The organism is Bacillus sp. Marseille-Q1617 (genome assembly GCF_903645295.1).
Classification (GTDB): domain Bacteria; phylum Bacillota; class Bacilli; order Bacillales; family Bacillaceae_B; genus Rossellomorea.
Window position 1 is genome coordinate 632,327 of record NZ_CAHJXM010000001.1, and the last position, 57,671, is coordinate 689,997.

Consider the following 57,671-nt stretch of genomic DNA (forward strand, 5'->3'; position numbering starts at 1 on the left):
TTTATGTAATCATCGTAAATATCTTCCCATACACAAAAGGCAAACATGAAGAAACAATCAGTCCGATCATGACAGAAACAGCGGTATAAGTGAGGAACTTTCTGTGTGTCAGTTCGTTTCGTTTATAAGCGATCATGAGTACTTTTATCATGGAGAAGGCTGTGATGGCGATGATGAGTGCTGAAAATGAGCTGGCCAGGATGACTGCCATGGGACCATCCCTTTCTAATGATTGATTGTCTAAATTTTACCATATGAGCAGAAAAGTTTCTCTGATAAAAGAAAAGGTTTGTGTTTAATTTGCAGAATATTCTAATAGTGTGTATGTTAAACGTAAACCAACTTACAACACGAAGCACTGGCAGGTATAGATCGTTCAAACTTATCCCAGGGAGGAATGTAAATGAGTACGACGATTGGCAGGATTTTTGACCTGACTGTAATGAAGTCCCCGAACAAGGAAGCCCTTTATGATGTGCGGAAAGATCTCCGATTTACATACAAGGAATGGAGTGATGAGGTCAACCGGCTGGCGAATGCGCTGATGGCGGAGGGTGTGAAGAAGGGGGACAGGGTGTCGACGTTCATGTTCAATACCGAGGAGCTCGGGACCGCATTCTTCGCATGCGCAAAAATCGGTGCGGTGTTCAATCCGATCAATTTCCGGCTGCAGGCAGAAGAGGTGGCGTTCATCCTGACCGATGCCGCCCCGAAGGTCGTCCTGTTTGAGAAGGCGGTCGAGCCTGTCATTGCTTCGATTGAAAACCGGTTCCCGCATACGGCGTTCTGGTTCATTGACGCGGAAGCGCCTGGATATGCCGCAAGCTATCATGAAAAAGTGAAGGCTGCGGAACCGAAAGCAGTGGATGCGAAAGTTGATGAGAATGACCTGTACGCGATCATGTATACAAGTGGGACGACCGGCCGTCCGAAGGGTGTCATGCATAAACACCGGAGCATGGTGGAGCAGAGCCTCACCGTCATCGGTGCGACGAAATTGGGAGCGGTTGATGTCGGGCTCGTGACAGCGCCGATGTTCCATTGTGCAGAATTGCACTGCGCCTTCCTTCCGAGGATCCATGCCGGCGGGAGCAATATCATCCTTCATCAGTTCCATCCGAAGAAGGTACTTGAGTTGATTGATTCCGAGAAAATCACCAAGTTCTTCGCAGCTCCGACCATGTGGAATATGATCCTGCAGGAAAATCTATCAGACTATAATATTGAAAGTCTGAAGCTCGGACTCTACGGGGCAGCCCCGATGGCGCCGTCGCTAGTCCATGCGTGCCATGACCGGCTTGGAATAAAGCTTGTACAGGCATACGGCATGACGGAGATGGGGCCGGCGATCACATTTTTACCAGAGGATGACCAGCTTCGGAAGGCGGGGGCAGCCGGTCAGGCGTGCCTGAACCATGAAATCAGGGTCGTGAAACCGAACGAAGACGGACCGAGTGATCCAGACGCGATCATGGCGCAGGGTGAAAGCGGGGAAATCATCGTGCAGGGGCCGTGCATGATGACCGGTTACTTCAACCGAGAGGAATCATCGGAAAAAGCGATGCATAAAGGCTGGTACCATTCAGGGGATATCGGTTACCTTGATGAAGACGGCTACCTTTGGGTCAAGGACAGGGTTGACGACATGATCATTTCAGGAGGGGAAAACATCTATCCTCGTGAGGTGGAGGATGTGCTGCATGCTCATGAGGGTGTGCTCGATGTCGCGATTGTCGGGATGCCGGATGACCGCTGGGGAGAGAGTGTGACTGCTTTTGTGGTGAAGAAGGATCAGGGTGTCACGGAAGAGGAGCTTGATGAGTGGTGTAAAGAGAGTGAAAGTCTTGCCAACTATAAACGGCCGAGAAGGTATGAATTTGTGGAGGAGCTGCCGCGGAATGCGAGCGGGAAGATCCAGAAGTTTGTGCTGCGGAAGCGGATGGAGGAGTTGTTGATGGAGGGGAGGACTTAGTAAGGTAGTGAATAAATATATTTTCCAAAATTATCAAGTTTGTAAAAGGAGTGCTTGTTGTGAATAGAACTTCGTGATTTACAAGGGCAGACGAGGGGCTTCCAGCACATGAACATTACAAAATCATTTGTTAAATTGGTAGGAGAGCCGAAAATCATTTGATTGGGCTCTCTTTTTTATGCAGAAAAAGCCCCAAGCTTATTGAGTGTCTTTAATCAATAGTCATAAGAGGGGAAGTTGTTATCATGATGAAATTAAGTACGATGAAATAAGTGATGAAGAGTGATTTACAGTGGACAGGGAGATTATTTTCCGCTATTCATAACATTAATAAACGTAAATTGATGTAAGATTGTCCAGATGTATAAATTTTCCTTTACTAAAGTAATCTGCCCTTTGAATATGGTAAAATAAATTGTTGTAGAAATATAATAAATTTTTGTTTCTGATTAGAAAATATTTAATTACATCATCATTTAGGAGAAAAGGTAAAGAAAAAGTTTATTGCAAAATATAATATAATAAATAGGAGATAGGTTTATGAGAAAAAAGTTACCAAAACTGAATAGAGCAAGGACTATAGGAGTTACTTCAGAAGAATTACTAATGAGTGTCTTGGGTAAATATTCCAACGTAATACCTATACCTACTGATAAAGACTTAGGTATTGATATGCGATGTGAAGTATTAAACCATTATCAACCTACAGGGATTCATTATAACATTCAATGTAAAGGTACTGAAGATACTCATAGTAAAAAGGAATATTTCTCAATACCCATAGAAATTACCACAATAAATTATTGGTTGCAGCAAAGAGAACCAACATTTTTAGTGGTGGTAGATCGAATAAACCAGTACTTTTACTGGGCATACCCTTTATATCAAATAAAGGAGAGAATTAATGCGTTGCAATCTCAACAAACAGTAAATATACGAGTGCCAAAGGCAAATATATTTACCGATGAGATCACAATGCTTCCAGTAAATATGTATAATATTATGTATGAATATCACTATAATATCTTGGAAAAAATCGTAGAATCATTGAAATTAAAGTTAATGGACGTGGGAGAGAGGGAAAACAAAGGGACACTCCAACAATATATATCAGTTTCATCTTCAATAGAAGATTTATTAAAAAATATCAATTTAATTGAAGATTTGAATAAAAACCTATTAAATAAAATCACTCAAATCATTGATGAAGAATTAGGGAGTTATAAAGAGTCAGTTGTTGCTCTTGATCATATACCAGAAATTAGAAGGTATATTAAAGCTGATTTTGTTATGGATGATTATGGATTTATTAAAGATAAAACCCCGAATATGGTCCTAACAGAAGTCGAAGTTGCTTGGAAGAGATTTTTAGATAATAACTATAGAAACGTAGATTTGGTGTCACTTAATAAATCTGCAGAGGTACTTTACGAACTAAATAGAAATTTGGCTTTCTTTCTAAGAGAAATGCTTTATGAAATTAACCCAGACGAAGATCATGAATATATTATAGAAAAATACAGTGAATAAATTCTAAAAAAAATACACCAAATAGAATATTGGATACCCTATTAAAGAGTATCTGTCCCAAGTGCAGGGGGTAGTTACTCTTATTCTTTTATATTCACTGCTGATTAGTGCCAATTCATTGTAAACTTTAGTGAATTGGATTAATTTGTAATAATTGATATAATTTAACTAAATGTATATTGGGGGGGATTTAAATGAAAATAACAACCACTTCAACTTCTTTGGATACTGCACAAGGGCAAGATATTATATTGCGTGAAACAACCACTACTAGATTATTATTTAGGCCAATGATATCAAATAATGCGCACAATAGTGATGCCTCTGTAAAAGGTTGGTTTGTATATCAAAGGAAAAGGTTAAACGGTAATTGGGAAGATTATAAAGAACTTGATAACAATCAACTGAGGGCAGATGAATGGATTAAACTAGAGATTAAATCCGAAGAAATGCTCAAGTTAATGACTGAGTTAGACGTTTACTATAAGATTCATAGAGAGTATGGAATACAACTCGGAGTGAGAACTTACTCAAAAACTGAGTTGCAACTTGAAAAAATTACTGAGATGTTTAGAGAAGATAGCTCTTTATTTGATTCATTACTTGAATTTGATGGAAATAAAAGTGAAATATTACATAAAACTATAAAGTGGATGGGAGATACGGAAAACTCTGAAGAAATTGTATCAAGATTGCTTGAGATACAGGAAGACGAACTCGACCATTTAAATAATGTTGTTGGGATAGCAAATCTTAAAAAGTTATTAGCTATTTGGGAGGGAAATTCAGATAATGATAATGAGGAATTTTGGCAACGAACTTTTAATGAGAACGCATGGGTATTAAGTCAAATATTTGCTAGTCCTTTTTTAGACTTTCAGCAAAAGGCATATGTTGGGGGGAAGACAGTAGAAAATAGGGAAGGTAAAATTGTAGATTATATTTATCAAAATGATTTATCTAAAGAGGTTGCTTTAATTGAAATTAAGACTCCTAATACCAGACTCTTATCTAGTGAGTATAGAACTGGAATATTTTCTGTGCATAGTGATTTAACAGGATCAGTAGTTCAGGTGTTAGGGTATAAGGAACAAATTACGAGAGATTATGCTCAATTACGATATGATTACGATAGAGACTTTAAGGTTTTTAACCCTCAGTGTGTAGTGATAGCAGGGAAGTTAGGTGATTTAAGTAAGAATCAATTACAGTCCTTCGAATTGTATAGGAAAGAAATGAAGAATGTCTTGGTTGTTACCTTTGATGAATTATTTAAAAAAGTACAATTATTATTAGACCTGTTAGCTGAATAAAAAAATATACCCAATATTTAAATAGTGCTCTGAACCTATACAAGTTAATGTTTAATCGTATAGGTTTCAGGGCCCATAGTCTCTTTGCTTCTAATAAATTTCTCAATATTACATATTACCCCCGCATCACATGCAAACAAAACTCCAAATCCGCCTGGATATGCTCCTTCATCAACCTCTCAGCTTCATCTCCATTATGAGCAACAATTGCATCATAAATCTCCTGATGTTCATCAATCAGGAATGGCCGGTTATGATAAACGACCGTTTTCCTGAATAAGTAGATGATCGACTGCATGCGTTCGATGGTGTCCACCATGACGGGATTGTTGGTGGCGTTGACGATGATGTCGTGAAATTGTTTGTTGGCTTCCATGATTTCTTCGTTTGTGCCGTTCCGGCCGATGTCGATGCATTCTTTCAGCAGGTTAAGGTCTGTTTCGTTCATATAGGTAGCGGCCGACCGGGCTGCGAATCCTTCGAGGAGGATACGGACCTGGAAGTAGTGGCGGAGGTCCATGTCGGTCGGATTGACGACGCGCTTTTGTTTCACGAGCCCTTCCTGTTCAAGTTTCCGGATGGATTCTCGGATTGGTGTCCGGCTCACTCCGAGCTGTTCCGCAAGTTTTTCCTCAATCAGTTTTGTGCCCCGTTCGAGTTCTCCGTTCAAGATTTGGTCACGTATATATTCATAGGATTGCAGATAAGCGTGCTGCTGTGTTTTCTTCTTCAACTAAATCGACTCCAATGAAAGACTTTCTGTTTGTCTTTTTTACGTATTCGGCTGTTAGAAATAATGCCCTTCCTAAAAGTATAGAACGAGTTGGAACGATTTGAAAGTTCTAACGGAAAATAATTTTGTATACATTTTTAATAATTTTGTATACAAAATATAAATTATTGTGTACAATTGGTGACAACAAATGAAAACGCTTTATTTCATCAGGAGGGAATAAATATGAGACTTGGATTTATTGGTCTTGGCATCATGGGAAAACCGATGTCACTGAATCTGGTTAAGAGTGGCTACGATGTGACCGTGTTTGATATTAATGAGTCAGCAGTGGAAGAGTTAGTGGGCTCAGGAGCACGGGGAGCCGGTTCTGCAAAAGAAGTAGGGGAGATGAGTGACATCATTTTCACGATGCTTCCTAAGGGTGAGCATGTGGAAAGTGTTGCCCTCGGTGAAAGCGGTGTCATATACGGTGCGAATGATGGAGCGATCGTCGTGGATATGAGCTCGATCTCTCCCGTACAATCGAAGGGAATTGCCGAAGCACTTGCAGCGAGGGGAATGGAAATGCTCGATGCCCCGGTGAGCGGCGGTGAGCCTAAGGCGATCGACGGAACGCTTGCCATCATGGTGGGAGGAAAAGAAGAAGTCTATGAAAAGGTGAAACCTTACTTCGATGTGATGGGTCAGGACATCACGCTCGTTGGGGACATTGGGTGTGGTACGACGGCGAAGCTTGCCAATCAGATCCTGGTGAATGTCCACATCGCCGCGATGTCAGAAGCACTGACGCTGGCGGCAAAAGCAGGAATCGATATCAAGAAGATGTACGAAGCAATCCGTGGAGGTTTGGCCGGAAGTGCGGTGCTTGATGCGAAGGTTCCGTTGATCTTAGAGCGGAACTTCGTCGCCGGCGGACGCATCGACATCAACGCGAAGGATTTGACCAATGTTATGGATACAGCCCACTCAATCGGAGTGCCGCTTCCGCTTTCCAGCCAGGTGCTCGAGATGTATCACTCTTTGATGGCTGACGGAAAAGCAGCCGATGATCACGGCGGACTCATCCAACACTACGAGAAGCTTGCAAATTTCGAAGTAAAGGGTGTCAGCCAGTGATGAAAACAAGGAATGTCGATGAAATCCTATCATCCTATCAGTCTATCGATGAAGGAAAAGTAAATGAGCTTTGGGAAAAAGTCAGACCTGGATTCAAGCATAAAATCATCGTCCTTGATGACGATCCTACTGGTGTCCAGACTGTCCACGACGTTTCGGTATACACCGATTGGGAGGAAGACACCATTGAACTTGGCTTCCTGGAAGAGGGGCAGATGTTCTTCATACTGACAAATTCGAGAGCCTTCACGGCAAAAAAAACCGAGCAGGTTCACCGGGATATTGCGGAAAGAACCGAGCTTATATCAAAAAAATTGGGTATTCCTTATCTAATTATCAGCCGCGGCGACTCGACGCTGAGAGGGCATTATCCGCTGGAGACGGATGTTTTAAGACGTACGATGGAAGCTGAAAGCGGCGGGCGAGTAGACGGAGAGGTCATCCTTCCGTTTTTCAAAGAAGGCGGCCGCCTGACGGTCGAGAACACTCACTTCGTTCAACAGGAAACCGAACTTGTACCTGCCGGGGAAACCGAATTCGCGAAGGACCGGACATTCGGCTACAAGTCGAGTCACTTAGGTGAATGGGTCGAAGAAAAGACAAAAGGCGTTTTTCCAAAAGAAGGCGTCACGTACATTAAACTCGAATCCATCCGAAGCCTGGATATTGACGGGATCACTGCACAGCTGCTTCAGGTGAAGGACTTCGGCAAGGTCGTCGTCAATGCGGTTGAAGAATCGGATGTCAGAGTATTTGCGACGGCACTGATCCTCGCCATCGGGGAAGGGAAACGATTCATCTTCCGGACGGCTGCTGCTTTTACCAAGGTAATCGGGGATATTTCTTCACGGCCAATGTTAACGAGGGAAGAGCTGATCAGTGAGGAAAGGGAGAACGGCGGCCTGGTCATTGTCGGCTCTCATGTTAAAAAGACGACCGATCAATTGAACGCGTTGAAGGAATTGTCCTCTCTGCATTTCATTGAGTTCGACGCCCACCTGGTCCTGGATAAAGAAGTGTTCGGGAAGGAAATCGAGCGGGTGCGGAATGAAGCGGAAACGAAGGTGGCCGGCGGGATCAGTACGGTCATTTATACGAAGAGAAAGCGCCTTGATCTCGGCGACGGGATGGAAGAGCAGGAGCTACAGCTGTCCGTCGAGATTTCAAATGCTGTGACGAGCATCGTCCGTGACTTCTCCGTAAGGCCGAACTACCTGATCGCTAAAGGAGGAATCACCTCTAGCGATGTCGGTACTAAAGGGTTATGTGTGAAACGGGCGACCGTCGCGGGTCAAATCGCGCCGGGGATCCCGGTCTGGCAGACAGGCGAAGAAAGCACGTTCCCATTCCTCCCGTACGTCATTTTTCCGGGAAATGTCGGAGCTGTCACAACGTTAAGAGATGTCGTCTCGACACTCGAAAGCAAGTAACTGCTTTTAGGGTTCGATGCAGGGCCGTCTTTTTCTGAGGGGAATCCAGACGGCCCGGGCTTATCATAAATGGAGCTTCATAAAAACAAAGGGGGTAATCAGATATGGTTACAGGAAATATGTTGATTGTGATTTTCTTACTGTCGTTAGCTGCACTTTTTTTCTTGATATTAAAATTGAAGGTTGAACCATTTTTATCACTGATCGGTGTTGCTTTTGCTACGGCCGTTGTGATCGGCATGCCGCTGAATGAAGTGGCAGCCACTGTGACCCAGGGGTTCGGGAACACATTGACAGGCGTCGGGATCCTGATCGGACTCGGTGTTATCTTTGGACAGTTCCTCGGCGCATCCGGTGCGATTGAAAAAATCGCTGCCGCTGTTTTAAAAGCATTTGGTGTAAAGAAATCACCGGCCGGTCTTGCCTTGACGGGTACGGCTGTTTCAATACCGGTATTCTTCGATGCCGCATTCGTCATCTTAAGCGGATTGATCAAAAGTTTATCAAAGAAAACAGGAATCTCAGTGATCTCTTTTGTAACGGCACTGGGTGTAGGATTGATCGTCTCCCACAACATGATCGCGCCGACTCCAGGACCGCTTGTCGTTGCGGAAAACACGGGATCGGATCTTGGGTTATTCATCCTTTACGGAATTCTTGTAGCCATTCCGGCAACACTTGCCGGCGGATATTTCTATGGATTATTCATCGGGAAGCGTATGAACCATTCGGGGGCCGTTGAGGAAGTTGCTGTGAGTCTTGAAGATGCACCGAAAAAAGAAATCAGCACTGGCCTGAGTTTCTTCATGCTGGCACTGCCAATTGCACTCATCCTGCTCAACACGATTTCGCAGCTGTTATTCCCGGAAACAGGACTTTCAAGTGTATTAGGTTTCATCGGTGATAAGAACATTGCCCTGTTCATAAGTGTCATCGTCGCGATCATCATGCTCAGACCATATATCTCTGTTCCGAACAGCAGATTGTATTCTGAAGCGATCAACTCAGCGGGGATCATCATCCTCGTGACTGGTGCCGGCGGAGCATTCGGGGCAGTCATAAATAAGAGCGGAATCGGTGATCACCTCATCGCGACGATGCAAAGCTGGAGCATCCCGGTTCTATTGCTTGCTTTCATTTTCTCGCAAATCCTGCGTGCGTCTCTCGGTTCGGCAACCGTTGCCCTTGTGACGACATCCAGCATCATGGGGCCGTTGGCAGTGGATCTTGGTGTCTCACCAATCTTACTCGGGCTTGCCATCTGTGCCGGCGGAATCGGTCTTTCCCTTCCGAATGACTCAGGCTTCTGGGTAGTGAACAGGTTCGGTAAATTGACTGTTCCACAGACGCTTAAAGCGTGGACACTTGGCGGATTTATAGCTGGGTTGACAGCGATTACGACGGTTTTGATTTTGAGTTTGTTCTCGGGGATTCTTCCTGGGTTGTAGGGTTTTGATGAAGATCCTTTCCTCAGTTAACTGCTGGGGGAGGGATTTTTTTGTGGGAATTTTCTTGATTATACTAACTTATATTGAAATAATTGGCAGTAAGTTAACATACTGAATGCTGGTATATAATCCTAGTAAATATACGCGGAGGGGAAAATGAATAATCACAAATTTGATGAATTTATTAACATTGCAAAGAGACTGAATGAAATTGACATTATCCCATTGTTGATGGGGTCGGTGGGCTTGGAAGTTTTGACAGGAAAGAGCTGGGATGCTCAAGATTTAGATATTCATGTACCGGGTGATAAACGCGGGTGGGAGGTGCCGCCGGAATTGTCTCTACATCATTGGGCAGATATCATGGAGCTCATGAATTCAATGGGGTACAGCCTGATTGATTTGCATGAACATGAATTTTCTAAAGAGGGGTTATCAGTGGAGTTTGGCATTATCGATACATTGCCAGATTTCGCAGGTGTACAATTAGAAGATTTGGAGATACACCAAAAGGGGGATGTGAAGTATTACTTACTGCATCCCGGGCAGTATTTATCTGTTTATGAGGCTTCATCTAAGGATAGCTACCGGGCAGATCAAAATAATCATAAAGATTTGGGAAAAATAGATTTTTTAAAAAGAATGATAGAAAACGACTGATGGGGTGGACCAAGATAAGATGAGGATGATTCCATATGTTGCGGAGTATGCTGAACAAACGGTCAAGATGTGGCGGGACAGCAAGTACGAGGCTATTGGTCAAGAAGAGATTCATAGCTTTGAAAGTCATGTATACTTTTTGAATCATATTTTACCTGCTGAATTTCAAATTGAGATAGTACTTGTGGATGAAAAAGTGGTTGGGTTGGTTGCATATAATGAATCAGAAGTGAGCCAGCTGTATATCCATAAGGATTATCAAGGCATGGGTATAGGAAAAAGGCTGCTTGAAAAAGCGAAAGTACAATCATCCGGACGGTTAACACTATACACATTTGAGGTCAATATAAAAGCCCAACGGTTTTATGAAAAGAATGGATTTACCATCATTGGCAGAGGGCATGAAAATGAAGAAAACTTGCCAGATATTCTTTATGAGTGGAAAGCTGAAAAAAAGTAAACACGAGTGAATTTCTTGTTTATTGAACCTTCGTTCCCCCAACTAAAAAAGGGTTTCCATCCATTGTTATAGAATGATTATAGTAAACCATTTTTTAAAAGGGGGATAACAAATGGCTGCAACTACGGGAATTCTAGAATGGACGCTGATATCGGAATGTCCGATACCAGACGATGTGACGGCTCTCCTAGTCACTGGGGAAGAAGCAGTGGCTGCGTATAAGACGTTTCGGGACAGCGCCATTTTTACAAATAAGAGATTGATTGTAAGAGATTCGCAGGGTCTGACGGGTAAGAAGGTGGAGATGTATTCCCTTCCGTATTCTTCTATTACTATGTGGTCGACGGAGAATGCCGGGAGCTTCCTTGATGTGAATGCAGAGGTTGAATTATGGACCAAATCCGGACATATCAAGGTGAAGCTTAAGAAGGGAATCGATGTCCGGAAGTTTGATAAGTTGATTGCGGAGGCACTCTTGTAGGGGGCATCTTTCTAGTTGAAAAAGAAAAGATGTCAGGAGTGTTAGCGTGTTAAAAAGATTTTTTATTAGTTTAAAAATAATACTGATTGCAGTAGGTTTTTTTCTGGCCGCAAACGATCAACATGAAGAGACCTGGTTGCTGATCGGCTGTTTTTGGCTGGTCGCCGGTATAGAGTCTGCCATACGTTCCTATCGTGAAGAAGGGAAGGTTCCACTCGGCTTCAGCGTCGTATTTGTAGCGGGAGCCGCTGTGCTGGTGACTTTAGGGATCATCAGCTTTCGATCCTGATTCAGAAAAAACTTGAAAGGCCCGTCCCTCGTTACGGTAACACTTTACCGTGGTGAGGGACGGGCCTTTGTGTGGTGTGGATGAATTTTTCTCTTCAGTATTATTGGACGATTTCCATTTGTAACTCGAAGTCTTTTATTTTTGCTTGGGGTAAAAGAATTTTTTCAAAGTCAAAGGCGTTCAGTTCCATCCCTTTTTCCACCTTATTAGGCAGGTCTGGGTTGGCTAAGGCACTTGTCCCCAGGGATACTAAATCTGCATGATCAGCTTTCAATAATGTTTCTGCCTTATCAGGGTCGCCTAACTGGCCATTGGCGATGACAGGAAGATTTCCAAAATCTTTTGCAGCCTGAGCCAACGTTCGTGTATTCTCTCCGAAAGCAGGGCTCGCGGCATCTCCATCAGTAACATGAATATAGTCTAAAGAAGTCTGGCCAAGTTGGGAGAAGATATACTCTGCCTCTTTTTCCCCTTCAGCCCATTTGTGATTTGGATCGGCAACTTTAATTTGTGAGATGCGAATCCCGACAATGTAATCTGAACCTACGGCTTCACGGATATTTTGAATGATTTCAAGGTAAATCCGCAATCTGTTTTCTTTGGAGCCCCCGTATTGGTCTTCACGATGATTTATATAGTCAGTTAAGAATTGGTCCAGTAAATATCCATTTGCTCCATGAATCTCAACGCCATCGAATCCAGCTTGTTTTGCACGGACGGCACTTTTGACAAACGCGTCTTTCACTTGTTCTATATCATGTTCGGTCATGGCATTAGGGGTTTTGAATGGCCCAGAGCCACCATAGAATCCTAATTGTTCTCCCTTCGGAGGAACATCTGAAGCGGAAATGGTTTCATTCGTGTACGCATTACCTTGAGCCTGTCCACCAGCGTGCATGAGTTGTGCAATCATCAGAGAGTCATGTTTATGGACGGCATCTACCACAGGTTTCCATGCCTGAATATGATCTTCCCTTGCAAGCCCAGGTTGATCATCATAACCCTGACTGTAACGTTCATCTAAATAGATCCCCTCAGAAATAATGGCACTGAAGCCGCCTTTGGCATAACGCTCGTAATATCTTTTCATCGTGTCATTGGCACGCCCATCTTGTTCTGCACTTATTCGTGTCATGGGAGCAACGACATAGCGGTTCTTAAATGATTTATTTTTCACTACTGTATTTGAAAAAAGCTTTTCCTGAGTCAATCGAGACACCCTTCCTTTTAGTTAATATAGTCGCATCTTAACATGATAGAAATCTCAAATTAAGTATTTTAGCTTACACTTAACGGAAGGCATTTATAATATGTCTTGTTGTATTGATGAGTCCTTTGGGGACCAGCGCTGTTTTTTTAATGAATAAACAATAGAACTTCATAATCCTTCATTTATCCATTCAAATACTCTTCATTCTTCCAATCCGTCACGAACATATGGCCCGGGGCGTGCGTGATCATATAGGGGATTTCAGCCTGAAGCGCGACGGCCTGAGGGGTGACGCCGCATGCCCAGAACATGGGGGTCTCCCCGTCCTTGATTCCCACAAAATCACCAAAGTCGGGCTGGGTGATATCTTCGATGCCTATTTCCCCCGGATTTCCTATGTGGAGCGGGGACCCGTGCATTTCAGGGAATAAGGAGGTGATGTCCGTGGCTTTTTGTACCAGGTCATCGGGAACAGGCCTCATCGACACGACCGTCGATCCTTCAAAGACACCGGCTTTTTCAGTCGGAATGGACGTCTTGTACATCGCCACATTCTTATTTTCCTCGATATGACGCAATGGGATGCCGCCTTTGATCAGCTGGCTTTCAAAGGTGAAGCTGCAGCCGATTAGAAAGCTGACGAAATCATCTTTCCAGCAGTCATCGATCCGGTGCTTCTTGTCCACCAATTGTCCATGCTCGTACACGTGATAGAAGGGGATATCGGTCCGGATGTCGGAACCTTTCGCATACTTTGATTCGAATTGGCCCGCTTCGAGAACCTCGATGATCGGGCATGATTTTGGATTACGCATGGTGAACAGCAGGAAATCGAAGGCGTATTCCTTGGGTAGAACCACCAAATTGGCCTGTACAAAATCTTGGCAGACGCCGGATGTATGGCTGGTGTGGTCTCCGCTCCGGATGTTCTTTCTTAGGTCTGACGGTAACATGGTTGGGCTCCTTTCAAGTAAGAGGTTTCTATGATTCTTTGGTTTTTATTATTGTAACATGGAAGGGGGGAGGGGGGATCTTGATAGGGGACTTGGGATGGGCCTGGCCGTGGGCCACTTTAAAAATGGGGCCAGTCTGTACCTGTGATCTCTATTATGAAATTGGGACACGGGACCTGTCCCCGCGTCCCGCTATTTCTTCCCGGAAGAACTCATTACTTCGATGAAATCCTTCACAAACGCTTCATAATCCAATTCAAGATAAATATTGATATTTTTTTCTGCCGGTTTGGAACTGGCCCTGAAATCGGCGACAGAGGTGCCCATTCCGCTGCCTGCAGTGAAGATGTCGACTTCCCTTCGGATGACTTTGCCCATTGCCGGGTTCACCATGAGGGAGAGGGTGACAGCGTCGTGAAGGGGGGCTCCGCCGATGCCAGGTATGAGCTTTTTATAAGCATTTATATAATACTGCATGACTTCGTCCAGGATCTGGACGAGGGGGTCATCGGTCATTTCGAGGATGGTCTGTACGTGTTCCATCGTGATGATCGCCTTGTTCGTGACATTCAGGGGGGCGACATATAGATTATCGAGATTCTTCATGACCAGTTGGGAAGCGGTCGGATCACCGTAAAAATTAGCTTCGGCGGAAGGTGTAACGTTTCCGGGAACTAAGAAGGCGCCTCCCATGATATAAAATTCGCCTACGTCTTCAGTCAGGTTTTCACCCAGCAGGAACATAGAGGCAAGTGACGTGTTTCTTCCCACATCCACAATGGTCAGTCCGGGGTTGTTACTGATGATGGTGTAGAGTTCCGAGAAATTGGTGAGCTCACCGGAAAAATCTTCTGGCGGGCGGATGGGGCCTAGTCCTTCCTCGCCATGGATTTCCGGATAATAGGTTGGTATCTTGCCTGTTGAAGGGGCGTTGGTCCCTCCGATGATAGGGATATCGGTCCTTCCAGCGAGTTGAAGTAAATAAGCAATATTGTCAGTCGCCTGCTCCTTGGAAACATTGCCGTAGCTTGACACAATGGCAAGGACCTCGATCTCAGGATTGAGCAGTGCATACATGATCGCCACCGAATCATCGATGCCTGGGTCCGCAAACAGAATGATCTTTTTCATCTTTTATTCTCCTTACATTGGGTTTTGTTGGTGTTTCTATAAGGTATCGGGTGAGGGATTATATTATTCCTTTGGCGGGACTTTGTGTTTATGAATATAAAAAAGGCAGACACGTCGATGTGTCTGCCTTGATATTAAAAAATTAATAAGCACCCTCTGAATAAGTCAGCTCATAACTGTGTGTGTAAATTTCAAAAATGTTTCCGAATGGGTCTTCCACATATACCATCTTGAATGGTTTTTCCCCAGGGTAGTATTCACGGATCGGCATGCGCTGTTTGCCTCCGTGGGCTTTGATTTTCTCGACCATGCCTTCAATATCCGGGTCTTGGATGCAGAAGTGGAAAATCCCTGTTTTCCAGTATTCGAAGTTATTTTCAGGCTGTTCATTGTGAGGGAACTCAAAGAGTTCGATCCCGATTTTGTCACCCGTTGAGAGGTGAGCGATGCGGAAGCTTTCCCAATCGTTTCCGAAAACATCGCGGCACATCTGCCCAATGGGTGAGTCGTCGTTTTTTACATCGGATGGTTCCATGATGACATACCACCCGAATACTTCCGTATAAAATTTCACGGCTTGTTCCACGTCGGGAACGGAAAGGCCGATATGAGAAAATGATCTAGGATATGGCTGCATGTTGTATTCCTCCCATTTATATTTTTGACAAGTCTTATTATAAATCCGTAAGCTTTTAATATGTAAGAGTGCACTTTTTTGTGAGAAACTAACCTAAAGGTAAGTAAGGGGTGACAGAGAACGTGGAGAAAAACGTTCAAGTCGATGATAAAGGCAAACTGAAATGTTCGATTGAATATACATTAAATAAAATCGGCGGTAAGTGGAAAACCGTAATCCTGTGGCATCTGAGTGTTGAAGGCACCTACCGTTACAATGAACTGCGCCGCCTGCTGCCGGGCGTTACCCATAAAGTGCTGAGCCAGCAGCTAAAGGAATTAGAGGAAGATGGATTGATCAATAGAAAGCAGTATAATGAAATCCCTCCGAAGGTCGAGTATTCGATGACGGAGAGGGGGATGTCGTTGAAGCCTGTTTTGGAGGAGATGCATAGGTGGGGGACGGAGCAGGGGATAGAGGATTGACGTGAGTAGGGGCTGGCAAAAATGTTGTCAGCCTTTTTTGTATGGGTTGGCACCCCTAGCTTAGTCCTCCTCGTCCACCTGATAGAACAAGGAAATCATTTTCCTGTGTCGAATTTTTCATATAGAGACAAAAATGATGCAGGTACGAGAGGTTGAGAGGCTCATGGGAAAAGGGAAACTCATAACGAAAATTCAAATGATAGAAGATTTGAAAGTATTAGGTTTGAAGAGGGGCATGACCGTCATTGTGCATTCTTCTTTAAAATCAATCGGAAGGGTTATCGGGGGCCCTGTTTCGGTTATACTGGCATTGGAAGAAACCGTTGGTGCGGAGGGGAACATCGTGATGCCTACGCAGACCGAGCAGCTTTGTGACCCTGCTGAATATGGAAGCGGTTATACAGAGGAAGAGTTGAAGATCATCCGCGACAATATGCCGACGTATCACCCGGATCTGACACCTACATGGTATATGGGCTTTATACCTGAGACATTCAGGAAACAGAATGAAGTCTACAGAAGCGCCCATCCCCACGCATCATTTTCTGCCTGGGGGAAAGACGCTCGATACATAACAGCACGCCATAGGATGGATTTCGCTTTAAATGAAAATTCGCCTCTGGGTAAAATGTATGAACTGGGTGGATATATCCTGTTACTTGGTGCACCCACAGATTCAAATTCTTCCCTCCACCTGGCGGAATACAGGCAGGAAAACACATTTATCAAAGAAAAAATATGGGATGTAAAAGTGAAACAGGGTGAAGGGGAAGTTTGGACAACTTATCGGGACATCAACAATGAATCGGACGATTTTGATAAACTATTTGCCGATTTTGAGCGGGACACAAACGAAGTAATAGAAGGCAAGGTCGGTGAAGCAAGGAGTTATTTGATCCCGATGAGGAAGATGGTTGAGTATGCGGTTGGGTGGATGAATGAGAATCGGCGGTGAAAACGTGGATATCCCCCCTGGCTATGCAAATAGCCGATACCCAGAAAAAGGACAGGAAGTCATTGATAAAAACCGTTGCCACGCTGCTACTCCTCTGCTACGATTATCTTACTCATAATAGAAACGGGGGTTTTTCTTTTGACAGCTTCAATGAGATTACGTTCCGATGATTCAATTGCGAATTGAATATGTTTGGGGGCTCTGCCTTTGTTCAGGGCGATGGGATGGATCTGTCTGTCTTTAAGGAAAACCAATGTTTGATGGTTATCTTTTAAAAGAGGGGAGGAGTCTCCCTTCTTTTTTTGTTGCCTAAGAACAGGAATGAGCTTGGTTTTTTTCAACTTAATAGAAATGAGTGATGGGATATGGATATGGTCAAACACAATGATAAGGAAAATTGGCTGAGGAATATCATTCTCTTCTTGAGCAGCCAGACGATTTCGCTGTTCGGATCTGCGCTGGTGCAGTATGCGATCATGTGGCATATCACGTTGACGACGGAGTCCGGTCTGATGATGACATTGTTCATCATTTGCGGGTTTATCCCTACCTTCCTTTTATCCCCGGTTGCGGGTGTGTGGGCGGACAGATATAACCGGAAGCTGTTGATCATGCTGTCGGATGGCCTGATCGCATTTTCGACGTTGATTCTCGCGATTCTCTTTATGGCGGGATATGATTCGATCTGGCTGCTGTTTGTCATGGCGGCGGTCCGTGCGCTAGGGACCGGTATTCAGACACCTGCCGTCGGGGCCATTTTGCCGCAGATTGTTCCGAAGGATAAATTGACGAAGGTAAATGGGGTCAATGGGAGCATCCAGGCTGTCATCATGTTCGTGGCCCCGATGGTCAGTGCGGCATTACTCGCGATAGCGTCGATTGAAATCATCTTTTTCATCGATGTGATCACGGCAGCGATTGCCATCTTCACATTGCTTGCATTCCTGAAGATTTCTGTGCATCAGAAGGCAGCGGATAAACAGACGGCAAGCTATTTCAGTGATTTCAAAGAAGGCTTGCAATACGTCAACAGCCACGGGTTCCTGAAGAAATTCTTCCTGTTCTTCGCGATTTTCTTCGTGCTGATGGCACCGGCTGCCTTTTTGACGCCGCTGCAGGTAGCACGAAGCTTCGGCGATGATATCTGGAGGCTGACCGCAATTGAGATCGCCTTCTCTGTCGGTATGATGGCGGGAGGGGGGATCATTGCCTCATGGGGCGGATTCAAGAATAAGATCGCAACCATGACATTCGCAAGTTTGATTATGGGGTTCTGCACCTTAGCGCTTGGTGTTGCCCCGCTTTTCTGGATGTACCTGGTGTTCATGGTTCTATTCGGAATCGCCATGCCAATCTTTAATACACCGACGATGGTCTTGCTTCAGGAGAAGATTGAAGAAAACTATCTCGGAAGGGTTTTCGGTGTGATGGGTATGATCTCGACATCCATGATGCCGATCGGTATGCTGATCTTCGGTCCGATCGCAGACATCATCGCCATCGAATGGCTCCTCATCGGAACCGGATTATTTACCATTCTGCTTTCCATCATGCTCGGCCGCGACCAAGTATTGATCGAAGCGGGGAAACCCGTGGTGAGCACTGAAATGTAAGGCGTAAGGAGAGAGCTGTCATAGCGGCGGCTCTTTTTTTGTGAAGGAAAAACAGGAAGGAAAGAGAATACTAATACTAAACGGGAAACTGATAAGGAGGACTTGGATATGAAAGCGGAAATGACACAGGAAAGCGAATTGCCGAAGATAAGCAAGCCTGCGGAACGCGGGCTTCGTAACGCAGGATTTAACAGGATGGAGCAGTTTACCGAAGTGACGGAAAACGATATCTTGAAGATCCATGGGGTCGGACCGAAAGCTGTGAGGATTTTGAAGGAGGCTCTTGGCGAGAAGGGGCTGTCGTTTATGGGAAATAAGAAGGGCAGCATCGACGAAGCAGTGGTGAACGAAGCCAAGGGAATGGACAATCTGGATGCCGAAACGGTGATGCAGGAACTTGAAGCGCTCGGCAAGGAACGGATGAAAAAGATGTACATATCCAATGGGGCGAAGGAACCGTTGTTTGGCGTTGCGACCGGTGCGATGAAGCCGATTGTGAAAAAAATCAAGATCAATCAGGAGCTGGCGGAAGAACTGTACGCTACCGGAAACTACGACGCCATGTACTTCGCAGGCATCATCGCCGATCCGAAGGCCATGACCGAAGCGGATTATGACCGCTGGATGGACGGGGCTTATTTTTATATGCTGTCGGATTATGTAGTGGCTGTGACGCTTGCTGAATCAGATATTGCGCAGGAAGTTGCCGATAAATGGATCGCGAGTGGTGAAGAGCTGCGGATGTCGGCTGGGTGGAGCTGCTACTGCTGGCTGCTGGGGAATCGTAAGGATCATGAATTTTCCACGGAAAAGCTTGAGGGTATGCTTGAAAAAGTCAAAGAGACCATCCATGATGCTCCAGAACGGACGAAATCCGCGATGAATAATTTCGTGTACACAGTCGCGGTTTCCTATGTCCCGCTACATGAGAAGGCGGTCGGGATTGCGGAGGAGATCGGACCGGTGGAGATGAAGCGGGACGGGAAGAAGACCAGTGTTTTGAAGGCTTCTGAAGATATTCAGAAGATGGTTGACCGGGGGAAGGTTGGGTTTAAGCGGAAGTATGTGCGGTGTTAATTTGATGGGGGCTGTTCCTGGTACACTGAGTCGGGAACGGTCCTTTTTATATGTAGTGTGGGATCGGTTTGGTTCGATGATAACGGATTGAATTTGATAATAACGTGCCTGGATCGATCACATCACAACATTATCGATGATTGAGATGGGCAGTTTTCATGAGTTCGATAATAAAGTTTCGTTTTTCGATAATAAATCTTTTGATTTCTATAAAAAAATGTAAGATTTCGATAATAAGTGAGAGGCAGTGTACGAGTTGGTAGTTGATTTTGTGTGATTTGGTGAGGTAAAGGCTCAATATTCATAAATGGCTAGATAGTTAGCTGCTGCGAAGGGTTTTCTGGCAATAATCGGTTATAATATTGAGTTTTTTCTTGAAAAAAGATGGTTTTTTGCTTGAAGATGAAATAAGGGCTTGAACTCTTTTAAAGAGTTCAAGCCCTGTATCATTAAAACCGTTAATCATAAACTTCCGTGCTATCTTCCGGCTTGCTTCGAACCCACAAGAAACCAGACCATCGCCGGAATGAGTATCAGAGAAATAACTCCCCCTCCGATGGAAAGGGCCGGATAGCTGGAAAACGCAACGATGACGCCTGACAGCACACCGCCGGAAGCCCCGGCCAATGCAACGAAGACGTCCACGGATCCTTGAGTTTTTGCGCGGGTGGCAGGGTCTGTCGAGTCGACAAGGATCGCAGTTCCGCTGATCAGTCCGAAGTTCCAGCCGAGTCCGAGAAGGGCGAGCGCAATCGCAAGGCCGACGATTGAATCTGTCGGTGCCACCGCTGCAAGGATCCCTGCAGCCAGAAGCGTTAGGGCTGACGCCAGGACCATCGGCATCCGCCCGATTTTGTCAACCAGGATTCCAGTGACAAGAGACGGCAGGTACATCGCACCGATATGGATGCCGATGATGAGACCGATGGCCGTCAATCCATGGCCGTGGTGGCCCATATGAACAGGGGTCATCGTCATGACGGCGACCATGACGATCTGAGTTAAGATCATCACGGTTGATCCCAGGAATATGCCTCGTTTGTTCTTCTCGGTAGAAGCGGTCGCTTCAGCAGCAGTGCCACCGCCTGCAGATTTCAATGGAACAGAGAGAGCTTTTGCCACGATATATGGATCCGGGCGCATCAAGATAAAGATGACAATCCCGGCAAGGGTGTAGGCCGCAAATGCCAGAATGAACGGGCCTCCGAGTGGCGGGATGCCGATCGATTCAGCAAATCTGCCCATCACATCAACCAGGTTGGGGCCTGCAACCGCCCCGAATGTTGTGGATACCATGGCAAAGCTGACCGCAGTGGCCCGTTGTGAAGGCTTGGCCAAGTCCGTACCTGCATAGCGGGTCTGTAAGTTCGTGGCCGTACCCGCGCCGTAGATCAGGAGCGAGACGAACAGAAGGGTAATGGAATTCGTGACAGCCGCTGCGACGGCGCCGACTGCCCCGATGCCTCCTATGATGAAACCGATGGAAAGGCCGATCCGTCTTCCATATTTTTGTGACACTCGTCCGACAAAGAGGGCGGCCCCGGCTGAACCGAGAGTGAACAAGGCGATCGGCACACCGGAAAAACTGTCCGTCCCGAGCATATCCTGAGCGAGAAGTGCTCCCACCGTAATGCCGGCAGCAAGACCGGCGCCTCCAAAGACCTGCGCGATCATGATGATGATCAATGTTTTTTTATAGAGAGCCTGCTGATGTTGAGAAGAATCCTGACACCTTGTGATGGCTTCTTCATTTGTTGCAAAATTAGCATTTGTCTTCATCTGTGATTCATCCTATTCAGGTATTTTAGTGAATTGAGTATATCAATCTTTTAATCTCTAATGAATGTATGAAAGTCTATTTAATTATATACCTAAGTAGGTATAGAGGGAAGGCATGAATTTTGGGGCTGTCTCCATGTACAGGAATGGAGAGGCAAGGGGCATAGTGGCTCATGGGGGCAGGTCCCGTGATTCGTATTCAAGATGGAACAGGGGGACATTTCAACTGGTCGTTTTACAGGTGAGATCTGGTGCCAATCCAGTTTAGAATCATTATCAGAAGATCATAAAATTTGAATTAGAATCGTATTTTTGAAAAAAGGATCATAAATTCCGAAAGAGGATTGTATTTTTTGTCGAAGGGATCATAAATTCCCAAATAGGATCATATCGTGCTTCCCGGTCACTTTCAATCGGTCTTATCCAGGAAAATCGAACCCTATTAGTCTTCTTCACTCTGTTTTTAGCTTATTCTTCATCGTTAGCCTTATCTTTTCAGTTAAAAAAGACAAATTTATTCTTTTAGGTGCCAGGTGAATCATGGTACCTGGCCCCCTGGCACGCTCCTTTAGTCCGCCCCCTTCTCAGGCCCGTCCCGCGTTACGGTAAAGTTTTACCGCAGCGAGGGACGGGCCTTTTTGCGTTAGGTACTTAATGTTAGAATAAAGGATTATAATGAAAGTAGATTTTAGTATAAAGAGAAAGGGAAGGGGAGTATGTTTGATTTTAATTATGCAGCCGACGCTGTATCTGTAGGGATGAACCTAGCGGCATGGGTGCTCATCGGGTTGGCGGCTTTTAGGATTTATAAAAGACAGCAGGTGAAACCAAAAGTATGGAAGATTGCTGTTGTTATAGTGGCTGGTCTGATTTCTTTCTCGATAAATTGGGAGCTGAAAGGGACTCTGGTGAAGATCCCTATTCTGCCTCTTGGTGTATGGGGGTTGTATGGAATTTTGAAGAGGAAAGAAGACAGGTGGGATCATTACCGGTCGTTTGCGTGGCTTGGATTTGCCGGGAATTTCGTTTTTTTGGCGGCAGCATTGATTTCGATCCCGTTTTATGCGATGGTGTATCCTCCACATGATGCATCGACGCATATAGCAGATGCGGGTGACGCTTCGATTGCCCATACTCATCCATCAGGAGAAGAGGGTGTGGTCCTCGATAAAGGTAGATTAGTAGATCAGCTGACATCCATGAAGCAGGAAAAAGTGGTAAGTGATGTGTGGTATGAAGAGATGTATCACCAATCGGATGGCTATCGGAACAAGAATGAGCGGTTTCCTTATCAGCTGCTGGGAACTTCACCTAAGTGGGGGAGCGGGATGTACCCGGTCATCTATGTGGAAAGAGACGGGAGAGGTATTCTGATTACGACCTCTCGTGATCAATTGTATTTTAGGTCCAATGATTCGATCCTTATGAAGGAGGAGGTGACGAGGTGACAAAAGGGAAAAAGAAAAGGTTAGCGTTTGGAATCATTATCTTTTTGCTGGCTGGTACTCTAGCAATCTATTGGTTTTATTTTTCACCTCCTTCACCTCTTCCTGGGAATGAGCAGATGGTGAAGGAGATCAATGAATTGCTTCCGGAAGCGGATGCCGATGAGATTCAGGAGACGATTAGGATTGATGATAAGCATGCTGTGGCACCTTTTAAGTCAAAAGAGGGAAGATATAGTGTCAGCAATTGGGTCTGGAAACAGCGTGAATGGAAGCTTGGTAAAGTACGGACAGCAGGTGAGCCAAAGATATGGAAAATCTATCCCGATGATCCGGCGACTTATCGCATCGTATGGAATATCGATCCGGCAGAAGACAGGGTAGATACATTGAATTACTTTTTTATCAGGGAAAGGTATTATTCCATTTCAGGTACGAAGCATCATTACGATCCGAGTATCCAGATGAAAAAGGAAGTCTCTTTTCAGGAGAATCCATATGGGGTCATGAAGCTGCCGGAAGATTGGATTGCTGTGATGGAAGCGATGGCTGAGGAGCTGGGGCAGGGGTCATCATTTATTGATGATTTTAACCCTCAGCCTTATTTGAGCTTTGGCTGGATCCCGCTTGATGAAAATGGTGAGGACTTCTTTCCAGAAAGTGCGGTGAATGGATCGAGCTTTCAGAATGGGAATATTCCTGAAGAGCATATGAGGCTGCTTAATGTCGGGGAGGTTGAGTGAGGCAGGGCGTGGGAACAGGTCCCGCGTCCGAGGGAGCGGGGGATCATCTGTGCCATTGTTCTTCCTGTTAGGTTATGTCATTCAACCACTCTACCAAATCCCCAACCATCTCAGCAGTAAAAATATGATTCACACCGCTATGAATCTTGAATTTCACATGTGTTCTTTTTTCTCTTTCCATCAGGTACCGGTAATAGTCTTTCTGTCCCTCGATCGAAATGATTTCATCAGCGTCCCCATGAATAAGGAGGACGGGGGAGGTGCAGTTTATTCTTCCTATCGGGTCGTACCTTCTTAATTTCTCCTCATCTTGATATGAAATTTCTCCACGGTCATCCTTTTCTCTGAATAGCTTTTCGGCCAAAAGAAACGACCCGGATCCATTGATATTGGCGAGCCCGGAAAGACAGGATTCACGGGCGAAGATTCCATTTGCGATGAACCCTCCCATGGAACTTCCGGCTACCACGATATCTTCTCGATGCAGCCCCAGGGCAGTGACGAAGTCATCAAACTCATCGATGCTTTCAAAGATTGTTTGCCAGAAATAATGCTGCGTAGTTTCCCGGTCGAAATGGTTTTCCAGCACTCTCTTGTATCGTGGAAGATGATTTCTGGAAGGATGACTTGATATCCTTCTTTTGATAATTTTATTGCTGCATCCTCGTATCCTGTGGCCGACCCGCCCCAGCCGTGATAGATAATGACTGTTTTATAATGATGGACTTTTTCGGCGGGTGGGGTGGAGTAGTATTTGAACTTGTTGATGATATGGTGCTGCATGATATTCCTTCCTTCCTATGCATAAGGGGGTTGTCCCCGTAATCTTTTTAAAAAATGATCGTATCACCAAGAATAAACAATGCAGGAATCATGGCCAGTAATAGAACTCCTGTAACAACCGTGGAAATGAAAATTTCCTTTCTGGTAATGAGATTTATCGTATGTAATCTGTAAAGGATCATGCTATTGATAGGTATGTCTAAAAGTAAGCCTGTAGCAAGGCCCGGAGCGTAGGTTTTTGTCACAATGGCGGCGATTAAATGCGGAAAAATGGCATTTACTATCATAGACCCTAAAAATCCAATGAATGCCCGCTTCATAAATACAGAGTTGGGGAAACGTACATAAAGAAACGAAACGAGATAGGCAAGGACAGTAATGATCAGTACCGCAAAGTGAAATTCGTCTTGCGTTACGGGCTTTTGCATGGATAACCCCTTTTGAGACCACCCCGGCAGCCACAAGGCTTCCTCGATATTATGGAGTGTGATGGCCAAGCAAAAGAAGATGGCATAATAGTTTTTCATGATCCCGGCCTCCAAACTATTATTCATTTCCAAGAGGTTAGCCACAGAAACGGTTGGTAAGCTCTATAACCATAATATTACATATGGTTATTGAAAAGTAGATTGTATCTAACAAAAGATGATTCAACGGGAGCCTAGTGCTAAACGAATATGAATCTATTTGTTTATTTTAAACCAGAAAACAACCCCTTACCTTTAAAAAAGACAAATTTATATTCTGCAATCTTACATAGAAGTTGAATCCGCTGGAGGGAAGCTGCGAAACCTCATGTTTGCGGCAGGAATCAAGCCACTTTCCAGAGTTACAATCCAAATTTGAAAAATAAAAGCCACATTTCTGATATACAAGCAAGATTTCGCTTTTACGCGCCACTTAGAATCATTCTACTTTACGATGGGAGAAAAAATGGGACCAGTCACTTTAAGTTGAAAAAGATCCGGGGGACCCGTTCCCATGCCCCATGGCCCAGACAATAAATACAGCCGGGACAAGGTCCCTGTCCCCCCCGTCCCGCCAGAACAGGGACAACAAACCCGCCCGAAGCCCGCCAAAACAACCCCTCCAAAATTTTTTGAAAATTCTATTGCACATCTATTTTTTCTGGGCTATAATAACATCAACGAAAGCGCTTTCGATGAAGAGGGGACAACGATGGTTACGATTTATGATTTGGCGAAGAAAACTGGGGTTTCCAGTACGACGGTATCCAAGGCTTTTAATAATTATGCGGATGTGAGTCCGAAGACAAAACAGAAGATCCTCGATGCGGCAGCCGAGATGGGTTATCTCCCGAACGCACACGCTCAGTCGTTATCGACAAAGAAGTCGTGGACGATCGGTGTGATGTTCGCCGAGGACAATGAGGTGGGGATGAAGCATCCTTTCTTCAATGCGATCATTGAGAGTTTCCGCAAGTACGTGGAGCGTGAAGGCTATGATTTGATCTTTGCTTCACGGAATCTGCGCAAGCGGGATACAAGTTATCTGGAGCACTTCCTTTACCGCGCTGTTGACGGGATCGTGGTCATTTGTTCAGACCCGAACGACCCTCAGGTGCAGGAGATGATCAACAGTCATGTGCCGATCGTGGTGATTGATATGACGGGCCAGAATTGCAGTGTGGTCTACTCGGATAATATCGAGGGCGGCAGGCTCGCCGTGAATTATCTTCACTCATTGGGGCATACGAAAATCGCTCATATATCCGGGGATCCGGGCATTGATGCCGGCGCCCAGCGAATCAAAGGATTCAGGAAAGGCATGGAAGAGTCGAACCTGCCGATCCGTGAGGGATATTTGGTGAATGGCGGATTCTTCTCCATTGATGAAGGAAGGGCAGCGATGAACACACTTCTGTCTCTGGAAGAAAGACCTACCGCAGTATTCATATCCGGTGACCATATGGCAATTGGCGCAATGGAAGCCATCAAGGAGAAGGGGTTAAGAATTCCCGAGGATATCTCCATCATCGGCTATGACGATATTGACATGGCTGCGTATGTAACACCGAAACTGACAACGGTCAAGCAGGATACGGACCGAATCGGGGCAAGTGCCGGGCAGTTATTGATCAATCAGATGAACGAGAAGAAAAAGATGAAGACCACGGACATCATCCCAGTGGAGCTCATCATCAGGGAGTCCTGTACATCGATAAACTAGTGCCTGGACTCCAGGCACGATAAAAATTTTTTAGGTGATTTCGAAACCGGTTTCGGAAACATATTCCAGCTGTTGATTTCCGTGTAAGACTTCCCAGTTTTGCAGGGAAATCAACAGCGGCACCCATGATTTTTTTGCAAGTTTTACCGAAACCGATTTCGACCACATATATCCATAAAGGACAAAGGGGGATAAACATGAAGAAGTTTCTAGCATTATTTATGACAGCGGTCCTGCTTGCAGGGGTGCTTGCCGGCTGTTCCGGAAGCTCGGAATCATCAGGAGGCAAAAAAGACAAAGATGTTGATTTGAAGATCTGGTCATTTACGGATGAGTTGAAGAAGCCTATCACGAAGTTTGAAGAGAAGAATGGGGTCAAAGTGGAACTGACAATCGTTCCGATCGCGGATTATCCGACTAAGCTCAAGCCTGTTCTTGAAAGCGGTGTCGGGACTCCTGACGTGTTCACAGGGGAAATTGCCTTCCTTAAACAATGGGTGGATGCAGGATACTGGGAGAACCTTTCCGAGGATCCGTACAATGTTGAAGAAATCAAGGATAAGTATGTACCATATGTATTCGATTTAGGAAAAGACAAGGATGGAAATGTAAGAGCCCCACATCGAACTTGATCCCGGGCTGAAATTTCAGGAGATGATCGGGTTCGGCGGAGCGTTTACGGAAGCGGCGGCTTACAGTTTGTCTCTTGTCAGCCCTGAGAAGAGGGCCGAAGTGATCAAGCGTTACTTTGATCCTGTGGAAGGGCTTGGCTACCGTCTCGGACGCACCCATATTAACAGCTGTGACTTTTCGCTGGAAAATTACACGTATGTGGAAGAAGGGGACACGTCTCTAGAGAGCTTCTCGATTGAACGCGAAAGGAAGCTTGTCCTTCCTTTGATTCATGACGCAGTGAAGGCGGCGGGCCGGGAGCTGTCTATCGTGGCATCACCTTGGAGCCCTCCGCCGTGGATGAAATCGAACGGTGAAATGAACAACGGCGGCAAGCTGCTGCCGGGGTTTGATGAGGTTTGGGCAGAGTACTATTCAAAGTACATTGACGCCATGGAAAAAGAAGGCGTCGCGATTTGGGGGATCACCATTCAGAACGAGCCAGAAGCGAAGCAGGTTTGGGATTCATGCCTGTACACCGGGAAAGAAGAACGTGACTTTATCAAGAACCATCTCGGGCCATCCCTTGAGCGGAACGGTCACGGCGATGTGAAGGTCATTATCTGGGATCATAACCGAGACGTCATTTTTGAACGTGCGAGTGCAGTGCTGTCTGATCCGGAAGCGGCTAAGTATGTATGGGGAACCGGCAACCACTGGTACGTGTCGGAGGAATTCGAGAATCTTTCAAAGGTTCACGATGCGTTCCCCGATAAGCATCTTATCTTTACGGAAGGATGCATCGAAGGCGGCGTGCAGGTCGGTGCCTGGCACACCGGCGAGCGGTATGCGAGGAATATCATTGGCGATCTGAACAATCATCTCGAAGCTTGGATCGACTGGAATCTCGTTCTGAACGAAGAAGGCGGACCGAACCACGTTGGCAACTACTGCGATGCACCGGTCATCGTGGATACAGTGAACGATAAGGTGCATTATAATAGTTCATTCTACTATATAGGGCATTTCAGCAAGTATATCGAGGCTGGTGGCCGCCGGATTTGGAGCGGAGTTTCTTCAAATCGTGTTACGGCCACGGCATTTGAGAATCCGGACGGCCGGGTTGCGGTGGTTGTGATGAATGCTGGGGATGATAAGGAAGACGTTTCGATTGCGTTTAGCGGTTCGGATGAAGCGATGACGTTTGATCTTTCGGGGCATTCGATTGTGACGTTTGTTTTGAGTTGATTTTGAGTGGGGAGAGCAGTCCTGTTGTGGGGCTGCTCTTTTTTGTGCGGGACATGGGGACAGGTCCCGTGTCCCATTTTCCAGGGATGGGAAGGGTGCTGTCAGTTTTGACTAATTATCATAGGATTATATATTTTGATTTAGGATCGTATTTTTGAAAACAGGATCATAAATTTCGAAAGAGGACCGTATTTTTTGTCGAATGGATCATAAATTCCAAAATAGGATCGTATCCAGCATCCAGGTTACTTTCAACCGGATGTTATCCAGGGAAAATGAACTCTATTAATCTTCTTCACTCTGTTTTGAGTTGAAACTTATGGTTATCTCCAAATTTTTCAGCTGAAAAAAGACAAATATTTATCTTTTACAGCCTTACATAGAAGTTAAGTCCTACGGCTGGAAGCTGATAACCCCGATTTTAGCGGCAGGATCTTAGCTCTTAGTTAGCTGGCCACTTCATACCTTAGTCAATGAAAAATACATATTTTAACAGTATCGTCACAATCTTATGTCTAAATTTCTAAAAAAAGGAAACACCCCTATAGTTGGTGTCAGGAAAAACGTACATTATAAATAGGAAGAAAGTTACATAAGGGAATCTTACAGATCAGCCAAAGGGGGAGTAAGATGGACACGCAGATGATCATTTCCATCATCATTTTAATCATGCTGGCGGAAGCCGGTGCTGTCATCCTGTTTGTAAAGTACAGACGGGGGGACATGGAAACGAACCCGTTCGTCACCATTTTGAAAAAAGAATGGGTGATCTTCTTTCATGCATTCTTCAGATGGAAGGTGAAAAAGAAGGGAGATAATGCAGTCCGCTCCTATGCCTACCACAAAGGTTCAAACTACTTTTGGTTGTTCATCGCGCTCCTTCATGAACAGGTGATCGAAGGCATCGTGTTTCACATCTATTTAAAAGAAGTAGATCCCCTCCGCGCAAACATCCTGGTTGTGCTTCATGTCTACACGATCCTCTACATGCTCGGAGATTATAACCTCGTTAGAAATTCCCCCATCCAGCTAAAAGGGAACCATGTCCTGATGAACATCGGGGCGAGAAGGTCGCTGCGCTTTCACATCATGGATGTCGAAACCATCCAGCCTGCAAAAACTCATTATCATAAACACGGCGGCATAATACATGAAAAGAATGTCTTCCATGTCACCGCGCTTCCGAGGGTGTTGACCCGGATCTTCGGGATGACCGATGAACTGAAATATGAAATCGTCTTTAAGGAACCGATATACGCACGCGGCTATTTCGGGCAGAAAAAAGAGGTTGGGAAGGCCTTGATCTACATGGATGATCCCGAAGCTCTCATCAGTGACCTTAAGGAGAGGACGGTAGATTATGATGAGACCGAAGAAATGGAAGAAGAACGGTTCACTGCTGCAGCTGTCGAAAGCAAACGGACTGCTTTGATCAACTGGAGGGTGTATTTCGCCCTGCTTTTCCTTAACATTCTGGGGGCATTGGCGATCGCCCCTTACGCAATTGCTAGGGAAAACCTTCATGAAGTCATGGGGCTGAGCAAGCTGTCCTTCACCCTGTTTTATGTCGTCCAGGTTTTATTGGAGGCGGGCATCCTGTTGTTCATCGGGCTGTGGCTCGCTAAAAAAGTAAAGCTGGGTGCTCCTGTCATCGAGGTATTTTTCAATAAAAGCCAGCCGCTTCGTTCTTTTAAGATGAATGGTATTCATTCCGCCCTGTACGGGATCCTGGCTGGAGTGGCCATCAGTATCTTCAGTCTGATCGTCTCAAAACCGCTCGGTGTGGACAATTCCTCATTGAATGAGCCGGCCTGGTGGCTTGGCACATTGGGGTCATTCGGGGCGGCCGTGAACGAAGAGTCGATCTTCCGGCTGTTTCTTGTCACGGTAATACTCTGGTTGTTCATGAAATTTACGAAAGGGGCGGTGACGAAACCGAAGATATGGACGGCGATCGTCATTTCATCTCTGGTCTTCGGGGTTATGCATTACAGTGTGGCAGCCGCCAATTTGGAGATGACGCTGGGGCTCGTACTCAGTATGCTCGTGATCAACGGGATCGGGGGGCTGGTATTTGGGGCGCTTTTTGTCTTTATGGGTCTCGAGTTTGCGATGATTGCTCATTTTATGGCGGATATTGTGCTTCATGTGGTGGGGCCGCGGATGGTGGAGTAAACACTTAATGTGGTCCAAATTTCTTTATGAATTCTTCATGTCCGCCTACAGCTTATTGAAGACGCGGCCCATGGGGACAGGTCCGGGGGCCAGTTTTTAATTTGGGGATCTAGTTGCTGAGGGTAGCTTCTTGTTTAGAATAATTATCAGAAGATCATATATTTTGATTTAGGATCGTATTTTTGGATTCAGGATCGTAAATTTCGATATAGGATCATAAATTCGGATTGGGGATCATAAATCCCGAATCAGGATCATAAATCATCAAGCAACCCCTTTTTTATTTTGAAAAGAGCTTTTTTTGAAAAGGGAAACCAGATTTTTACCTTAATCCCGGTGAAAATTCTTCAATCCAGTAAGGAAATGACTCGTTTTGAAGGGAAACTTCAACGATTTCAAGTATGGTCAAGTCTGCACCTGACTGGCGAGTAAAAGGGACAGGTATCTGGAAAAATAGATTGAGTTCTTTATATTTATTTGAAATAATTGGTATTAACAAAATCTTTAAGTCTACGACGATACCACCAAAGACTAGGAGTCTCATGAATGAAAATGACCGGAAAAACATATCCAACTATAAAAGACCTCATCTCATTACCAACCATATCAAGCCTCCACATTAGTGACGACGGCAAAAAAACAACCTTCGTCAACCGTACAGCTGACTGGAAAGACAATACATATAAGAATCACATATGGATCTATGAAAAAGATAAGGGGAAACCTTACGAGTTTGTAGAGGGTACGTCCCCTTTATGGTCGCCTGACTCTAGCAAACTCGCATACCTTCGTACGGTTAATGGAGGAAATCAAATTTTTGTAGAGTCATTGGATGGTGAAGGAAGGGTTCAGATCTCAGATGAGGAAGAGGGAGTAAGTGCATTCAAATGGGATCCTGCCGGCAACGGTTTTTATTATATTGCGCAGTCAAAAGAATCTGAGAAAATCAAGAGACGTAGGGAGATCTATGGAGATTTCCATCATGCAGGCAGGGAATATCGGAATCATTGTTTATATTACAAGGGTTCTGGTGAAAACAGCGCGGCGCACCAACTAACTGACGGTATGGAATTTCATATCGATGAATTTGATATTTCAAATGATGGGAAAAAGATTGTATTGATGGCTGCCCAAAGCCCGGATATGAAAGATTTTATTAATCGAGATTTATACATACTAGATATGCAAGCCGGCGGGCTGCAAAAGCTGAATGTCGATAAGCTGCTGGGAGGGGGCCTGTGCTTTTCCCCCGATGGCAGCAAATTATGTTACTCAGCAAGCATAAGGGAGAAGGAGTACTATCAAACTCAAATACAAGACAATACGCTGGAGATAGTCGATCTTTGTACCGGTGAGCGGATTCAGCCTCTCACAGATATTGATAGTACGGTTGTTCCTTTACGGTGGACAGCCAAAGGGATTTTAATCAAATGGCAGGATAAAACGAATGTTTGTATAGGGTTGTTATCCGAGGATGGCTCGGTGGAAATGGTCAGCAAGGATGGCTTTATACTGGATGCATCCATAACAGGGGATGGAAAGTATCTTTCCTATACCAAAGCGCGGCCGAATGAAACCTTTGAAGTCTATTTGGACGGTGAAAAGATAACGGATGAAAACAGCTTTTTTAAAGGAAAGCTTAAAAGCAACAGGGAAGTCATCTCGTGGAAAAGTCATGATGGCCTTGAGATAGAAGGGGTTTTAACAACGCCGGCTGGGTTTGATGAGAAAGGAGAATATCCCTTATTGGTGGTCATTCACGGCGGACCGGCGTGGGCGTCCTTCCCGATCCATTCAGGCTGTTTCAATGATAAGTATCCGATTGAAACTTTTATTGAAAAAGGCTTTATCTTGCTGGAACCAAACTACAGAGGCAGTTCCGGTTACGGCAATGAATTTTTAAAAGCGAACTATCGAAACCTCGGAATCGGTGACTACCAGGATGTGATATCAGGGGTGGATGCCCTCGTTGACAAGGGGATTGCCGATAAGGACCGGGCCGGGGTGATGGGATGGAGCCAGGGGGGATTCATTTCAGCTTTCTGTTCCACCTACAGTGACCGGTTCAAGGCGGTGTCAGTCGGCGGCGGGATCACGAATTGGCGCCACCATTATGTGACTACAGATATCCCTTGGTTTATCAGGATGCATTTAGGAAATGAACCATGGCACGATCCGGAGGTTTACGAGAAAACATCGCCGATGAACTATATTAAATCAGCCTGTACGCCCACTTTGATTCAGCATGGTGAAGAGGATGCAAGGGTTCCGATAACCAATGCATATGAGCTGTATAGAGGATTGAGGGATATGGGAGTGGAAACTGATTTAGTTGTTATTAAAGGAATGGCTTATAGTTCTGAGCAGCCGGGGGTGAATGCGGCTGTTATGGAGCAGAATTTAGGGTGGTTCTCGAAGCATGTGCTTGGGGAGAGTATGGAGTAGAGTGTGGACGGTTCCCGCTCTGCTTTTTCTTTATTATAAGTAAAAACGGGACATAATCATCAATAATCTTCACTGTATGGCTGGATTCCACTGTGAAAATCAGTAGAAGTACTGTCCCCGCATCTGCCAAAATCGGTTTCTGTTTATATTTTTGAACGCAGAAATCGACTTCCATGGCATGCTTTTCAAGAAAAACACATAAATTTGAAACTTTTCTTAAGAATACATCCCACTAATGAGTAAAGGGGGGGAAAAATAGGTGCAAAAACAAAACGAACGACTAGTTAAAAAAGCGATAAAAGGCAGTAAGAACGCTTTTGAAAAATTAGTTCAGCAGCACTACGAAAGAATCTACAGGACTGCTTATCTCTATGTACATAACGAAGAAGATGCATTGGATGCCGTACAGGAAGCGGCCTATCAGGCTTATAAATCGATCCATTCGTTGAAGCATCCGGAGTATTTCCTGACATGGCTGACGAGGATTGTGATCCGGTGTGCGGTGGATGTGATCAGGAAACGAGGCAAAGTAGTGCCGATGAACGATGACTATTTGTCCAACGTGCCGGATGAATCCACCCCGGACATTGAAGGGTCATCACAGCTTTTACATGCCATTGGACAGCTGAAAGTGAATCACCGTACCGCCATTATTCTATTCTACTATCATGATTATTCGATCAAGACGATCAGCACTGTGATGGACATCCCGGAGAACACCGTGAAAACCTACTTAAGCAGAGGAAAAGCAGAGTTAAAAAAGGTTTATGAAAAAGAGGAGGAAAGGTCCCATGGATAATAAGGAGCTAAATAAGGCAGTTGAACAAATTCCGGTGCCGAAAGAAAAAGTATTGAATGCCATTTCCAAAGGGATCAACCGGGACGGGAACAGAGGGCATGGAAAGAAAAAGAAGGTGCTTGCCGGTGCTGCCTCTGCAGTCGCTGTTCTTGGCATCACGATTGCTTCCGGATTTGTAAGTCCTGCGATGAATCATGTCTTGGCCAACGCTCCGTTAATCGGCGGGATTTTTCAAGAATTCAACGATCAAAGGGGGATGGGTCTCGCCAGTCAGAATGCTGTCACCGAACTAAATCAAGCAGTTACGAAAAATGGAGTAACGGTCAAATTGACCTCTGCTTATTTTGATGGAAGTGTCGTGTCCATCACCGGATTTGTGGACGACGGAGTTGAAAATGGCCGGAACGAAGAAGGCGAAGTCAGTTTTGACGTGAACTTTGAACACAATAAGGGAGACAATGATCCCTGGCTGAACGGTCAGTCACGGGATATAAGGAAAGTGGAAAATGGGTTTCATTTTCAATGGAAAATGGACTACCCCCATGAAACATTTAAGGAGAATTTCACTCTTCCTGTAACGATCCATAATATCAACGGTATTAAGGGAGAATGGAATTTTGATATTCCGGTTAGGCAGGATCAAAATAGCAAAGTTACGATTGATCAAGGGCAGGAGTATCCGGACATGGGGGCCAGCATCAGGATCAAAGAGATTCTTACCGCAAAAGAATCGTCTTCCCTTGTTTATGAAACCACGCACCAATATAAGGATGATGGCATAAGGATTTCAAAAGCGGTTGATGAGAAAGGGAATGTGTATAGGTTTGGAAACCAAACGATACTTCAGGAGTCGGAACAAGAAGGTGGTTATCATAGTGCCGTTCGGACAGAGATGACCAAGCTGAAGGCCGGAATCACTTCCCTGACTTTTTATCCGCAGGTAAATATAACAGCTCCAAGAGAAGAGCAGCTCCTCAATATAAGGACATTTATGTTAAAAAGCGAGCGCCTAGGATTAGGGCTACAAGTATATGATGTCGTGCAGCAGGGCGATCAATTAGTCTTGGATTATCAACTTACCGGGCTTCCGGAGAACATAAGTGATCATAAACAAGAAGTGATCAATCATAACCTGGAATACGCTTTCTGGCTGGTCGATAAAGATTATGTATCAGAAATTGATCCGGACAATCCATTTCCGCCTAAACATCATGGCATTACATTAAATAAAGCAAAGGTAATCGATCAAGACACTGGACATTACCAATCTACATTCGATTTGAAAGGAGAAGAAAAGATACAAGACTTTAATCTGGAAGATACAGTCCTCCTGTTTGAATTCTCATCGTTTGTTTCTACGGAGGAGTTGAAACCATTTACGGTTGAATTTCCGGTGGGGGATGAATAGGGAATTAGGTCCGATAGGTTGGTGAGTGGAGCTGATTGCAAGTCGTATGATGCGAAATAGTGGGGCGATGGCTTATGGGAGTCATCGTCTTTTTTATTAAATCACTTAACCCGGATCTTGTGAAAATTCATCTTGAGTTAGCTGCCTGATTTTGAAATAATTGGTAGTGAGTTGGATGATGGTTCATTCAACAATAACAAAGGGGGAACTGTTGATGTCAAAACCAATCGTAAATCAAATCGGAGCTGCCTTCATTCCTGTGAGTGACGTTGAAAGGGCACGCGTCTGGTATTGTGACATATTGGGCTTACCGTCAGATGGAGAGATTTTATTCGGTCACCTGTACATACTGCCTATGAACGGAACGGATATCGTATTGGACAGTAAAATCTATTCTGAGGAAACGATTTATAAAGTTCCGCCTTTTCATTTAAACACACATAATATCGAAGAAGCCTATGAATATATGAAAAGCAAAAATGTAGAAATCACAACCGGCATTGAAGGGAATTGGTTCAATTTTAAAGATCCGGACAGGAATCATTTGATGATTTGTCAGTGTTAGATTGGCCACTGAACGGGGGATCAGATTAGAAAGATATAGGCAGGGGGATTTCAATGCATCCAATAACAGGAATAGAGATTTTATTGTCTGCTGCTCTTATCTTCATTCTTTTTGTTACCGCTTTTCTATTGCTGGAAAAGATAAGGAGAGTGAGTATCATTGCTGCATCATCTACCACTGTCCTACTACTGTCATTCTTCGCTCTTCGGCCCTATTGGATTGATTATCAAGTATCCAGGAAGACCGAACAACTCAATCATTACCTTGAGGGAAAGTACCCCGGTCAAGAGTGGGAGATCAGCCGTCAAAACGGGAGGCAGTACAATCCTTATCACCTGAATGTCCAGTTCGCAAATGAAAAAGGGTGGACGTATACTTATTCAATATTAGATGAAAAGAACATTTGCCAGAGTGTATGGACACCGCCGGAAGGCATTCTCCCTAATGAAGGGAAACATTTTGACCGCGGGGAGTGTGAATAATGTAGAGTGGGCGCGGTTACCCACTCTATTTTTTTTATTTTAAAGCATTGTTAATAGTTCTTTGCTTAGGAATCATCCATCGTTGGCAGGCGGGGATTGGTTATTTTTGTAAAAGTTAGCATATAACGAAATAATTCAGCATAATTCTCTAAAAGTCAGCATAAATCCAAATAATTCAGCATAAATCCTGTAAACTCAGCATAAATCGTAATGGAACCCGGTCTAAGGGGAGATGTGAGTCGCGGAGGCGGTTTTTATAGCTGCTAATCAAACGATTCAAGGCAATACAGATAAGTAACAAGGAAGAACCGATGTGGTAATCCTACTTACTAAAGAATGAATAGAAATTTATTCATGAACTAATTTCATGAATTCTACTAATCTATACAGGCAAAATGAAGTAGTCATTCATATTCAAAGAGCTGCCTTTTTCAATAGCAGCTCTTTACTGATTTTATAGAAAAAAATACCTATATCCAAATTCACCCTCTGAGATTATACTATTCTAGATATGAAATACATAACCCTTTGGAGGATAAGTGATGAAGCGTTTACTTTCGCTAGTTTTGGTATTGGTTTTGGGCTTGGGAGCTGTACCGGGAATGACATACGCGATTGAGTCTAATGACCCGGATTTTGAAGATTTTTTGAAAAATATTGAGTGGGAAAAGCAGGATTATATCGATTATCTTGAAAGCAAAGAATGGTATTTGGAAGATTATGAGTCTGTGGAAGATCTCGGTACACCACTTTCAGAGGAATCTGTTCAGCTGGTACTACAGGAATTCGACCTGAGTCGAGAAGAGTTGAATGAACTTCTAGTTGAATATGGAGATATAGAAGAGGGACAAGATGTGTTGGATGGCACATGGATCATCTTTTCGGAAGAACTTCATGAGTATGTCGATTTCTATTTGAACGGCTGGGAAGGTACTCCGATTGATGATGAAAACCTTATGCAGCTGATGAAAGATTATGGTTTTGACTCTATAGAAGCACTGGAGCAATTTTTAAAAGAGAATGAAGATTCCATTGAAAACTATCAGTATATCGAAGATCTTGAGCTCGCTGTTGATATCTATGTGAACGGTGGAGCAAATTTAGATGAAGTATATGGCCTCTTCACTGAGATTGGCCTGACGGATGACGAACTTGAGAAGCTGTTTGCTCATTTTGAAACGCTTGCGTTTGAAGATCCTGCTTTCCTGGATCAATTAATCCAGCTAAGCGAGAGAATGATGGCGTTTGAAGAATTTGAAACTGCTGAAGAACTTACAGCAGGACAAATTGCAGAGCTTATGGATATATTTCATGAGTTACTTCAACTCTTTGAGTTGGAAACTTCGTATTACCTTGTGAAAGATGATGAAAAACAAGCCGTTTCATTTGAAACTCTGATGACGATGGACACGACAAATGGATATAATCTTTTGATGGAACTATACAACAAGCAAGGGAATTTCCTGGCTGATCTGCTGCTGACGGCAGACATGTTTGGCTCTGAGCTCATTCAAGAGACCGGGAAGGACATGAAACAGGCAGAGGAAATTGTGACGGCTGCAACACCAAGTGGATCGGAACCACTTGTCAAAACAGTCAAAGGCGGAAAGCTTCCGAAGACAGCTTCTGATTATGTAGGCAATACATTCGTTGGCCTGGCATTTGTTTTAGTTGGTGCTTTCTTATTCAGGCGCTTTAGAGTCAAAGGGATTTAACCTCAAATGAGAATGGTCAAACGCAGCAAGCGTCTCGTACCCCTTTTATTGTCTGTTGGTTTCATTATATTCGGAGCATGGTTTACCGGGACGAATGCCTATACCTTTTTAAAAGGGTATCTGCTCTATAAAACTGGACAAGTAAACGCTGAAGATTATACATCGAAGCCTGAGTTGAAAGAGAAGGAACAGAGCAGTGAACAAGAGAAGGTCTCCCTTTACGCCGAACGTCCAGAAAAGGGAGAAAATATTGGAGAGCTGATTATCCCGAAGCTTGAGGCAAAGCTGCCGATCTTTCACGGGACACATGAAGATGAGCTGGATAAAGGAGTGGGGCATTTCGCCGGCAGTGTCCTGCCTGGTGAGGAAGATAATACTGTCCTGTCAGGTCATCGTGACACTGTCTTTCGTAAAATGGGTGAGGTGGGGATAGGAGACCTGCTAGTTGTGCAGACATCTGCGGGGGAATTTACGTACAAAGTCAAAAAAGTACGCATCGTTGACAAGAATGACAGGACGGTCATCGTCCCAAAGCCAAGGGCGACCCTGACTGTTTCCACATGCTACCCGTTTAATTTTATCGGTGCATCACCAGAGCGTTATATACTTGTAGCGGATCTGATTTCGTCAAAAAAAGAATGAACCGCTTCCCAAATAATGGATTCTCCGGAAAAGGGCCATTATTCGGTTTTTTTGATTGGGCATTCTATATCTGGAGACGAATCTTTCTTTGTTTTAAGTAGAGTGGGGACGGTTACCTACTCTGCTTTTCTTATTCTTGAGGCATTGGGATGGTTATCTTGCTTTGGAAAACAAGGGGCATCCCTCGTTGATGAAGGTTGGTTATTTTTGGTAAAGTCAGCATAAACTGAAATAATTCAGCATAAATCTCTAAAAGTCAGCATAAACTCATTTCTTTCAGCATAAATCCAAATAATCCAGCATAAATCCAGAAAAGTCAGCATAAATCGTAATGGAAGCAGGATCTAAGGGGAAATGCGAGCCGCAGAGGCGGGGCTAATGGCTGCAAATCAAACGATTCAAGCCAACCTGATCCTTTTTCATGGCACTTTTTAATAATACATTCCACTTTCCAGATTTACGTTCCACTTTTAAAAAATACATTCCACTTTTCACATATACGTGCAACATTTTAAAAATACAATCCACTTTTCCTCTTTTTCATGCAACTTGTCGAAAAATCCTTGGCAGATCGGGACACAGGTATAGTGGATTGGAACTAAAGATGGACCTTCCACTCTTACAAAGCAGCTCCCCCTCATCAACTGCCAGACTGTGCCGCTGTTCCAATCAAAAAGCACAATCAAACCCGTCCCTCTCCCACGATTAGTGATATAATAAGTCTCTAAAAACTTGCAAAGGCGTAGATAACAATGAAATACATATGGAAGCAATATATGAAAATCCCGTTTGTTTTGAAAATGTCTGTGGGCTTCCTTCTTGGGATTGCCGCCGGCCTGATTTTCAAAGCGGATGCTGAAGTCCTGAAACCGTTCGGAACCGTCCTGATCCATCTACTCAGTTTGATTGCGATTCCGGTTATCTTCCTTACGGTTGTGCAGGCGGTAAACAAGATGAGTGTCACCCAGCTTGGCAGGATGGGCTGGAAGCTGATTCTCTATTATACGGCCACGACGGCTGCTGCGGTGTTCATCGGTCTTGGTCTGGCCTTTTGGTTCAATCCGGGGATGAATTTATCGCTGCCGGCTGCGCAGGTGGAAGAGCCTAAAACACCTCACTTCTCGGATGTTTTACTTCAAATCATCCCGGACAACCTGTTCCAGGCTTTTGCAGGGGGAGACACACTCGCAATCATGTTTCTGGCAGTGATCATGGGGATTGCGATTTCATGGATGAAGTTTTCTGCAGACAAAACGATGAAGGAGTAAGGGAATCTCCTTGATAAGGTGTTTGCTGCCTTTAATGAAATGTTCTACATTCTTCTTAAAGGGGTCCTTGCTTACGCGCCGTTCGGTGTATTTGCCATAAGTGCGGCCACTTTCGGTCAGCAGGGATGGGAAACGATTCAATCTCTCGCTGGGTTCGTAGGGGTCTTTTATGCAGGAATCATCTTGCTTTGGATCGTCGTATATGCTGGTTTCTTGAAGGTGGCTGGTCAACCGGTTCTCCATTTCTTCAAGAAAACGAAAGAAGCATACAGCACCGCCTTTTTCACCTCAAGCAGCATTGCGTCCCTGCCTGTTGCGATTCAATCTGCCAAGAAAGCAGGAGTCTCTGACAGGACGGCGAATTTCGCCCTTCCGCTCGGGGCCATCTTCAATTCAGACGGTGGCGCATTGAGGATGGGAGTTTCCATCGTATTCGCGGCAAACGTGACAAACTTACTGCTATCGGTCACAGATCTGTTGATGATCGTTCTCGTCGGGACCCTTCTTTCGATCGGAACCTCGGGTGTCCCTGCAGCGGGGCTCGTCACGTTATCAGCCGTGTTGACGATGTTCGGTTTGCCGCTGGAGATTGTCGCCCTTATTGCCGGAGTCGATGCCCTCATTGGCATGGGCGGGACGGCATCGAATGTGATGGGCGATATTGTCGGGTCTGCCGTTGTGGATGAAGCTGAGGATGAGAAAGTGGAAGCTTCGGCGGTATAAATAAATGTTTGTATTGGGACGGATCTCTCATGAGGGGAGCCCGTCCCTCTTTTTTTCGGTAGAATGGCGGCGGTTCCCGCTCTTTTTTTAAAAAAAGTACGTGTAGGGCTCGATTCGCAAAAAAAATGCAGATTTGAGCCGTCCCAAGTTGACCAAATTCCTTTACCATAAAAATACGATCTACTTTTCAGCTTTTACGAACCACTTTTTAGAATTACATTCCACTTTCCATATTTACGTTCCAGTTCTTAAAAATACAATCCACTTTCCCCATTTTTCAAGCAACTTGTCGAAAAATCTCTGTTCAAATTGTTACGGTCACCCGGAGGCAGCTCCCCAATCTTAAAGTCCACCGCCATTAAAGATTATCCGTATTAATCCTCGGGGTCTCCTGTTCAAGAGCTGCTGTTTCCCTTGCGTTTTCATTGTGCCGATCGTTTTTGTTTTCGTTTTTTAAAGTGCGCTCGTTTTTCTTTTTGTCAGCCACTCAAAACACCTCCTACCGATAATATGCTCCATTTTTCATCAGGAAATTAAAATGGATTACAGTGCGGTTTCCCCAGGAAGGAATTAATTATGTGATATTGGAGACTCTTCATAATAACAAGAAATGAGGAGGGGTCTTATGGAAGTACACGGAAGTGAATGGAAAGACAGGGCGCTGCATGCCATGCATGCACTGAAAGACAATATGAAGGAGAAGTTCTATTCTATCGCTGATATTCCAAATTCGACAGTACCGGAATTGGCTGAGTTCATTCAGCAGCACCCTGACACCCAGGTGATAAGGAAGAATCTACTCGGCAACAGTTACACCTTTTACAGACTGAACATGAACAACTATCAATTCTATCTGGAAACCAATTCTGACCGGGTTTTACAACTTGATGGTTATTCAAATGGGACGAAATTCGTTTCCCATCGATCTTATCGGGATTTTGACGATTTGGATTCACCGATTAAGTTGATGTGAGGATGAGCTGGGCTTTCTTATAAAAGAGAGCCTGTTTTTTAATGTTGGGGTGAATGCCTCTTTTGACGCACTTTTGGTCATGACATAAAGAGCAAGAGACACGCCAAACATCGTGTCTCTTGGATAATGAAAAGGGATATTTTGTAATACTAACCACGTACTCTTATGAAGCCTTTTTAATTTTATTATAGAGGGCTTTAAGGCTCACTAGAGAACGTCTCTCCTGTTCAGTTTCACCCAACTCTTTAAACAAAAGAATCAGCATAAGGCTCGTATCAAGCTGGTAAAGCCACCGTACCATTTCAGGCACCCGTTGAATTTCACTCTCAAACTCGTGATATCCTTCTATAAATTCGCTGCCTAAGAAACCGTACTCTTTAATTCTCATCAACTCCAGTACGGGATCGCCTGCCAAGGAATTGGTCCAATCAAAGATACCCACTACTTTCTTATTTCTAAATAGGATGTTTTCAGGGCGGATATCCATATGTAATAATCTGGATTTAGAAGGATAAGACTCGAATATTTCCTTTAATTCTTCCACATGTGGAAGTGAAAGTGTTGGATTGAAAATTAAATTAAATTCTTTTGCATTTTTGATCAGTCGTTCTGATATTGCTTCGTGCGCATCACGCAGGAATTGAGGTGGAACTTCTATTTGGTGCAGCACTTTTACAAACTTCCCCATCTCGTTTAAAGGGGCAGCGTTCTCTTTATCACCGGAGACATACTCTTGAATGATGAAATCGACTTCTTTTCCTTGATGGAAGAGATAGATTATAGGAGCGGGCAGGTGATGCTGATAGCTAAACGTCGTTAATTTATATTCTTTCTCAAGTCCTGCTCTCGAAGCACTCTTCTTTGTCTGATTCCTGCTCATCGTATCCCAAGGTACCCTGATCACTACTTTACCCCATTCAAGCGTCTGCCCGATCAGAACACAATTTTCTACTCCTGAAGCAAATGGGTGAATGCTGACCAAACTGCATAAATGCTCACAATCTTTTGTGACTTCACTTATAAAAATGTCTACGATCTTACTCATATTTGTAATCCTTAAACTCCCCTATCAGTATATGATACTATCATTATATAAAAGGAAACTTAGTCCTTTGTTTCTACAATTTTACAATTAGATTATTTCATTAAATAATCCAATCCTTGATAAGAGTGTTAGAGTTTCCGCAAATAGGCTTCATAGGCTTACTGTCATTTCTTTTATCACTTTTAATGTGGTAAGTACTTGTGAGTCTTAGAAACTAAGGGGGAGGACGAAAAGGGTTTTAAAGAGGATATTGAAATGGGGGATTCTTCTTTTTCATTACAATTATTACATATATGTAACAAACTGAATGCCGCCTGGTTGAATAGGGGGCGTTATGGTTTGAGGTTTTGTATTCCTCATCTCATCTAAGTTGAAACAATTTCCCTTCGATTAACGTCTAATGGTAGGGTTTGAGATAACAAGATTGGTTTAGTAAACACAATAGACAGTCCTTGAGAAAGCGGATTTGACCTTGATGGACAGGAAGATAAAATAGCAGAAAAATCTTTGATATGAAGGCGGGATAGGATGAAAGCGATTATTTTTGACTTTGACGGGACGCTTGCTGATACGCTGCCGGTTTGCTTCTATGCATTTCAATCAGTGTTCAAGGAGTTTGATGACATCGAAGTTTCTTCCGATGAAATCAAGTCCATGTTTGGGCCATCGGAAACAGGCATTATTAAGGAAAATCTGAAGAACTCCAACCGGGATGAAGCGATTGATTTGTATTATCAGAAATACAATGAAAAGCATGGAGAGCTGGTCATGGCCAATAAAGAAGTGGATGACTTGCTTCAATCATTAAAAAAACAAGGATACAAATTAGGTATTGTAACTGGAAAGGCAAGAAAAAGTCTCGCCATTTCACTGGATCATCTCAATATGAATGAAGTATTTGACGTCATCATTACCGGTGATGATGTATCCATTCCAAAACCTCATCCCGAGGGATTGAATCAGGCATTGACATTGCTTAACGTCACGAACGAAGAAGCTCTATTTATCGGCGATAGTGATGCTGATATTGAAGCTGGTAAAAAAGCAAAAGTACGGACCGTCGGAGTCCAGTGGCTGCCGAATTATCAGACCCAGGATTTTAGCATTCAACCAGATCAGACTTTTAGTTGTGTAAGTGAATTCAAGGAATCACTTTAATAAGAAACCAACATTCTTAGGACGTCAATTCTGCGTTCAATTGCCATAAAAGGAAGTGTAAGGAATGAATAAAATAACGTTGGGTATTCTGTTATCTGTGCTCGTGGCACTGTCAGCAGCTTGCTCTAACTTTGATGAAAGTGTTAAGCCATCCAAGGCCTCAACTCATAAGGAAGAACAAAACACAGCTTCCGCCGGTCAATCAAGTACAGATAGCGATGAGAATGGTGATGAAGTAGTTCAACCATCACCTAAAGAGGATGACGAACCTGCTGCGGGGAGATTGGATGAGGACAAAAATGCAGCCGTCGAAACGAGCGATCCGGAAAGTAGTGAGACAGGTTTAGACCCGGGGGATTATTTGAATAATCATTATCCGATCGAGCAGGCTCATTACACAACGAAAACATGGGTAAATGATGATAATGGCAGCACGGAGTTGACAGTCAGCATCCTTCCCGATACCAAAGAATTCGGTGAAGAAATCGATGACGTGTTCAAGAATGGCTCCCCTTTTTTGGACGATAAAAGAACCATCACCATGAAGGACATTGCTGAAGACATTATGATGGAACTGCCTGATGCGTATGAAGGTATCCACGTCGACTCGGTCAATTGGGTCTCTTACGATGGTGAATTCGCTGTGACGTTGGTGCAAGATTATCGCTGATCCTAGATGATCTAACTCTATAAATTAAGTAAGTCAGAGTAGAAGAAACAATACTAAAGGGAAGGCGTCTCGGAATTAAAAGAGAATGCTATAAAGTTATGTGAGTCTAAGAGATTAACATACTGAACGAGGCGGATGGAAATCGATTTACATGAAGGAATAAGGAGAGGTTATGTGAAGAAAATAATGATAGCCCTCCTGCTTACCCTAGTATTAGGGGGGTGTAAACAGAAGGAGGTTCAACATCATAAGGATCTGGAAGAGTCCATTTATACGATTGTTGCAGGTGAAGGCAATAGTGAAATAAAGGTTAGATCTCTTACGGATTTTACATGGGATAGAGCATTCTTATTTGAACCATATACTCCTCAAGAACAAATTGAAAAACAGCTGGATGTTGAGTTTGAAGATCCAAGCAATATTAGCAGGAGAGATGATATCTACTTATTGGTCTTTCTCCGTGATGAAGAGGTTATTCAATATGCAGAAATCGATCGTCAAAAGTCTGATTTTTCGATGGGAGGGAGTGATTATATTACTCCATCTAGGGATTTAATAGAGATCGAAAGGAATTAGCATTCAGTTTTAATATTGTTTCGATAAGGATGGATGAATGTCCATTCTTTTTTTATTATATGAAGTACTTTTCTAACCATATCTCTCCTAAAAATAGGTTTGAACCGGGTCAGGTGCCGCCGATGTGACAGCCAAAGGTGTTCTTCTTCACCATATCCCTTCCTCTATTAAAAATACATGCGACTTTCCTCATTTACATGCAACTTTCGGAAAATACGTTCCATATTTCACATTTACGTTCCACATTTCAAAAATACATGCAACTTTTCCCGTTTATCAACCAACTTGTCGAAAAACCTTTGAATCAGTGGGAGAGGTACCATGAATGGCTGGGGTTGAGTGCTGCCCCCCGGTGCGGTGAAGCTATATCGTACAGGGACCAGGCCCCAAATCGGAAATCCATAGAATCATCAGGCGCAATCCCAAAGCAGGGATGTATCTCTTTTTGTGGAATAGATAGTAAATGGCAAAATGAACTTTAAAAATGATTGCGGGATAAATACATAATGTTTAAAAAAACATGATTCAAGAATCACTACTATTATCCGGTACCAAATAGAATGAAAGTAGAGAGTCTGAGAAGATCCGTTCAGAGAAATCCGATTCGGAGTAATACATCTAAACTATTAAAAAGCGAGGTGACCCCATGTTCAAAATTATCATTGCAAAATTACTGCGGATCCTCCCCAATCAGGCGAAAAAAACCCCTATGCTTCCCCAGCAGGAGGTGGAGATAAAAAAAGATGTGGTAGTCGAAACATCTGTTCAACCCACTACGGTATCCCTCTATTATCCTCTAGTAACAAAACAGAAAAAGTTCCCTGTCTATATTAACTTCCATGGCGGGGCGTTCATCATGAATGAGAAGGAGATGGACGATCCTTATTGCCGGTATCTTGCCAATGAGGCGGAATGTGTGGTGCTGAATGTCGATTATGCAAAAGCACCGGAGTTCCCTTTTCCGAAACCGATCCAACAGGGCTATGACATTCTTCAATGGGTGAGGGGGAAAGCCGATGAGTTGAATATTGATGCGGATAAGATCATGGTTGGCGGGCAGAGTTCAGGGGGGAATATCGCAGCAGCCCTCTGTCTCTACCTTGAAGAGAAAGGGGACGATCAGCCGCTTCTTCAAGTGCTGTCCTGCCCGATGCTGGATTTTGTCACCCCGCATGGGGATAAACCGGAACCGGATAAGTGGCGTGCCCGCTATCCTCAAGTGGCCCATTTTCTGAACATGTGTTACGTACCCTTAAAAGAACAAGCGGAGCATCCTCACGCTTCCCCGGTTCGTGCAGAGGTGAGAGGCCGCTTAGCCCCAGCCCTGATTCTCATAGCCGAGAACGACGCATTCAGGCCCGAAGCGGAATGTTATGCTGCGAAATTAAAAGCAGCGGGGATAAGCGTTCAGGATGAACTGTTTGAAGGGTGTTCACATGCTTTTACGCATCTAGGGCCAAAGGAAAGAGCTGAAGAGGCTTGGCAGTTGATTGCAGGGAAGATCGAAGCAGTGGCCGGCTCAGAGCAACATTGAAGCTCCTCCTTCGTTGTTCCTATCCCCCTATAATGTGTTTTCGCTGCACATCCAAAGTTTTTCGGGGGTAAAACCGGGTATAAAATAAGAGCGAAGGTTACAGACTTGGCAGCAGTAGATAAAAGGATGATTTAGCCTTTGATGATATAACGATATTTCAATGATCTGGATATGGATCAGAAGGAGACGATATGGACATAGAGCAGCGGCAAGCGGATTTTGTTTATTGTGAAAACATCATAAAAAAACATTCCAAAAGCTTTTATTACGCATTTTCAAAGCTCCCTGTTGAAAAAGCACATGCCGTTTATGCGATCTATGCTTTTTGCAGGATGGCAGATGAGTGTGCAGACGGAAAACATTCATCCAAGAAAAAAGTTCAGCTCCTGAAACAATTAAAGAAAGAGCTTGATTTGTTCAATGATCATGAGGAACTGGATAAACCACTGTGGCGCGCACTCAGACACGTATTTAATACGTTTGAAATGGATATCGGCCCGTTTTATGACCAGCTCACCGGGCAGTCCATGGATCTCACTTTTACAACCCCGAACACGATGAAGGAACTGGAACGATACAGTTACTATGTAGCTGGGTCTGTCGGTTTGATGCTTCTGCCTGTCATTGCTTCGGAATCTTCAGCAGATTTGCAGTCGTCCGTGATCAGTCTTGGCGTCGCCATGCAACTAACGAATATCCTGCGTGATATCGGCGAAGATTACCATGAGAAACACCGCATCTATCTACCCAAAGACGAACTAAACCTTTTTCAATATTCCCAGAGTGATTTACATAAGGGCAAGATCAATGAAGAATTCATAAACCTATGGGAGAAACTTGCTGCAAGGGCCGAATCACTATATAGCGAGTTTTTATTAAATATAGAACTGTTTGACGCTGATAGCCGAATACCCGTCTACCTGTCTGCCCATATTTATAAAGGCATACTTGATGCTGTCAGGAACAATGGCTACCAGTGTATGACGGAACGGAACTTTGTGACTAAAGAAAAAATGACCCAGATCCATGATGCAGCAAGCATCCTTGATTTGCGGGAAGGAGATGCATTAACAGTTGAAAAATAAATCCGTACTCGTCATCGGAGGCGGACTCGGTGGACTGTCGGCTGCAATTTCACTTGCACAGGCAGGATACGATGTCTCCTTATATGAAAAAAACAATCACATCGGCGGAAAATTGAACCGGCTGGATCAGGATGGTTTTGGCTTCGATCTCGGCCCGTCCATCCTGACGATGCCGCAGATTTTTGAAAAATTGTTTGCCGCCAGCGGGAAATCCATGCAGGACTACGTCCGGATTGAGAAGCTGGATCATCAGTGGCGCTCCTTTTTCCCAGATGGAAATGTCATAGACTTATATGAAGATTTGAAGGACATGCAAGAGAAGAACCCTTCCTTAAATGAAAAGGATATCCGTGAATATCAGAATCTGCTGGACTATTCGAAAACGCTTTATGACATGACGGATAAAACCTATTTCCAGCATGGTGTCGACAGGACGAGGGAAATCATGAAGCATACGGGCCTGTTCAGTGCGATAAAGAACTTTGATTTGTTTTCGACGGTCCACGGCGCCATCGATAAACGGATCAGCAATGAACAGTTCCGCGATATGCTTTCCTATTTCATCAAGTATGTCGGTTCGTCCCCTTACGATGCTCCGGCCGTGTTGAATATGATGATCTACATGCAGCACGACCAAGGTGTCTGGTATGTGCCCGGCGGATTGAACAAGCTCGCGGACGGCCTTGTGAAGCTGGCTGAAGAAGTGGGCGTCAGCTTCAATCTCGGAAAGCCGATCGTCAAACTTGAGAAGAAGGACGGCGAGATCACGGGAGCCTTATTGGAAGACGGGACCACGCTGACGGCGGATTATTTCGTTTCCAATATGGAAGTCATCCCGGTTTACGAGAGACTGCTGAAGGAAGAAAGCCATTATATAAAAAAATTGAAAAAGAAATTCGAACCTGCGAGCTCAGGACTCGTCATGCATCTTGGCGTGAAGAAAAGCTATCCGCAGCTGCGCCATCATAATTTCTTTTTTGCTGAAAATATGAAGGAGCAGATGCAATCGATCTTCCATCGCCGTGAATTGCCGGAGGACCCGGTCATTTATCTGGTGAACGTCAATAAGACCGATCCGACCCAGGCCCCTCCAGGACATGAGAATATAAAAGTGCTGCCGCACATTCCTTTTATCCGGGCTGAAAACCCGTTTACACAGCAGGACTATGAACGATTCGCTGAGCGGACACTGATTAAATTGGAAAAAATGGGCCTCGAGGACTTGCGTGAAAATATCGTCACGAAGGATATGTGGACACCGGAAGATATCAGGCGGACGTATGGCTCCGACCGCGGTGCAATCTACGGGACTGTTTCGGACAAAAAGAAGAATAAAGGCTTCAAGCATCCGAAACAGAGTGAACGCTATGACAATCTTTATTTCGTCGGAGGGACGGTGAACCCGGGCGGCGGAATGCCGATGGTTACGTTAAGCGGCCAGCTGGTAGGTAAGAAAATTGTGGAGCGGGATGCATCCCATGCCTGAGGAGGCTTTTCTGAAGGCTTTACCGGAAAGGCTGAGGGAGGAACAGTTTTCTGAAGGAAGCCCCTCACTTCAAACACGAAAAGAACAGCTTTTAAAGCTGAAATCCATTCTATTGGAGAATGAAGAGGCATTTATGGATGCCCTTCATTCCGATTTGGGAAAACCGGCATTCGAGGCCTATTCATCTGAAATCGCCGTCTTATTGAATGAAATCGATTATATATATAGGCATCTGGGAAAATGGATGCGGCCGGTGAAGTCCCGGCATCTGAAAATGGGATATGTGGAAACAATCAACAGGAAAAGGCAGCCACACGGGATTGTTCTCATCATCGGTTCATGGAATTATCCGCTTCAGCTTTCCTTGATGCCAGCCATTGGGGCAATCGCCGCCGGGAACCGGTGTGTGATCAAACCATCCGAGCATGCACCGGCAACGGCCCGGCTGCTGGAAGGAGTCATGAATGCTGCCTTTCCACCTGAACAAGTAACCGTTGTGACAGGGGATGCAGGGACCGCGAGCCTGCTGACTTCATCACCTTTTGACCTGATTTTTTTCACAGGAAGCGGGGAGACCGGAAAACTCGTAGCCGAGCAGGCAGCGGAACAGCTTACACCGGTGATCCTGGAGCTCGGCGGGAAAAACCCCTGTATCATCGATGAAACAGGTTTTTCAGAAGCGGCCATCCGGGACATCGTCTGGGGGAAATTCCTTAATGCGGGACAAACGTGCATTGCGCCCGACACCCTGTTTGTCCATGAGTCCATTTTTGAAAAAGCGCTGAATGACATTTCTGCTGTGATCACCGCGTTCTATGAGGACCGGCCGCAGGAAAACAGTGATTATGGCCGGATTTGTACCGATGCCCATTTTGAAAAAGTGGTCGAGTTTATCGGTGAAGGTGATGTCCGTCACGGTGGTGCGCATGATCGGAGTGGTCGGTTCATTGCCCCTACCGTGGTGACGGATATGATACCGGGAAGTGCGATTTTGCAGGAAGAAATCTTCGGCCCGGTCCTTCCCGTCATTCCCTATAGGGATTTACACACGCTATTATCCAGTGGAATGATTCAGCGGGATGCACTTACGGGATACATGTTCAGTAAAGACAAGAATGGAATCCAGCGGTTCAAGGAACACATGCAGTCACCGACCATCAGCATCAATCAAGTGATCCATCATGCCGCGAGTCCCCATATCGCATTTGGCGGGAAGGGGAGGAGCGGATACGGTGCTTATCACGGTAAAGCAGGTTTTCTGGCATTCAGTTATGAGAAAACAGAATACAGAGCGCATTATTTCATCCGTGTCAGGGGGAAATTCCCGCCGTATTCCGAGCGAAATATGAAGGCATTGAAGAAGTTGAGGAAGTGGCTGTTGTAATAGAAAAAGATTGGACACAATGGTACGTGTGAAGATTGATAAATACGGAGTTTTTTTAGGGGAACGATCGGAGGGATTCACATGAGCAAGAAAGTTATTGTCGTCGGTGCAGGTGTCGCAGGGCTTGCCAGTGCCATAAGACTGCAGCATGCGGGGTACGAGGTGGAAATCTATGAAAAAGCATCGACACCCGGTGGCAAGATGAATCGGATTGAACTGGATGGCTACACATTTGATCTCGGGCCAAGTATCGTCATGATGCCGGACTTATATCGGGAAATCTTTGAACTATGCGGCCGCGATCCTGATGATTATATTCCCATGGAAAAATTGGACCCGATTTATCGGGCTTATTTCAGTGATATTCCCGACCAGCCTTTTGATATCTCCTCGGACCTTACCGAACTCACCAAGACGATTGAATCGATCAGCGAAGAGGACACGGCAGGTTTTTTTCAATACCTGCATGAAATTTACGAACGCTTTGTCATCGCAAAGCATCATATCCTTCAACGGCCGTTCCGCAAGAGGTCTGATTTTTATAACCTCCCCATGTTGAAGAAAGCGTTGAAACTGAAGCCATACGACACGGCCGATACGTTTATAGGAAAATATATTAAGAATGAACGGCTGAAGCAGCTGATCAGCTTTCAAACGCTGTACATAGGCATTTCCCCTCTTAAAAGTCCATCTTTTTACACCATGATCCCGATGATTCAGTTTTTATATGGAGTATGGTTCATCAAAGGCGGCATGTATACGATGGCACTTGCCATGGAAAGGCTCTTCAAGGAACTTGGCGGGACGATTCACTACGGCAAGGATGTGCAGGAAATCAGCATTGGAAATCGCAGGGCGGACGGGATCATCGTGGACGGGGAAAAAACCCCTTCGGACTATGTCGTCTGTAATGCAGACTTTCCGTATGCCATGAAACATCTGGTCAAAGACAAGACGGCCAAGGGGAAATACAATGATAAAAAGATCGACAGCATGAAATACTCGTGCTCGTGTTTTCTCTTATATCTCGGTATGGACCGGAAATATGAAGAAATCGACCATGTACATAATTTTATTTTTAATGAAAACCTGAATCAGAATCTGGAAGATATTTTTGACGGGAAGAAACTGACGGATGCATCCTTCTATGTGTACATCGCTTCAAAAATGGATCCTTCCCTTGCACCAGAGGGGAAAGATGGATTGTATATCCTGATGCCGGTCTCGAATATCGCTTCAGCAAACTATGACTGGGACGAGGAAACCATTTCTTATTATCGCAGCTACATTTTAAGTGAATTAAAGAAAATCCGTGGTTTTGAAAACGTTGAAAATGAGATTGTCACTGAAACGTATACCACACCACGGGACTTTGAATCCAAATTCAATGCCTATAACGGCGCCACGTTTGGATTGCAGCCAAGCCTGGACCAAAGCAACCACTACCGTCCGCAAAGCAAGGCGACTCATTGTGAAAATTTGTACTTCACCGGAAGCAGCACACATCCCGGCGCCGGTGTCCCGATCGTGTTATTATCGGCGAGGATCACTGCGCAGGAATTGATACAGGATGATACAGGGGAGCTCTATGATTATTCGGTAAAATAGTGGTTGTTTAAGTTGTGTTTGGACATGTAGATAAAGGCTGATCGTAAATAGTTGCATGCTAACTCAAAGAAAGGAGGCAGGTTTTTATGGCAGCATCAGAAGTGATTAATCTCGCTATTGGGTTCCTTGCAGTGGTGATTGGCATCCTCGTGTTCTGGTCCTTGCCGGTTCCTGGTTTGACCTCCAAAAATGCTGCCGGTCTCCCGTTACTGTCCATCATCATCCCTGCCAGGAATGAAGAGGGCAGGATCTCACCGTTATTGCAATCATTACAGGAGCAGCGTTTCAAACAATTTGAAATACTGGTTGTGGACGACGATTCATCCGACAATACGGTGGCTGTCGCGGAAAGATATGGCGCGACGGTCCTGAAGAATTCAGGGGCAGGAAAGTCGTCTGCCTGCTGGCTCGGTGCCGAGCATGCAAAAGGAAGCTGGCTGTTGTTTTTAGATGCAGATACGAGATTCACTAGTGTGAATGGTATAAGCAACCTGCTGCATTTCTACCAGGCAAAAGGAGCCCGGGGCATCGTCGCATTACAGCCATTTCATACAGTGAAGCGGTTGTATGAACACCTCTCCGTTGTCTTTAATATCATTGTTGTGGTGGGGATGAACCTGTTTACGGTCTGGGGGGCGCGGTTTAAGACCGCCGGCTCGTTCGGTCCATGCATACTTTGCAACCGGGACGATTACTTTTTGTCGGGGGGGCATCTGGGAATCGAGGGGGCCATCATGGATGATCTCGCACTGGGGGAGGCTTTTCTTGATAAAAATCTCCCGGTCCGCTGCCTCGGCGGCAAAGGGATCATCTCCCTGCGCATGTACCCGGAAGGCTTGGGCACCCTGATCGAAGGCTGGTGCAAAAGTTTCGCCGTTGGATCCAAGTCTACTCATCCAGTCGTTATGCTGATGGTCATCATCTGGATTTCCGGCAGCTTAACCACTGCAGGTGCATTCATTACTTCTTTAGTTGAACGGGACCCTGCCACGATGATATTGAGCGGAGTTTTATATATCCTGTTTACGATTCAAACTGCATGGTTTGCCCGTAGGGTCGGTGATTTCAGATGGACGGTGTTTCCTTTTTATCCGGTGCTGTTTTTGTTTTTTGCAGGGGTTTATTTGTATTCCTTTATCCGGGTGAATGTGTTTCATTCGGTGAAGTGGAAGGGGCGGAAGTTCAAGGTTTGAAACATCTTATACATGTTTAAACAGTCGCCGATTTTCCACTTGGTTATAAATATTTCAAAAAGAAGCGCAGGGAGGGATCCCGCGCTTCTTTTTTACAAGGAATAATATTGTTAACGATTTAAAGTAATACTAACGTAAAAGAGATTGCTGGAGTGGGTAGATGTTGATTACTAAGGAGCAGGGAAAGCGGCTGAATGAGATACAAAATGCAGAAGAAAAGATAAACACCTTGTGGGTGGACTATTGGAAAGACTTTTCTGGTTTTGATACAGTCCCGTTTTGGGTCATTATTGGGATGCTCGTTTTGCCTCTTGTTCTTACTTTATTTAAAATAGATAGAACAAAGGTTTTTCAAATTGGATTTTTCGGATTCAATATACATACATGGTTCACTTATTCAGATGCGATCGCAATCAGGACAGGCCATGTATATTACCCGTACCAAGTGATACCCGTTTTGCCCGTTAACTTTGCCCTGGATGCTTCACTTGTGCCTGTTACCTTCTTGCTGGTATATCAGTGGTGTATCAATAACAATAAGAATGTATTCCTTTATGGTCTCTTTACTTGTGCTTTCTTCGCTTTCTTCTTCAAACCTGTCATGACTGCATGGGAATTCATCAAACTGGATAAGGGTATGAATTTCTTTTATCTCTTTCTCAATTATGTTGGCATTTTAATTATGTCGATTGTCATTACAAAGGTGTTTCTATATTTAAAACACCATCCCAAAAAAGATAGGAAGATTAATTAGACAGGAAGATTGACGATATGGGAGCTATGCATCTCTGGCGGAATTTATAATAATAAAGAGCCTCAACCCGTTTTGGTTTTAAGGCTCTTATTTTATTTATAAGGAGTCCAGGGAAGTTTCTCTTTTAACAAAAACCAAATCCGTGCGTTGTATTTTGGTTATTTCTGTTAATTTCAGCATAAATCCAAAAAAGTCAGCATAAATCCTCAAAACATCAGCATAAAACATAATGGAACCCGGCTCTAAGGGATTTGGAGAGCCGTGGAGGTCATTCTTGCAGCTGCTAATAACGCGATTCAATTCAATATGTGCCTTTTTCAAGCAAATTTTTAAAAATACATGCCACTTTCCCAATTTACATTCCGCATTTTGATTTTTCATTCCACTTGTCGAAAAATCCTTAAGCAGTTTGCGGAAAGGACGTTACTCTAATGTGGCGCGGGTACACGCACCGGTCCTCAATCTAATGGCTCGGGCGGGGGACCGGTGTGTATTGTACCCTTTTACTCAAGTGCGCGGGCAGACCCGCTTCCCCATGCCCAAATAAGGACGACAACCGTCCAGTTAACCAATCCCCTTCAAAGCCTCTTTATACCGCTGATAATAAGCTTCAACATTATTCAACAGCAGTAATTCAGTATATAGATATACTTTCATGTTGAAGTTATTGAAATCAATGGTGGTAAGCTCTTGGATTTTTTTGATTCGATAATTCAAGGTGTTCGGATGGATGAACAATTCGTTGGCGGTCTGTTTGCCTTTTCCGTCGTTCTTCAAATAGACTTCAAGTGTCCGGAGCAGATCGGTCTGCTTTTTGACATCGTTCTTGATCAAGGACAGCAGGTCATCGCTGTAATAATCCTTTGAGGTGTTTTTTTCGTAAAGGGCAGGCAGGTACCGGTAGATGCCCAGTTGTGCGAATTCCCGCGGCATCGATTCAGGGCGCGGGCTGATGAAGTTGGCGGTTTCGATGACCTCTGACGCTTCCAGGAAGCTCTTCCTCATTTGATAGAGGGAGGTGTATTCCTTTCCGACCCCGATCAAGAAGTTATAAAATTGCTCTTCCCCTGTTTGATCTTTGACCTTTCTGGCCAAGTCCCTCGCTAATTCCAGCGATGAGAATGGTTGATCTGCTTTGCCGTATAGAACGAGGATCACCTGGTATTCTGTTTTCAACGCATAGACAGTTGTGCTGAAGGATGTTTCTTGGACAAGCCTCTCAAGATGGTGGAGCATCGGTTGATATTGTGGTGACGTGATGGAATAGACGGCCACTGTGAACCGTTCCGGTAATGTCAGTTTGACCAGTGATGCATCATGGCGCAGCTGGCTTTCACTTCCGTATTCATGCTGCAGGAGACGCCACAATACTTCTTCTTTTTTGTCTTTTTTAAAATTTGCCTTTGCGTAAATATCATTGATCAGATTTCCAAGGTGAGGGGAGATCTCTTCAAGGAAGGCAAGCTCTTCACTCTGGAGAAGGCGGCCGGATTCCTGTACCCAGATATACCCGATCGTGTTCCCGAGATATTTTGCGGCGATCACGACGCGCTGGTGGAATCCCAGCTCTTCCATTGGTTGAACCCTGATCGGATCCGATTGGTTTTCAAGACGGTGTACGATGCCTTCTTTTTTCAGCCGGTCGATGATGAAGATCGGACACTTTTTTGTGAGGATTGTCTTTTGCTGTGTTTGATCGAATTTATCGAAAGAGGAACTGTAGGAAATCAATTCAAAATTTTTGTTTTCAATGATGACGGGGTTGCCTAATTTGGAACTGATCAATTCCGTCGCTTTATGGATGTCTTCTGCCTGGAGGATTAAATCTTTTGCTTCCATAGGGATCTTACCTTTCCACGAGAGTTATTACCCCTATTATAGCGTTTAATTTCTGAATGAAAAGAAAAGAGGTTGGGACAAAACTAAAAATTTGCCATATAAAGACGAACAATATCAGTGCAGGTTCTTTATACCGCTAATGATTTCCGTGCAAGACTACGCTTTCCGCGGGTAGCCCGTGAGCCTCCTCGGCAAGCCTGCGGGAAGAAAAGCGGAAGGGCTTTGTTTAGAGGCGGGTGGCATAAGGCGAATCGACCACGAAGGCGTTCTTTGCCTTCTTGGTCGGTTTGACTTATGACATGTGCCTCTAAGCCCTGAAGCTAGACACGTCTCACATAAGCTACTCTTCCCGCAGGAGTCTTCCTCTTGCACTCCAATCAACCGCTAGAAAAGGCTTAAACCTATGTATTTTTTAAACAAATTAAAAACCCGAACTAATTTGCCTCATTGTGTGCAAATTAATTCGGGCTTTACTTAGACTAAAACACTTTTCTCCCAGCCTCTTAGTCATAAAAAGCTTATTCGATTTTGTGCATCAGCAGCGGACGTTTAGACCGCCAATTATAATCTTATTCTTCATCCATAAACGGATAAGCAATGTCCGTAGTCGGAGCAAAGTTTTCTTTGATGATGCGTGGACTGGTCCAGCGAATCATGTTGAAGACAGAGCCTGCTTTATCGTTTGTACCGGAACCGCGGGAACCGCCGAATGGCTGCTGGTTGATCACGGCGCCTGTTGGTTTGTCGTTGATATAGAAGTTACCGGCTGCACCTGATAGGCGGCGCTCAAGGTGCATGATCGCTTCACGGTCTTGTGCGAAGATCGCGCCTGTCAATGCATACATGGACGCTGTATCGACTGCAGTCAATGTGTCTTCCAATTGGTCATTTTCGTATACATAAATCGTTAATACTGGTCCGAAGATTTCTTCTGTCATCGTTTTGAAGTTTGGATTCGTTGTCACGATGACTGTCGGTTGAACGAAGTAGCCTTTAGAATCATCATACGTGCCGCCGGCGATGATTTCTGCTTCTTCAGAATCTGCCGCATAGTCGATGTAGCTTGTGATGGAATCGAAAGCCGGTTTATCGATGACCGCACCCATGAAGTTCCTGAAGTCTCTGACATCTCCGACTTTAAGCTTGGCCGTTTCTTCCAATACGCCAGCTTTCACTTCTTCCCACATACTTGCAGGGATGTAGGCACGGGATGCTGCTGAACATTTTTGACCTTGGTATTCAAATGCTCCGCGGACAAGTGCAGCGACCACTTTGTCTGCCTGCGCTGTTTCGTGGGCGAATACAAAGTCTTTCCCGCCAGTTTCCCCGACCAGACGAGGGTATGATTTGTAGTTCATGATGTTCTCCCCGACGTTTTTCCAGATGGTCTGGAATGTGCTTGTTGATCCGGTGAAGTGGAATCCGGACATGCGAGGGTCCGTCAAGACTACCTCTGATACTTGTGAACCGCGGGAAGGGACGAAGTTGATGACCCCTTTAGGCAATCCTGCTTCTTCTAAAATACGCATGAAGTAGTAGTTTGATAGTACAGAAGTTGACGCCGGTTTCCAAACGACTACGTTCCCCATGATGGCAGGGGCAGATGGCAGGTTCCCGCCGATTGCCGTGAAGTTGAATGGGGAGATCGCCAATACGAAACCATCCAATGGACGATATTCCAGGCGGTTCCAGATATTTTTCATGCTATCCGGCTGCATTTGATAGATTTGGTTTGCATAATCGACGCCGAAACGAAGGAAGTCTGCTAATTCTTGTGCAGCATCAATTTCAGTTTGATAAGCTGTTTTCGATTGACCCAGCATCGTAGCCGAGTTGATGACGTCACGGTAAGGTCCGGAGATCAAATCC

51 protein-coding genes and 1 pseudogene (1 of these 52 cut by a window edge) are annotated in these 57,671 nt (G+C 44.6%); 39 read left to right on the forward strand and 13 right to left on the reverse strand.

The features are described 5' to 3' along the window. Position 1 precedes the first annotated feature (1 nt). Entirely contained in the window at positions 2-211 is a 210-nt protein-coding gene (locus HWX64_RS03155) for a hypothetical protein (protein WP_175987187.1), read from the reverse strand. 192 nt (positions 212-403) lie between these two features. On the opposite strand from HWX64_RS03155, the gene HWX64_RS03160 reads away from it, so the two are divergent. The 3 genes from HWX64_RS03160 (at position 404) to HWX64_RS03170 (ending at position 4,815) form a co-directional block, all read left to right on the forward strand. After that, complete coding sequence (locus HWX64_RS03160) at positions 404-1,972, forward strand: fatty acid--CoA ligase (protein WP_175987189.1); 1,569 nt, start codon at positions 404-406, stop codon at positions 1,970-1,972. Between the two features lie 540 nt (positions 1,973-2,512). Continuing rightward, on the forward strand, positions 2,513-3,502 hold the full coding sequence (locus tag HWX64_RS03165; protein ID WP_175987191.1) for a DUF4365 domain-containing protein: 990 nt from the start codon (positions 2,513-2,515) through the stop codon (positions 3,500-3,502). 194 nt (positions 3,503-3,696) lie between these two features. Continuing rightward, positions 3,697-4,815 carry a Shedu anti-phage system protein SduA domain-containing protein gene (locus tag HWX64_RS03170; protein ID WP_175987193.1) on the forward strand — a complete coding sequence of 373 codons (1,119 nt, stop codon included), beginning with the start codon at positions 3,697-3,699 and terminating at the stop codon, positions 4,813-4,815. 115 nt (positions 4,816-4,930) lie between these two features. Here the strand turns inward: HWX64_RS03170 and HWX64_RS03175 are convergent, their stop codons facing one another. Next, on the reverse strand, positions 4,931-5,548 hold the full coding sequence (locus tag HWX64_RS03175; protein WP_175987195.1) for a GntR family transcriptional regulator: 618 nt from the start codon (positions 5,546-5,548) through the stop codon (positions 4,931-4,933). Positions 5,549-5,767: 219 nt separating this feature from the next. On the opposite strand from HWX64_RS03175, the gene garR reads away from it, so the two are divergent. From garR to HWX64_RS03210, 7 genes are all read left to right on the forward strand, one after another. Next, complete coding sequence (gene garR, locus HWX64_RS03180; protein ID WP_175989614.1) at positions 5,768-6,667, forward strand: 2-hydroxy-3-oxopropionate reductase; 900 nt, start codon at positions 5,768-5,770, stop codon at positions 6,665-6,667. Beyond that, positions 6,667-8,097, forward strand: a complete 1,431-nt coding sequence (locus HWX64_RS03185) for a four-carbon acid sugar kinase family protein (protein WP_175989615.1) — start codon at positions 6,667-6,669, stop codon at positions 8,095-8,097. Before garR ends, HWX64_RS03185 begins: the two co-directional genes overlap by 1 nt. 104 nt (positions 8,098-8,201) lie before the next feature. After that, on the forward strand, positions 8,202-9,545 hold the full coding sequence (locus HWX64_RS03190) for a GntP family permease (RefSeq protein ID WP_175987197.1): 1,344 nt from the start codon (positions 8,202-8,204) through the stop codon (positions 9,543-9,545). 156 nt (positions 9,546-9,701) lie between these two features. Next, positions 9,702-10,205 carry a phosphoribosylanthranilate isomerase gene (locus tag HWX64_RS03195; RefSeq protein WP_175987199.1) on the forward strand — a complete coding sequence of 168 codons (504 nt, stop codon included), beginning with the start codon at positions 9,702-9,704 and terminating at the stop codon, positions 10,203-10,205. A gap of 19 nt (positions 10,206-10,224) precedes the next feature. Then, on the forward strand, positions 10,225-10,665 hold the full coding sequence (locus HWX64_RS03200) for an N-acetyltransferase (protein WP_175987201.1): 441 nt from the start codon (positions 10,225-10,227) through the stop codon (positions 10,663-10,665). 112 nt (positions 10,666-10,777) lie between these two features. Next, positions 10,778-11,146, forward strand: coding sequence for a PH domain-containing protein (locus HWX64_RS03205; RefSeq protein WP_175987203.1), 369 nt, complete (start codon positions 10,778-10,780; stop codon positions 11,144-11,146). A gap of 46 nt (positions 11,147-11,192) precedes the next feature. Continuing rightward, the gene (locus HWX64_RS03210) at positions 11,193-11,435 is read left to right on the forward strand and encodes a hypothetical protein (RefSeq protein WP_175987205.1); all 243 of its coding nucleotides are present in this window, start codon (positions 11,193-11,195) and stop codon (positions 11,433-11,435) included. A gap of 100 nt (positions 11,436-11,535) precedes the next feature. Here the strand turns inward: HWX64_RS03210 and HWX64_RS03215 are convergent, their stop codons facing one another. The 4 genes from HWX64_RS03215 to HWX64_RS03230 form a co-directional block, all read right to left on the reverse strand. Then, positions 11,536-12,645, reverse strand: coding sequence for an NADH:flavin oxidoreductase (locus HWX64_RS03215; protein WP_175987207.1), 1,110 nt, complete (start codon positions 12,643-12,645; stop codon positions 11,536-11,538). A gap of 182 nt (positions 12,646-12,827) precedes the next feature. After that, positions 12,828-13,598, reverse strand: coding sequence for a putative hydro-lyase (locus HWX64_RS03220; protein ID WP_175987209.1), 771 nt, complete (start codon positions 13,596-13,598; stop codon positions 12,828-12,830). A 192-nt stretch (positions 13,599-13,790) separates the two neighbouring features. Continuing rightward, positions 13,791-14,729, reverse strand: coding sequence for a nucleoside hydrolase (locus tag HWX64_RS03225; RefSeq protein ID WP_175987211.1), 939 nt, complete (start codon positions 14,727-14,729; stop codon positions 13,791-13,793). Positions 14,730-14,871: 142 nt separating this feature from the next. After that, entirely contained in the window at positions 14,872-15,366 is a 495-nt protein-coding gene (locus tag HWX64_RS03230) for a lactoylglutathione lyase family protein (protein ID WP_175987213.1), read from the reverse strand. Positions 15,367-15,476: 110 nt separating this feature from the next. On the opposite strand from HWX64_RS03230, the gene HWX64_RS03235 reads away from it, so the two are divergent. The 4 genes from HWX64_RS03235 to HWX64_RS03255 all read left to right on the forward strand — a co-directional run bounded on the left by HWX64_RS03235 (position 15,477) and on the right by HWX64_RS03255 (position 19,475). Continuing rightward, positions 15,477-15,830, forward strand: a complete 354-nt coding sequence (locus HWX64_RS03235; RefSeq protein WP_175987215.1) for a helix-turn-helix domain-containing protein — start codon at positions 15,477-15,479, stop codon at positions 15,828-15,830. Between the two features lie 163 nt (positions 15,831-15,993). Next, entirely contained in the window at positions 15,994-16,785 is a 792-nt protein-coding gene (locus tag HWX64_RS03240; RefSeq protein ID WP_175987217.1) for an aminoglycoside N(3)-acetyltransferase, read from the forward strand. A 371-nt stretch (positions 16,786-17,156) separates the two neighbouring features. After that, positions 17,157-18,398: an MFS transporter gene (locus tag HWX64_RS03245; RefSeq protein ID WP_175989616.1), complete on the forward strand. Its 1,242-nt coding sequence runs from the start codon at positions 17,157-17,159 to the stop codon at positions 18,396-18,398. 369 nt (positions 18,399-18,767) lie between these two features. Then, positions 18,768-19,475, forward strand: coding sequence for a DNA alkylation repair protein (locus tag HWX64_RS03255; RefSeq protein ID WP_175989617.1), 708 nt, complete (start codon positions 18,768-18,770; stop codon positions 19,473-19,475). A gap of 477 nt (positions 19,476-19,952) precedes the next feature. Here the strand turns inward: HWX64_RS03255 and HWX64_RS03260 are convergent, their stop codons facing one another. Beyond that, positions 19,953-21,254 carry an MFS transporter gene (locus HWX64_RS03260; protein WP_175987219.1) on the reverse strand — a complete coding sequence of 434 codons (1,302 nt, stop codon included), beginning with the start codon at positions 21,252-21,254 and terminating at the stop codon, positions 19,953-19,955. 716 nt (positions 21,255-21,970) lie between these two features. Between HWX64_RS03260 and HWX64_RS03265 the strand changes: the two genes are divergently transcribed. Continuing rightward, positions 21,971-22,702 (forward strand): hypothetical protein, encoded by a 732-nt coding sequence (locus HWX64_RS03265; protein WP_175987221.1) that lies wholly within the window; start codon positions 21,971-21,973, stop codon positions 22,700-22,702. After that, entirely contained in the window at positions 22,699-23,442 is a 744-nt protein-coding gene (locus HWX64_RS03270) for a hypothetical protein (RefSeq protein WP_175987223.1), read from the forward strand. Before HWX64_RS03265 ends, HWX64_RS03270 begins: the two co-directional genes overlap by 4 nt. Before the next feature lie 67 nt (positions 23,443-23,509). On the opposite strand, the gene HWX64_RS03275 is transcribed toward HWX64_RS03270, so the two are convergent. Continuing rightward, on the reverse strand, positions 23,510-24,031 hold the full coding sequence (locus HWX64_RS03275) for a prolyl oligopeptidase family serine peptidase (protein ID WP_175987225.1): 522 nt from the start codon (positions 24,029-24,031) through the stop codon (positions 23,510-23,512). Between the two features lie 241 nt (positions 24,032-24,272). Then, positions 24,273-24,752 carry an HXXEE domain-containing protein gene (locus HWX64_RS03280; RefSeq protein WP_175987227.1) on the reverse strand — a complete coding sequence of 160 codons (480 nt, stop codon included), beginning with the start codon at positions 24,750-24,752 and terminating at the stop codon, positions 24,273-24,275. A 652-nt stretch (positions 24,753-25,404) separates the two neighbouring features. Here HWX64_RS03280 and HWX64_RS03285 point away from each other — a divergent pair. From HWX64_RS03285 to HWX64_RS03340, 12 genes and pseudogenes are all read left to right on the forward strand, one after another. Next, entirely contained in the window at positions 25,405-26,415 is a 1,011-nt protein-coding gene (locus HWX64_RS03285) for a LacI family DNA-binding transcriptional regulator (RefSeq protein ID WP_175987229.1), read from the forward strand. A 197-nt stretch (positions 26,416-26,612) separates the two neighbouring features. Further along, a complete protein-coding gene (locus tag HWX64_RS03290; protein WP_175987231.1) occupies positions 26,613-27,047 on the forward strand; it encodes an extracellular solute-binding protein in 435 nt (144 codons plus the stop codon). Between the two features lie 22 nt (positions 27,048-27,069). Next, positions 27,070-28,275: a glycoside hydrolase family 30 protein gene (locus HWX64_RS03295; RefSeq protein ID WP_175987233.1), complete on the forward strand. Its 1,206-nt coding sequence runs from the start codon at positions 27,070-27,072 to the stop codon at positions 28,273-28,275. A gap of 630 nt (positions 28,276-28,905) precedes the next feature. Further along, entirely contained in the window at positions 28,906-30,450 is a 1,545-nt protein-coding gene (locus tag HWX64_RS03300; protein ID WP_175987235.1) for a CPBP family intramembrane glutamic endopeptidase, read from the forward strand. A gap of 546 nt (positions 30,451-30,996) precedes the next feature. Then, positions 30,997-32,895 carry a S9 family peptidase gene (locus tag HWX64_RS03305; RefSeq protein ID WP_175987237.1) on the forward strand — a complete coding sequence of 633 codons (1,899 nt, stop codon included), beginning with the start codon at positions 30,997-30,999 and terminating at the stop codon, positions 32,893-32,895. Between the two features lie 259 nt (positions 32,896-33,154). After that, on the forward strand, positions 33,155-33,694 hold the full coding sequence (locus tag HWX64_RS03310) for a sigma-70 family RNA polymerase sigma factor (RefSeq protein WP_175987239.1): 540 nt from the start codon (positions 33,155-33,157) through the stop codon (positions 33,692-33,694). Beyond that, positions 33,687-35,102, forward strand: a complete 1,416-nt coding sequence (locus tag HWX64_RS03315; RefSeq protein WP_175987241.1) for a DUF4179 domain-containing protein — start codon at positions 33,687-33,689, stop codon at positions 35,100-35,102. Before HWX64_RS03310 ends, HWX64_RS03315 begins: the two co-directional genes overlap by 8 nt. Before the next feature lie 214 nt (positions 35,103-35,316). Then, the gene (locus tag HWX64_RS03320) at positions 35,317-35,667 is read left to right on the forward strand and encodes a VOC family protein (RefSeq protein ID WP_175987243.1); all 351 of its coding nucleotides are present in this window, start codon (positions 35,317-35,319) and stop codon (positions 35,665-35,667) included. Between the two features lie 53 nt (positions 35,668-35,720). Then, positions 35,721-36,149, forward strand: coding sequence for a hypothetical protein (locus tag HWX64_RS03325; protein ID WP_175987245.1), 429 nt, complete (start codon positions 35,721-35,723; stop codon positions 36,147-36,149). 542 nt (positions 36,150-36,691) lie between these two features. Continuing rightward, on the forward strand, positions 36,692-37,864 hold the full coding sequence (locus HWX64_RS03330; RefSeq protein WP_175987247.1) for a processed acidic surface protein: 1,173 nt from the start codon (positions 36,692-36,694) through the stop codon (positions 37,862-37,864). A 12-nt stretch (positions 37,865-37,876) separates the two neighbouring features. Further along, on the forward strand, positions 37,877-38,506 hold the full coding sequence (locus HWX64_RS03335) for a class D sortase (protein ID WP_254871109.1): 630 nt from the start codon (positions 37,877-37,879) through the stop codon (positions 38,504-38,506). An 800-nt stretch (positions 38,507-39,306) separates the two neighbouring features. Beyond that, positions 39,307-40,497 (forward strand): annotated as a pseudogene (locus HWX64_RS03340) (dicarboxylate/amino acid:cation symporter). 358 nt (positions 40,498-40,855) lie between these two features. Here the strand turns inward: HWX64_RS03340 and HWX64_RS22055 are convergent. After that, positions 40,856-40,984: a hypothetical protein gene (locus HWX64_RS22055; protein WP_303049455.1), complete on the reverse strand. Its 129-nt coding sequence runs from the start codon at positions 40,982-40,984 to the stop codon at positions 40,856-40,858. A 138-nt stretch (positions 40,985-41,122) separates the two neighbouring features. Between HWX64_RS22055 and HWX64_RS03345 the strand changes: the two genes are divergently transcribed. Beyond that, positions 41,123-41,470: a hypothetical protein gene (locus HWX64_RS03345; RefSeq protein ID WP_175987251.1), complete on the forward strand. Its 348-nt coding sequence runs from the start codon at positions 41,123-41,125 to the stop codon at positions 41,468-41,470. Positions 41,471-41,633: 163 nt separating this feature from the next. Here the strand turns inward: HWX64_RS03345 and HWX64_RS03350 are convergent, their stop codons facing one another. Further along, positions 41,634-42,515 (reverse strand): phosphotransferase family protein, encoded by an 882-nt coding sequence (locus HWX64_RS03350; protein WP_175987253.1) that lies wholly within the window; start codon positions 42,513-42,515, stop codon positions 41,634-41,636. Positions 42,516-43,043: 528 nt separating this feature from the next. Between HWX64_RS03350 and HWX64_RS03355 the strand changes: the two genes are divergently transcribed. From HWX64_RS03355 to HWX64_RS03400, 10 genes are all read left to right on the forward strand, one after another. After that, on the forward strand, positions 43,044-43,673 hold the full coding sequence (locus HWX64_RS03355) for an HAD family hydrolase (RefSeq protein ID WP_175987255.1): 630 nt from the start codon (positions 43,044-43,046) through the stop codon (positions 43,671-43,673). A 64-nt stretch (positions 43,674-43,737) separates the two neighbouring features. Then, positions 43,738-44,343: a hypothetical protein gene (locus tag HWX64_RS03360; RefSeq protein WP_175987257.1), complete on the forward strand. Its 606-nt coding sequence runs from the start codon at positions 43,738-43,740 to the stop codon at positions 44,341-44,343. Positions 44,344-44,478: 135 nt separating this feature from the next. Further along, positions 44,479-44,919, forward strand: coding sequence for a hypothetical protein (locus tag HWX64_RS03365; protein WP_254871028.1), 441 nt, complete (start codon positions 44,479-44,481; stop codon positions 44,917-44,919). A 646-nt stretch (positions 44,920-45,565) separates the two neighbouring features. Next, the gene (locus HWX64_RS03370; RefSeq protein WP_175987259.1) at positions 45,566-46,453 is read left to right on the forward strand and encodes an alpha/beta hydrolase; all 888 of its coding nucleotides are present in this window, start codon (positions 45,566-45,568) and stop codon (positions 46,451-46,453) included. Positions 46,454-46,644: 191 nt separating this feature from the next. Next, positions 46,645-47,538, forward strand: coding sequence for a phytoene/squalene synthase family protein (locus HWX64_RS03375; protein ID WP_175987261.1), 894 nt, complete (start codon positions 46,645-46,647; stop codon positions 47,536-47,538). After that, positions 47,528-49,024 (forward strand): NAD(P)/FAD-dependent oxidoreductase, encoded by a 1,497-nt coding sequence (locus HWX64_RS03380; protein WP_175987263.1) that lies wholly within the window; start codon positions 47,528-47,530, stop codon positions 49,022-49,024. Before HWX64_RS03375 ends, HWX64_RS03380 begins: the two co-directional genes overlap by 11 nt. After that, positions 49,017-50,408 carry an aldehyde dehydrogenase family protein gene (locus HWX64_RS03385; protein WP_175987265.1) on the forward strand — a complete coding sequence of 464 codons (1,392 nt, stop codon included), beginning with the start codon at positions 49,017-49,019 and terminating at the stop codon, positions 50,406-50,408. The genes HWX64_RS03380 and HWX64_RS03385 overlap by 8 nt, the downstream gene beginning before the upstream one ends. A gap of 81 nt (positions 50,409-50,489) precedes the next feature. Then, the gene (locus HWX64_RS03390) at positions 50,490-52,016 is read left to right on the forward strand and encodes an NAD(P)/FAD-dependent oxidoreductase (protein WP_175987267.1); all 1,527 of its coding nucleotides are present in this window, start codon (positions 50,490-50,492) and stop codon (positions 52,014-52,016) included. An 86-nt stretch (positions 52,017-52,102) separates the two neighbouring features. Continuing rightward, the gene (locus HWX64_RS03395; protein WP_175987269.1) at positions 52,103-53,209 is read left to right on the forward strand and encodes a glycosyltransferase family A protein; all 1,107 of its coding nucleotides are present in this window, start codon (positions 52,103-52,105) and stop codon (positions 53,207-53,209) included. A gap of 160 nt (positions 53,210-53,369) precedes the next feature. Next, the gene (locus HWX64_RS03400; protein ID WP_254871029.1) at positions 53,370-53,963 is read left to right on the forward strand and encodes a CBO0543 family protein; all 594 of its coding nucleotides are present in this window, start codon (positions 53,370-53,372) and stop codon (positions 53,961-53,963) included. A 564-nt stretch (positions 53,964-54,527) separates the two neighbouring features. On the opposite strand, the gene HWX64_RS03405 is transcribed toward HWX64_RS03400, so the two are convergent. Then, complete coding sequence (locus tag HWX64_RS03405) at positions 54,528-55,802, reverse strand: CdaR family transcriptional regulator (RefSeq protein WP_175987270.1); 1,275 nt, start codon at positions 55,800-55,802, stop codon at positions 54,528-54,530. Between the two features lie 569 nt (positions 55,803-56,371). Next, positions 56,372-57,671, reverse strand: the 3' portion of a protein-coding gene (gene pruA, locus HWX64_RS03410; RefSeq protein WP_175987272.1) for an L-glutamate gamma-semialdehyde dehydrogenase. Its footprint extends 332 nt past the window's final position; only the last 1,300 of its 1,632 coding nucleotides appear in the window; the start codon falls outside the window, past its right edge — the gene reads right to left on this strand; it ends in the stop codon at positions 56,372-56,374.

Excerpts from the sequence above, each read along its gene's own strand:
- HWX64_RS03375 (WP_175987261.1), top strand. The coding sequence starts at position 46,645 with ATGGACATAGAGCAGCGGCAAGCGGATTTTGTTTATTGTGAAAACATC.
- HWX64_RS03315 (WP_175987241.1), top strand. The coding sequence starts at position 33,687 with ATGGATAATAAGGAGCTAAATAAGGCAGTTGAACAAATTCCGGTGCCG.
- HWX64_RS03170 (WP_175987193.1), top strand. The coding sequence starts at position 3,697 with ATGAAAATAACAACCACTTCAACTTCTTTGGATACTGCACAAGGGCAA.
- HWX64_RS03240 (WP_175987217.1), top strand. The coding sequence starts at position 15,994 with ATGGGAAAAGGGAAACTCATAACGAAAATTCAAATGATAGAAGATTTG.
- HWX64_RS03185 (WP_175989615.1), top strand. The coding sequence starts at position 6,667 with ATGAAAACAAGGAATGTCGATGAAATCCTATCATCCTATCAGTCTATC.
- HWX64_RS03190 (WP_175987197.1), top strand. The coding sequence starts at position 8,202 with ATGGTTACAGGAAATATGTTGATTGTGATTTTCTTACTGTCGTTAGCT.
- HWX64_RS03320 (WP_175987243.1), top strand. The coding sequence starts at position 35,317 with ATGTCAAAACCAATCGTAAATCAAATCGGAGCTGCCTTCATTCCTGTG.
- HWX64_RS03370 (WP_175987259.1), top strand. The coding sequence starts at position 45,566 with ATGTTCAAAATTATCATTGCAAAATTACTGCGGATCCTCCCCAATCAG.
- HWX64_RS03160 (WP_175987189.1), top strand. The coding sequence starts at position 404 with ATGAGTACGACGATTGGCAGGATTTTTGACCTGACTGTAATGAAGTCC.
- HWX64_RS03360 (WP_175987257.1), top strand. The coding sequence starts at position 43,738 with ATGAATAAAATAACGTTGGGTATTCTGTTATCTGTGCTCGTGGCACTG.
- HWX64_RS03400 (WP_254871029.1), top strand. The coding sequence starts at position 53,370 with ATGTTGATTACTAAGGAGCAGGGAAAGCGGCTGAATGAGATACAAAAT.
- HWX64_RS03300 (WP_175987235.1), top strand. The coding sequence starts at position 28,906 with ATGGACACGCAGATGATCATTTCCATCATCATTTTAATCATGCTGGCG.
- HWX64_RS03225 (WP_175987211.1), bottom strand. The coding sequence starts at position 14,729 with ATGAAAAAGATCATTCTGTTTGCGGACCCAGGCATCGATGATTCGGTG.
- HWX64_RS03365 (WP_254871028.1), top strand. The coding sequence starts at position 44,479 with ATGGAAATCGATTTACATGAAGGAATAAGGAGAGGTTATGTGAAGAAA.
- HWX64_RS03345 (WP_175987251.1), top strand. The coding sequence starts at position 41,123 with ATGGAAGTACACGGAAGTGAATGGAAAGACAGGGCGCTGCATGCCATG.
- HWX64_RS03195 (WP_175987199.1), top strand. The coding sequence starts at position 9,702 with ATGAATAATCACAAATTTGATGAATTTATTAACATTGCAAAGAGACTG.
- HWX64_RS03355 (WP_175987255.1), top strand. The coding sequence starts at position 43,044 with ATGAAAGCGATTATTTTTGACTTTGACGGGACGCTTGCTGATACGCTG.
- HWX64_RS03290 (WP_175987231.1), top strand. The coding sequence starts at position 26,613 with ATGAAGAAGTTTCTAGCATTATTTATGACAGCGGTCCTGCTTGCAGGG.
- HWX64_RS03155 (WP_175987187.1), bottom strand. The coding sequence starts at position 211 with ATGGCAGTCATCCTGGCCAGCTCATTTTCAGCACTCATCATCGCCATC.
- HWX64_RS03325 (WP_175987245.1), top strand. The coding sequence starts at position 35,721 with ATGCATCCAATAACAGGAATAGAGATTTTATTGTCTGCTGCTCTTATC.
- HWX64_RS03305 (WP_175987237.1), top strand. The coding sequence starts at position 30,997 with ATGAAAATGACCGGAAAAACATATCCAACTATAAAAGACCTCATCTCA.
- HWX64_RS03260 (WP_175987219.1), bottom strand. The coding sequence starts at position 21,254 with ATGAAGACAAATGCTAATTTTGCAACAAATGAAGAAGCCATCACAAGG.
- HWX64_RS03165 (WP_175987191.1), top strand. The coding sequence starts at position 2,513 with ATGAGAAAAAAGTTACCAAAACTGAATAGAGCAAGGACTATAGGAGTT.
- HWX64_RS03230 (WP_175987213.1), bottom strand. The coding sequence starts at position 15,366 with ATGCAGCCATATCCTAGATCATTTTCTCATATCGGCCTTTCCGTTCCC.
- HWX64_RS03280 (WP_175987227.1), bottom strand. The coding sequence starts at position 24,752 with ATGAAAAACTATTATGCCATCTTCTTTTGCTTGGCCATCACACTCCAT.
- HWX64_RS03330 (WP_175987247.1), top strand. The coding sequence starts at position 36,692 with ATGAAGCGTTTACTTTCGCTAGTTTTGGTATTGGTTTTGGGCTTGGGA.
- HWX64_RS03395 (WP_175987269.1), top strand. The coding sequence starts at position 52,103 with ATGGCAGCATCAGAAGTGATTAATCTCGCTATTGGGTTCCTTGCAGTG.
- HWX64_RS03390 (WP_175987267.1), top strand. The coding sequence starts at position 50,490 with ATGAGCAAGAAAGTTATTGTCGTCGGTGCAGGTGTCGCAGGGCTTGCC.
- HWX64_RS03335 (WP_254871109.1), top strand. The coding sequence starts at position 37,877 with ATGGTCAAACGCAGCAAGCGTCTCGTACCCCTTTTATTGTCTGTTGGT.
- HWX64_RS03220 (WP_175987209.1), bottom strand. The coding sequence starts at position 13,598 with ATGTTACCGTCAGACCTAAGAAAGAACATCCGGAGCGGAGACCACACC.
- HWX64_RS03385 (WP_175987265.1), top strand. The coding sequence starts at position 49,017 with ATGCCTGAGGAGGCTTTTCTGAAGGCTTTACCGGAAAGGCTGAGGGAG.
- HWX64_RS03295 (WP_175987233.1), top strand. The coding sequence starts at position 27,070 with ATGATCGGGTTCGGCGGAGCGTTTACGGAAGCGGCGGCTTACAGTTTG.
- HWX64_RS03265 (WP_175987221.1), top strand. The coding sequence starts at position 21,971 with ATGTTTGATTTTAATTATGCAGCCGACGCTGTATCTGTAGGGATGAAC.
- HWX64_RS03245 (WP_175989616.1), top strand. The coding sequence starts at position 17,157 with ATGGTCAAACACAATGATAAGGAAAATTGGCTGAGGAATATCATTCTC.
- HWX64_RS03350 (WP_175987253.1), bottom strand. The coding sequence starts at position 42,515 with ATGAGTAAGATCGTAGACATTTTTATAAGTGAAGTCACAAAAGATTGT.
- HWX64_RS03200 (WP_175987201.1), top strand. The coding sequence starts at position 10,225 with ATGAGGATGATTCCATATGTTGCGGAGTATGCTGAACAAACGGTCAAG.
- HWX64_RS03405 (WP_175987270.1), bottom strand. The coding sequence starts at position 55,802 with ATGGAAGCAAAAGATTTAATCCTCCAGGCAGAAGACATCCATAAAGCG.
- HWX64_RS03205 (WP_175987203.1), top strand. The coding sequence starts at position 10,778 with ATGGCTGCAACTACGGGAATTCTAGAATGGACGCTGATATCGGAATGT.
- HWX64_RS03285 (WP_175987229.1), top strand. The coding sequence starts at position 25,405 with ATGGTTACGATTTATGATTTGGCGAAGAAAACTGGGGTTTCCAGTACG.